The following is a 57671-nucleotide window of genomic DNA, read 5'->3' as shown; positions in this document are numbered from 1 at the left end:
ACGCGGTCGATCAGCGGCCGGACGTCCTGCCTGGCAACCTCGGAGCAATCGGTGACGTTCCAGCCAGAGAGCTGGGTTACGTCCATGTCACTCCTCAGTGCATCGCTCGGAATTCCGCAATCAGCCGGTCCTTGGCCAGCGATCGGTAGTTGCTCACTGTCCGAGGATTGAGTTGCAGCCGTTCCGCGATCTCCGGCACCTCAAGCTGGTCGTAGAGCGTTAGCTCGATGACCAGACGTTGCCGAGGAGGCAGGCGTTCGACCGCCTGCCGGAAGGCTTCGGTGTAGGTGAAGGCGTCCTCGCTGTCGGCTGTATCCGGCACCGGAAGCTCGGCGGAGAGCTCGGTGGGAACGGCCTTGGTGTTCTTCTTGGTCCGGAAGTAGCTGATCTTGACCCGGTCCACGATCGTGCGCGAGTACGCGAAGTTAGTAGTCAGTTCGCCGGTGCGCATCCACCGCGTCCACAAGAGCTCGTGGGCGGTCTGGACGAAGTCCTCCGCGAGATGGAAGTCAGTCCCACCAGCACGGGCATGGCTCACCAACAGCTCCGTGGAGCCGATGACGAACTTGGTGAACTTCTCCAATGCCTCCTCGGGGGAGGCCGGGATGCACGTCGAGTGGCCCGGCGTTGCCGGACGCTCGCTCGACGTCGGCGATCCACGGTCCCCTCGAGGAGCAGGATGTCCGCGATCGCCGGTTTTGTTGTCCGGGAGTACCGGAGGCATGAAACTTTTTGGCCTTTCACGCCAGAACGGGCTCACACCAAGGGGGAGGAGGAGCACGACACCGCTGGATACGGCTTCGTCCTTCCCTACCTCGCGAGCACCCTGGTCGATGTCACGGTCACAACGTCCGACATCACCCGATCGGCGGTCGATCCACTGGACAGCTGGCGCTGATGCCGGGCGGAACAGAGCGTTTCCGCGAGGCGATCTTCATCAGCCTCTGATCCGGTAGGCGGTGTGGCCAGTGTTCTCATCAACGACCCGCTCATCGCGGATCCGATAGGCCGTGTTCCCTGTGCGCTCGTCGACGAGCCGTACGTCCCGGATCCGGTACGTGGTTTGACCGGTGACCTCATCGACAACCCGCTCGCCGCGGATCCGGTAAGTAGTGTCCCCCGTGCGCTCGTCAACCAAGCGGCGACCGTCCCAGGATGTTGTTTCCATGAGAGAAGTTTGACAGTGTGCACGAAATGCGAGGTCAGCGCACTTCGGCCGCCGGTGCGGCCGCGGCGGTCGGTCTTCGGCTAGGCGGCATCACTCCGCCTTTCAAGCCACCCGCACGGGTCAGCCAGCTGAGGCCAGCGGCCTGGCCACCGGGGCCGTCAAGCTCCAGCAGGCGAGCCTGCTGTGAACCGGCTGGCAGGTTCCTGGGACGGGGTCGAGTGTGGCCGCTGGCTGATCCGCCACGCCGTCGAAGCAGATCGGAATGCCGGTGTCGGTTTCCCGATGTGGGGGATACTGGGTGGATGACGTACCACCAGGCACCGAGGCGCTGGTATTGGGGGCTTTGGATGTTCGCCTTCGCCACGCTCGCCCTGTTGGCGAATATCGACGGTACGGCCGGATTCTTCGAGCGCCTGTTCGGCGAGGACGAGAAGAGAGTCGCCGCCCCGGGCAGTGCGCCCTCGACGGTGGTGGTCGAGGGCGCAGTACGTGACGATCACGCGGTGGACAGCGAGCCCGAAGCTGGACCGGAGCCGGGCCGGTTACAGATCAGCGTCGGTCTTGCCCCGGAGTTCGCCCGAGGCAAGGACCGGGCCGTCGCCTGCGGAGACGACTCGGTCAAACCGTGCGTTGGAGTGATCGTCAAGATGTTCGACAACCTGGGCGAGTTCACATCAGGGTGCCGCATCTCCTGGATCGCGTACGGGATGACGTCTAAGTACGAAGAAAAGGGGGAGACAAACACTTGCGGCGTTCCAGGCACCATCTACCTGGGAATGAATCCTGGCCCGATGCCAGCCGGTCGGTACAGCATCGAGTTGACCGCCACGCTCGATGACGGCGCATTCAAAATGCATAGATACAGCTGGACGTTGGACCGCCACTAGCGCGAGATGGAAGGCAGTTGGCGGGTCCACTCGCGGTCCGCTTGGTCGCGAGTCGGCGTCTCAGTGGTCGACCACGGCCGCCGCTGAAGCCGAAGATGGGCTACAGGCTGCCGAGTGCGCTCGCTCGCCGGTCCCGCAGTGTCGAGTGGTAGCGATTGGTGGCGGAGTTGATCAGCCGGGCCGACCGACGATCGCGGTCTTCCCTCGTTCGGAGCCTGTACCGCCGTTGACGTCGTGACCAACACTGGAGAGTCCAGTAGCGCGATCGAGGGAGGTTGATCCGGATGGCGAATCGCGAGGGCTGACAGTCCAGCACAAGAAAGAAGGGCTACGCGGCGAACATTCGCCGCGTACCCCCTCTTTCGTCGTGCAAGCGGTTCAGTGACCGTAGCCGACGTACCTCTTCATCGCGTCGGCGATCGGGCGCGGTGTGGTTAAACGTCGCGCGCTTGCGGACGTTCCTTCGGCTGCTCAGCCGTGTATGTTGCGGGGGTCGTGGCCGTAGGTGTTGCGCTCGCCGATCTGGCCGTCCTGCTTCCGGATGAAGTGCTCGACCTTGCGTTCCCGCGCCATGTCACGGCCTTTCTCCACAGCTTCGGCCTTGGTGTCATGAGTACTGGCCGCGCGTGTGCTGCCCTCGACCTTGTTCTTCCACTGCCCGTCCTCGAAGTACGTCTCGATGTCACCCTGCACCGCTGAACTCCTCTCCGCGCGTGGTCGCCGACGACCACTGGATACCCGGACTCGTGACTGTCCGAACGTCATCCGATCGGGTCTCGTGGGACACAACGGGCGGGTGGGTACGGAGGTGCTGCCGCGGGTCTGCCGGGTAGAAGGCGAGCGTTCCAGCTGACGTGGGTAGCGACGCGTGTTCGATCCGGACCGTTGTGGCGCTAAGGCAGCGCCATTCGCGTGGTGTCGAGGTCGGCGAGCAGGTCTCCGTGGTCGTTGACGCGGTCGAGGACGTCGTCGGCGGTGAACACCAGCTGTGTCGCTCGGCGGCAGCCGCGGACCTCGTCCCAGGTGACCGGGGTGGAGACGGTGGGATGGTCGCGGCCGCGCAGAGAGTACGGGGCGATAGTGGTTTTGGCGGGGTTGTTCTGCGACCAGTCAATGAACACCCGCCCCGTCCGCTGGGCTTTGGCCATCACCGCGGTCACCCGATCCGGTGTTTCCCGCGCCAGCCGTTGCGCGAGTTTCTTGGCGTAGGCGGACGGGGCGGCGGGATCGTCGGTGATGATGGCGCAGTAAAGCTGCATGCCTTTCGACCCGGAGGTCTTCGCCAGAGGGGTCAGCCCATCGGCGGCCAGGACGTCGTGGAGTCGTTCGGCGACACGGCAACAGTCCACGATCGAGGTTTCCGGCCCGGGGTCGAGGTCGAACACCAGCCGGTCCGGCGGGAGACGGGTCCCATCGGCGGCGGCGGTCCATTGTGGAACGTGGAGTTCGAGGGCGGCCATGTTCGCCGCCCACACAACAGCGGCGAGCTCGTCCAGCAACGCGTAGGTGATCGGCTCTCCCGAACCGCGGGTCCCGCTGCGCGCGATCCGGATGGTGGGCAGCCACGCGGGGGCGCCCTGGGGGACGTTCTTCTCGATGAACTGTTGACCTCCGACACCGTCGGGGAAACGGATGAACGTCACCGGGCGCCCGGCCAGATGCGGCAACAGGACCGGAGTGATGCGGGAGTAGTAGTTGATGACCTCCCCTTTGGTGAACCCGTCCTGATAGAGCGGCTTGTCCAGATTGGACAGCGTGAGCCGGCGCTTTCCTGCCTGCACCGTGATCCGCGGTCCCACCGGTGGCGACGCGACGGCGGACTGTTCCTCGTCGGGTGCGGCCTCTTTCACCCGGCCGCTGGTGGGGCCGGGTGAGGACACCGGCGGTGCGGTCTCGGCGGCACCAGGGTGTGGACGGTGCGGGAGGAGCACGTCGGCGGGTTTCTTGTCCTCGCGCAGTCCTCGCCACGCGGTGTGCCGCAGGCGGCCGGCGCCGCGGGTGAACTGCCGGAACACCACCTCCCCCACCATCTCCGGCCGGACCCAGTGGGCCCGGTCGACATCGGCCCGAGGCGGCGCCACGGCGAACGGGTGCCGTTTCTGCTCCAGGCTCTCCAGCCGCGCCTGGAGCCTGCCGCGTTCGTCCTCGGTGAACCCGGTCCCGACGTCCCCGATGTAGACCAGGTCGCCGGTGTCGGGGTCGTGGGCGCCCAGCAGGAGCCCGCCCATCCGGCCGGTGATCCGGCCTTGTCCTGGCCGGTATCCGCAGATGATCACCTCGGTGGTCTGGGTCAGCGGGTGTTTCAGCCACGCGCCGCTACGACGACCCGGCGTGTACGCGGAGGTGCGGAGCTTCGCGATCACGCCCTCGTGACCACTGGTCTTCACGTGATCGAGCAGATGGCGCGGGGTCCGGCGATCAGCGGCGAGGCCGGTGAAGGTGAACGCGCGCACCACCTCCACCCGGTACGGATCAGGCATCGACAGCCGCGTCAGCTGTCGTCGTCGCTCGTCGTACGGCTCACGCAGCAACGAGACGCCGCCGAGCTGCAGCAGGTCGAACACCAAGAACCGCACCGGTATGTCCTCGAACGGCTCCCCGCGGCGAACAGAGCTGCGATGGGTCTGGTAGCGGCCTCGGCGCTCCTGCAGCAATCCGAAGTCGATCTGACCGTCGTCGTTGTAGGCGACGATCTCACCGTCGAGCACAGCGCTCCGCCCCTCAAGGCACTCGGTGAGGACACCGGTCAGGTCTGCGAACTCGTCGGTGAAGTCGATCCCGTTACGGCTGGTCAGCACCGTGGCGCCGTCGGTGGCGATCCTCATGCACGCCCGGTAGCCGTCGAGTTTGTACTCATACGCCCACTGCGGCCCCTCACGCAGCCGGCCACCGTCCGTCGTGGCCAGCATCGGCTCCACCCACCCCGGAACACCCGCTCCGGCGTCGCCTCGGCCGCCTGCCGACTCCCGCGCCATCACGACCTCCCACCACCCCACAGACCAGGACGAGCCACTCGACCTCAGCCTGCACCGACGGTAATCCGAACGGCCTAAACACGCCCGATTACGTCGCCGGACAGGGTGATACCACCGGATTCCTCCCAAACACCCGGCTGCAGCTGTTACATGCGCACGCCGGAATGCGACATAACAGGGACGTCAAACCAAGGAGGTGTGGCCTGTGCGGTCCGATCGCGTTGTCCAACTACGTTTACTCGACAGGACGGTGACGGTCGACGACATCGACGGCCACCCTGCCACTCTCTCCTACCCGGGTATCGCGCTCATCCATCACCACGGCGACCACGTCGTCGGTGAGGTCTGGCTACCCGTCGGCGAGGAACCCTCCTTCGCCGACGACGAAGCCCTGATCACCGCACTCCGCACGGCCCTCTCCTGGAGCCGGACAGCGGCCTGAACGAGAGTTCTCACCCGGACCGGCGGCCCAGATGGACAGCGGGTGCCCGACCCGGCGGACGCTGCCACCCTGGACCACGCACGGCACCGGCCGAACACGGAAACCGGCCTCGGCCACGACGTCTGCCTCGCCCGCGAGCCGCCTCTGCGATGCCCGGGTTTCGTGCCGCACCCATCGGATTCACCGCGCCGGCGTCGGCATCGGCCGCGTCGACGACCGGATCTGTGACTCGCGCGGGCGGTCCTGCTCGGCTAGACCTACCTCGACCGCCCCGAGAGATCGGATCAGCGTCCCCGGCCGGCAGCACCCGCCACCGCCCGGGGATACTCGCACCTCCTGTCCTGAAACCCCACAACCGGCAGAGCCACGGCATCGCGTGGAGCCGGAATACAGGGCCTGGCATCCTGCTCGCGGCATCCATCCGACCGCGGCAAACAGCGGCCCGACTGGGGAAGACCGGGGGTGAACTGCTCCGCGAGTGAACTCCGACGTCGGATACACCGGCCCGGTGGTCGCTGCACACGCGGCGACCACGCCGCCTCGCGAGGACAGGCATCGGCTGAGCGGCTGCGTGGACCGCATCCGCCTCGCTTCTGCCACACCGACTGCCACGATGTGTCGGTGGTCGATGTCATGATCGATCCGCCCCGGGACTTCCTCGGGGTGGGTGGGTACCCCAGCTGGGCGGCGTCGCCGATGCCGACGTCGCCCAGCCCGCCCACCTCGTGCCGCAACCGAGGACACCGCCACCGAAGCGGATCTGCTGATCCACCTACCCGATCGGCCGCAGTTGTCGACCTCATTCGAGCAGCACGAGCGCGACGTGCCGAGAAGGTGACCGGTGTCAGGCTGGGGGTCGGCGGTGTCCGAAACCGTCGGCCAGCTCCTCCGCGCTGTCGAGCACAGCAACCGGCCGCTGCGTGTTCGCAGCTAGTCCGCCGGTCGATGCTGACCGCGGAGTGCATCGATGGCCATCGCGACGCCTGCTCTGGGACCTACCTAGCCGCGGCGAATACCCTGGTCGATCGACACACTGGTCAACCGTGTGAACCCGGTCGCCATGACCGTGTTCCTATGCGGAGTGTGTCGGTGAGCCGACCTATGATCCGCGGCGTGGAGAACAACGACAGCTCTCAACGGCTCTGTTTCAAGTGCGGCAAGAAGGAAATCGACAAACCGCACGTGCTCTGCGAAGGCTGCCTTAACCTGCTGGTGCAGGCCGGAGCGAACTACTGGCAGACCCACCAGCAGCAGGGCGCCACCGTCGTCAAGATTAGGCAGTAGACAAGACTGGATCCGTGTGAGCCGCACCGGCCCTCGCTCCTCCTGCAGCCGTTCACCAGTACGAACGGGGCTGTTCGGATGCTTGATCGGCTACCGTGCGGTGGTGGATATCCAGGTGCTAGAGGGTGCGCTGGTCGAGCTGCCGACAGACACAGTGACAGGAATGGACCGGCGCGCGTTCGGGGAGTTCGTCGGGCCGCAGGGCGAGCTGGCGTCGTACGCGCTCGGCTGGACGACCGGGGCGGACCCGCATGTCGCTCACTTGTCGGTCGGGATCGGTGCCGGCAACCCTGGCGGCGGAACCTTCCATGCCGTCATCTTCGAACACGACGACGGGCATGCTTTCTCGCTGACCGGCGACCCGTTCGAGCAGGTGCCGCAGGGCGGCCCGGACCTCACCGCGGAAGAGGCACGTGCCCACGAGGACCTGCCGTTCATCTGGTGGGTCGCCGACCAGATCATGCAGCGCGACCGGCGGGCTTGGTGGATGAGGCACTGGCTTCTGCGTACCACCTGTATCCAGACCCTTGAGATCTTCGAAGGCAGCGAGCCGATTCTGCTTGTCCAGCATGACGCCGATGACGGCGTGTGGCAGCTCATCGGCGCTTCCGACGCGGACAGCGGGACCGGCAAGATCGGGCACCTGCACCACGCCATCGACAGAGACCGAACCCTGATCGACACCCTCGACCTTCCACCCGGCGGCAGCGCCACACGAACATGCCTCGGAAGCCACTGGAACCGGCACTTCTAGCGTTGCACCATATGCCCGTGCCACAGGGCGCGCGACCCGTTGTACGTCCGCTCATGCCGAAGTGCGGACGCCGCCCGTACTTACCCGCCAAGGCGGAGTTCGACACGGTGGCGCCAAGCCAGGATCAGGCAGCTGCGCGCCGAGCAGCGGGTATGGGGAATCTCGCTGTAGCGACCAACATTCTCGGCCGTGAATGGGATACCGTGGCCGTTGGGGCCGACCAGAATCGTACCTTCCCGACCATTCGCAACGAGGTCGGCGAAGATATCGTCGAAGACTTCATCATCGATCGCGCAGGCCATGAGTAATTCAGGTTTCCAAGTCAGCGGATCAAGGCCGAGCCCAAGCACGCTCAGGCGCACACTTCCCAATCTTCGCCCGGCGACGAGCTTACTAAAAGGCGCGTCATGCTCATAGTCAAGAGGCCTGCCGCCTCGACCGTAAGCCTCCTCGATGTCAAGGAATTCTTCGGCAAACTCGCGCATGACTGTGCGCCAGATATCGAAGTCAGATTGCCGTGACTCAAGCCCGATATCGGCTGGAGTGAATTCCCCGGCGGGAACAACATGAAGGATATCCGGACCAACAATCAGGCCGCCGCTGTTGCGCTGGTGCATGTAGAAGCCACACGTGCTGTTTCCCACCCGGAGCGTGAGGGTGCACGTGCCCAGACTCGTCGATCGCCGCGACAGATCGAACGGATTTTCGAGATAACGCCGGTAGGGCCCTGCTAGCGGCAGATGTCTGCGAGCATGATCCCGCTTCGCTGCCTCGTAAGCGAGCACTTCTGTCGTGTCGAGATGATCGAAATAGCGCCCAGAGGTGAAGGTAAGCTGTAGATGGTCAGCCACCGCGTCGATCGCGACCGGCCGGTAAGTCCACCCGTTGTATAGCTGTGTCATTCCACCGAGCTCAACTAGCGCGTGGCTGTAGGTCGCGTACGGCGAGCCGTCATTGTGCCGCGGCATTATACCGCGAGCACGACGCCGCGAACCCTCGAGTCGATCACCTTCCGGCGGCTTCTCCTGCCAGATTAGCTGCACCGATTCAGCGGCCTTCGGGCTGGAAAGTATCCAGTTTGGCCGTGTGATCATCGGAATTCCGTCGGCTCGCCAGCTCTCCGGAAGGCTGGTGACTGCGAGCTCGTATAGGCGTGGTTGATGCGCACGAACATATTCGGACGCTTGACGAAACCCGATGGAGGTCTGTTCACCGCGCCCTCGGCGCAAGTTGGCCCAGGTCACAGGAAGGGCAATCGCGGCCATCAGTAGTCCCGCAGCGCCAATGACGAGTCCGAGATTCACGTACTACTCCTGTTGCATCACGCAGTCCACTGAAGCACGAGCCAGAAGGTAGGTCGCCGCCAGCGCTCCAGCAGTTACAGGATCAGCTTGGGGCCGCGAAGTACCGCCGTGCAAAGCGGCCGGCTCGTCGAGGGAGCAGCAACTTAACCAAGTCGATTCAGAACGCGCGAGCGCGACAAGGTGATACACAACCATCGCGCGCTCATGCCGCTGAGTGTTCATCTGTCTGGACACGCGCTCATGCCGATGAGAGGAGGTTGGCGCCCTGCGGGTCGTAGCGGTGGCAACTGTTACCGGCCATCGTCGATACGCTTCACAGGTGTCGACAGACGAGAACGCGCCGCAGGTGTTCCTCAACCGGTTCGCCGACGCCATCGGAGCTCCGCAAGATGGAGCCGATCGGGATCACTGCCGGTGCGTCGGCTATTCGAAGACGACCCGACCGGTGACCGTCTCCTTCCATAAGGACACACAAGACCAAGCGGCAGAGGGCTGGCAGCACCTACTGTCGCTGATCGACGAGGCTGCCGAGGATGGTCGGACGGAGTTCGCCCCGTTCACGGAGATGAGCGCCGTGGAACGGCGGCAGATCATCACGTTGCCGTCCACGATCGCGAAGCTGACCGCGGTCACGCGCCTGGTCCTGTACGGCACGAACCTGGTCCGCCTGCCACCCGAGATCGGAGCGATGACCAGCCTTGAGGTGTTCGAGCCCTATACGTCGCACCGGCTGCACTGGTACCCGTATGAACTCACCAGGTGTGCAAGAGTCATCGACAGCACGGTGAGCACCCGTGTCCTCTACGGCAACGTCAAGTTCCGGCCACCGTTTCCGGCGTTGCGGCCGGTGACCCACGCCGACCAGACGGACTTCGCCGAGCTCGATCCGGGCGTGTGGGGCACCACGGTCGTACGGACATGCAGCGTCTGCGACAGGCTGATCGATCGAGAACTGCATCAGGTGTGGGTTTCCCGCCGGGTCGGTACCGACGTGCTGCCGCTGCTGGTGAACGCGTGTTCCGCGGACTGCGTGGCGGCGCTGCCGGCGTCGGCGCAAGGCTACGTTCCGACACCTCATACCGGCGGCCCGAACATCGTCCAGCCCGCTGGCCGCTAAGGACGAACCAGAGGGCCCGGGGCGAACCCAGCTGAACTCATGCTCGAGCCGGTCCTTCGGTTGAGTTCTCGGGCGAGGCCTTTCTGGACTCCGCCCGCCGCACCCGCCGCGGCAGCACAGGACCGTCGCGTAGCCAACATCCGCTCATGCCGCAAGCCGGCCGAAGGAAGGCCAAGCGCACGCTCATGCCGAAGAGCGGATATCCCAATTGAGTCTGCTCGAACTCCTGCTGCCGGGTGAAGAGCCGGGTTTCGCCGCCTGCCATTGAGCAGATGGACCTGTGGAGGCTTGTCTCTATGCTGGTAGTCGACCGCGTGCTGTCCGTGTTGGTGGAGAGGATTGCTGTGCCTGAGCCTGTGCTTGTGTCGATCGCTGCGGCTGTTGCTGGGCGTGCGGTGGCCGGTTTGTATCAGCTGATCAAGGCCAAGTTCGCAGATGATCCCGACGCGTCCGCGGTGCTGGAGGCCGCAGAAGGCGCTGCGGCGGATTCCAAGGAGGTAGGTGAGCTCGCCGCCGCGCTGGAGGAGAAGCAGGGCGCTGATCCGGCGTTCGGTGTGCGGTTGCGTGAGGAATGGGATCGGGTGACCGTCGAGCAGAACGCCGGGTCTGGCGGTGTGGCCAACCAGGTATCCGGCCAGGTCGGCGGCAACGTCGTGCAGGCCCGCGATATCCACGGGGGGATCTCGTTCTGACCCCGGCCGTCGGCCGACGTTGCCTTCGCCGGCCTGGCGTCGACGTGGTTGCGGAGTGGGTGCTCCATCAGGGTGAGGTCAGGTGCGGCGGGCTGGTGCCGCGGCATGGTGACGGCAGACTGATGCTGTGACCGACGGGGCGGGCGTGCGGAACACGATCAGCGGCAGCGTGATTGGCTCCGTGGTCCAGGCCGGGACCATCGGGCACCTGACTCTCTCACCGGAGCGGCGCGAGTCTCTGCCGGTGCCGCGGCAGTTGCCCGCAGGGTTGCGGGACTTCACTGGCCGCGATGCCCAGCTCGCCGCGCTCGACGCGCTCCTGCCGAGCCGGGAGGACGCCGGTGGTGCCGCGGTGGTGGCGGTGCTGGCCGGAACCGGCGGCGGCGGGAAAACCACCCTGGTTGTCCAGTGGGCCCACCGGGTGCAGGACGTGTTTCCGGACGGGACGTTGTTCGTCAACCTGCGCGGGTTCGGGCCGAGTGCGCCGCTAAAGCCGGGGATCGTGCTGGCCTCTTTCCTGACCGCGCTTGGGGTTCCCGAGGCGCAGATCCCGGGTGAGCTGGATGCGCTGGCAGGGCTCTATCGGTCGGTGCTGGCGGGGCGGCGGGTGCTGGTGGTGCTGGACAACGCCGCCACTGCCGAGCAGGTACGGCCGCTGCTGCCTGGCACGCCCGGGTGTCTGGTGGTGGTGACTAGCCGCGCCAGCCTGACTGACCTGGTCGTATCTGCGGCCGCGCACCGGGTCGATCTGGGCCTGTTCACGACCGCTGAGTCCCAGGTCCTGCTGCGCCGGATCGTCGGCGCGGCTAGGGCGGACGCCGAGCCTGCTGCGGTGGCGGAGCTGGTGCGGTTGTGTGGTGGGTTGCCGCTGGCGGTGCGGGTCGCCGCGACCCGAGCCGCCGCCCGGCCCCGCTACACCCTCGCCGACGTGGCCGCCGACATCGGCGACGAGCAGACATCCGAGCCAGGGAACGGGTTCGGCGGTGACGGCGTCATCGGTGGCGCGGTGCGGTCGGTGTTTGACTGGTCCTATGCCCAGCTGCCGCCGGAGCAGGCACGGGTGTTCCGGTGCCTGGGTGCGCATCCGGGCGCGGAGTTCGGGGTGGACGCGGCCGCGGCGCTCACCGGGCTCGAGCCGACGGGGGCGTACCGGTGTCTGGAGGTGCTTGCCGAGCTGCATCTGCTCGAGCCGCTGGGGCGCCGGCGGTACCGGATGCACGATCTGCTGCACGCCTACGCTGCCCACCGCGCTGGTCTCGACGATACTGCCGAGGACCGCCGGACGGCCGTGGAGCGAGTGCTGGCCTGGTACGCGCGCACCGCCTGGCACGCCGACCAGATGACGATGCCCGTCCTGTCCGGATTCACCCTGGACGAGGTCGCTGTGGTGGCGCCGGAGGTCGTGTTCACCGACCGGGGGGCGGCGGCGGTGTGGCTGCATGCCGAGCACGCCACCCTGGTCGCCGCGGTCCGCCGCGCCGCCGCTGCCGGGCTGAATGTGGCGGCGATGACCCTGGCGGTGGCGTGCAAGTTCATGGCTGTTGGAAGTGCCGCGTGGGCCGCTTTGTATCTGGAGGTCACCGAGGTGGGCGTGGCCTGCGCGCTCGCCGCCGGGAATCAGGGGGTGGAGGCTCTATTACTGGACGTGCGGGCGATCACGTTACGCCGGATCGGGCGCCTGGCGGAGGCCGAAGCGGTGATTGCGCGCACGCTGGTTTTGGCCGAAGAGACCGATGACCCTGCCTGTTGGGTTATCGGTTTGTCGGGGCTGGGCCGGATCCGCCGTGAGCAGGGGCGGTGGCCGGAGGCGCGGGACTGCTTCCAGCGGTCGGCGTCGATGGCGCGACAGTCGGGGCAGGTACGGCCGGAAGCGGTGGCGCTGTGCAACCTCAGCTGGCTCAGCGTTCAGCTGGGTGAATTCGAGCACGCCCTCGGCTACGCCGAGCAGGGCCTGGCGCTGCGCCGGCAAGCCGGGGATCTGCTCGGCGAGGCGGGCGCACTGGTGGACATCGCGATGGCGAACCAGGGGCTGGGTCGGCACGGCACCGCCGTGAGCTTGTGCCAGCAGGCGATCACCGCCTACCAGAATCTGAACTACACGGGAGTTGATCTGGCGGACACGTTCCTGCCTCTGGGCACGTCACTGGAGGCCCTCGGCGACCTGCCCGCCGCGGCGCAAGCCCTGAGCGAGGCCATCACCGTGCTGACGGCACTCGACGATCCCCGCGTCGCGCCCACTCGGGAACGGCTGACCGGTCTGGAAGCCCGCATCGCCGCCGGCTCTCGTCCCTGACCAGGCATGGTAATAAGGGGCAGGAGCCCGGTGGGTCAGGCTGTCGCGGCGTGCGGCCCGCAGCCCGGACAGCCCGGTCGCGGCGCGTCGAGCGTGGATACCGCGTAGCCATCGAGGGTGACGAGGTTGAACGCGTACTCGCGGTTGGGGGCCAGATCGGGGACACCGGTGATCAGGCTCATCGCGGCGTGCGCCGCCAGATTCCCGGACACCCCAGCCGACACCGCGTTGCCCGCCTGAACGTCCTGCAATGCCGGCACCGGTGCCGGAGGGGTCGTCTCGACGTGACGCTCTCGTTCTGTCGTGTCGATGCACTCGTAGCAGGGACCGGTGCCCGGCCGGTACAGGCCGTAGTTGATCTGCGGACCGTGGTAGCCGGCGTGGACCCAGGCAGTGCCGGTCGCCTGGCACGCGCGGTTGGTCCAGGTCCGGATCTCCGCCGGCTGGTCCGCGGCCAAGACGACGAGGTCGTACCGGGCCGCCAGGGCGATCAGGGCCGCCGGGCTGGTAACGGTCGTGGCCTGCCCGGTGATCTGGATGTCGGAGTTGCGTGCCCGCAGTTCCCGCGCGGCCGCCTCCAGTTTCGGCCGGCCCAGATCGCGTTCGGTGAACAGGATCTGCCGGGCGAGGTTGGACAGTTCGACCACGTCCGGTTCCACGCAGTGCAGCTCCCCGATTCCCGACAGCGCCAGATCCATAGCTGCGGTGCTGCCTGTGCCGCCGACGCCGATGACGACGACCCGGGCCTGGCGCAGCAGTAGTTGGGTGTCCCAGCTCGATCGGCGGCCGATCCGGGCCATCCATCGCCACAGCTCCCGGCTGCGGCTGTAGCGTTCCTGCTCCCGGGCGGACAATCCCGGGGGTGGGGTCTCGTCGGCGTCCTCGATGTAGCCGGTCTCGGTCAGCACCCGCAGGTCGCCCACGGCCTCGGCGGCGACGTCGGCTGGGGGCCTGGCGGGGAAACGGTGGACCAGCTCGGTGATGATCTGGTCCACCGTCCTCGTTCCGTCGAGGATGCTCAGCAGCGCCCACACCCAGCCGTCCGGGTCGCGGATCGTCGTCCCGATCCCGGGGATGCGGCCGCCGATGCGGACGTGGCCGTCATCGAGTCGCACCGGCCGGTGCTTGACTTTGATCCTGGGACGCTCCACAGCATCCTCCTTGACTCGTCAATTCTTCCCCTCCGGTTACGGGCTAGGCGCCGTCCTTGCTGCAGAACGTCATCCGCTGCTCGTATTCGACAAATTCGATCACCGCTCCCACCTCCCGTCCCAGATCGGGGAGACGGCACCGGTGCGCCTGCCCGCCGCCGTTGTTGCGGGCCGCAGACAGTGGCGGTGCTCCGCGTTATCGGGGTGAGGCGGGTGGTGACTGTGGACGCTCATGGTGCCGGTCTCCGTCTCCGCTCCCTGCCTGATCAGGAGCTGCACCGAGCATCAGGGAATCGCGCGGACAGTGGAGCGGACACACGCCCGGACACAGCACCGACACCGTGTCCGCCATCCGGGTGGAATCCGGATTCGAGCCGAGAACGATCTGAGGAGCTCACCTGAATGGCGCGAAACCGATATGGAGAATCGCATCCGGTGACGGCGTATCCGACTGAATGGAGGAGCTGCCCGTCACAGTGGAGTGACGGGTCGATGGAATCGCCCTGACAGAGCGGGGAGGTCTGCACACTGGGTGAATGGGTGCGCGGGGGAGCGTGAGGATTCAGCTGCTGGGGCCGGTCGGTTTCATCACCGGCGACGGTGACCTGATCAAGCCGTCCCGGTCGGCGGTGACACGGCTGCTGGCACTGCTGGCCGTCGAAGCTGGCAAACCGGTTACCGGCGACGTCCTGATCACACGGATCTGGGGCGACGACGGCACAGGCGGATCAAGCGCGGCAGCCGATGACGAATCTGAACGGAGCCCGGCGACGTTACGGCGCAACCTCGGCTGGCTCCGCGCCGAGTTTGCCGCCGCCGGCGGCGACCGGAACGCCATCCGCTGGGAACAGGCGACCCGGTCCTGGACCTTGGCGGTCAGCCCCGCAGTGGTGGACTACCACCGCTTTCTTGACGAGATCATCCTCGCCCGCGGCGACGCCGACTGGGACCGCCTTCAGCACATCCTGACCACCCGCCACGAACGGCCACTGTCCACCGTGAACGGCCGATGGGCCGACGGCATCCGCCACACCCTCGGCCTGCACCGCCAAGCGGCACTGAAATCCCTCTTCACCCACCTGATCGACACCAATCGCTGCGACGACCTCATCGCCATGCTTGGCCCCTGCGAAGACGACCTCGTCCACGACGAAAACCTGCTGCTGCTGGGAGCGAAGGCGCTCGCGGCGGCGGGACGTCACGCCGAGATCAGTGCCTGGGCGGACCGCATCGACGCGCGCGCCCACGACGAACTCGGCGCGGGCCGCTCCATCACCACCCACCTCGGGCTCCAGACCCTGATCGCCGACCCACCCGGACCAACCACCCACCACCCCGCAGCCCCTGAGGCGCTGGCCCTGCCCCGCGACATCACCGACTTCACCGGCCGCGAACCCGAACTCGCCACCCTCACCGCCACCGTCGACAACGCCGCCGACACCGGCACCACCACCATCGCCATCCACGCCATCGACGGAATGCCCGGCATCGGCAAAACCACCCTCGGCATCCACGCCGCCCACCGCCTCGCCCACCGCTTCCCCGACGGCCAGCGCCTGCTCCCCCTTCACGGCCACACCCCCGGCCAAAAACCCACAGCCCCGTTCGACGCCCTGCACTCCCTGCTCACCGCCCTCGGCGTCCACGGCCAAGTCCTAAGCACCCACCGGGACGTGGAGCAACGGGCACAACTGTGGCGCAGTCTTATGGCCAGCCGGCGGATGCTGCTGATCCTCGACGACCCCGCCAGCCACGACCAAGTCGAACCCCTGCTCCCCGGCACACCCGGCAGCCTGGTCATCATCACCAGCCGCAACCGCCTCCCCGAACTCGACGACATCCACCCCATCTCCCTCGACATCGTCAACCCCGACGTCGGCGCGACAATGCTGCTGCGCCGCGCCCACCGCAACCCCGACACCACCAACGCCGAGCAGGTCGCCCGCATCGTCGAACTGTGCGGCTACCTCCCGATCGCCATCGCGGTCGCCGGTTCTCAACTGCGTACCCATCCCGCCTGGAGCGTGCGCTACCTCGCCGACCTGCTCGCCGACGCCTACGACCGCCTCGACGAGCTCCAGGCCGGGGAACGCTCCGTCCGCGCCGTGTTCGACACTTCGCTGCACGACCTGCCCACCGAGCAACGCGACCTGTTCGTCCTATTGGGCGTGCATCACGGCCCCGATATCGACCCCCACGCCACCGCCGCCCTCACCGACACCACCCCTACCCAGGCCCGCCACCTGCTGCGCGCCCTCCACACCCGCAACCTCGTTCAGGAAACCGGCCCCGACCGCTACCGCCTCCACGACCTACTCCGCCTCCACGCTCACGCCCACGCCGACACCCTCAACCCCAGCCACCGCCACCACGCCACCACCCGGGGTCTGGACTACTACCTGCACACCACCCACGCCGCCACCAGCCACCTTCCCGCCTACCGCACCCCCACCTGCCTCGTCACCCCCATCTCGCCCCACCATCCTCGGCGCATTACGGGCTTCGATGACGCCATGGCCTGGCTCACCACGGAACTGCCCGTCCTAGCCGCCGCCATCGACCACACCCACACCACCCACACCACTCACACCACCCAGCTATCCACGACCCTGCACCCCTACCTCCGCACAGCCGGACAATGGCACTACGCCCACACCGTCCACCACACCGCACTCACCGCCGCCACCCGAACCAACGACGTCCACGCCCAAGCCACCGCTCTCAACGACCTCGGCATCGTGTGTCGGTTGCGGGGTGATCTGGAGGCGGCGGTGGAGGCACAGACTCGAGCGCTGCAGCTGTTTACCGACATCGGTGACCGGCGAGGCCAGGGCAACGCCCTCAACGACCTCGGCTGGCTGTATCGGGTGCGGGGCGATCTGGGGGCGGCGGTGGACGCGCACACCCGAGCGCTGCAGCTGCTTACCGACATCGGTGATCGGCTGGGGCAGGGCAACGCCCTCAGCGAACTTGGCACCGTGTGTCGGTTGCGGGGTGATCTGGATGCGGCGGTGGAGGCACAGACTCGAGCGCTGCAGCTGTTTACCGACATCGGTGACCGGCGAGGGCAGGGCAACGCCCTCAACTATCTCGGCTACGTGTATCTGTTGCGGGGTGATCTGGATGCGGCGGTGGACGCGCACACCCGAGCGCTGCAGCTGTTTACTGACATCGGCAGCCTGCAGGGGCAGGGCAACACCCTCAACTACCTCGGCATCGTGTACCTGCTGCGGGGTGATCTGGATGCGGCGGTGGACGCGCACACCCGAGCGCTGCAGCTGTTTACCGACATCGGTGACCGGCGAGGGCAGGGCAACGCCCTCAACGACCTCGGCACCGTGTATCGGAGGTCGGGCGATCTGGAGGCGGCGGTGGACGCGCACACCCGAGCGCTGCAGCTGTTGACGGACATCGGTGAGCTCCTGGGGCAAGCCAACGCACACCTGCAGCTCGGCATCGCCTACCGCCTAACAGACGGGCATGACCTCGTCCTCACCGTTGGACATCTCACCGACGCGCTGCGCTTGTTCACCCGAGTTGAAGACACTGACGGTCAAGCTGAAACCCACAACGCACTCGGCGACCTCACCCTCGACCACCCCGATGCAGGCGACCCAAACGCCCACTTCACCACCGCACTCGCACTTGCTCGCGACTGCGGTACGAACCTGCACGAAGCCAACGCCCTCGTCGGCCAAGCGCAATGTCTCCACCGCGCCGGAGACACCTCACACGCGATCACCTTGGCCCGGCAAGCCCTGACCATGCACCAAAAGATCCACGCCCCCGAAGCCGCCCACACCGCCGACCTGATCCGCGCACTCGAATCCCACAACCAGACCTAGCACCACTCCAACATCCGCGGCCCGTCGATCTACCAACGTTCGAGAAGATGACCTCAAGCCTCAAAGCCTTCTGCCGACGTCGGCGATCTCACCGAGCCGAAACCCGGAAACAATCCACCCACCCGCAGCGACGCACGAACGTCCGCTCATGCCGCGAGTCGCGCGTTCAAAGGAGACACTCGCACATACCGACGAGCGGCCACCGCCTTGCAGTTGGTGATCCGGGTCGGCGGCACAGGATGGTGGCTACTGAGTTCGAGTCGAGAATATGCGCGCTGCGCCTTTGCGAACGGCTGTCCAGTCCGTCGCGGGTACGTGCCGCATGGCGGCGGCCAGAGATCCTGAACGCCGCTGGTGTTCGTCGCGGAGCTGAGCGATGTCGAGCCGGACGTCTGGATCCAACCCGCCGGCCTCGATCTCCGTGATGCGCCGGTCCATCGCATCGATCAGTTCCCGGTCGAACTCCTCCACAGCTTGCAAGAACAACTCAGTGGGGACGCTCGCTCGCCCTTGCCTCGGCACGGTGCAGTCGACCCCGCTCTCGGTGGGGTGCCGCCAGTCGACGGTGATCGTGTCCCGGTCGGCGACCGATCGCCACCACAGGATGTGGGGAGAGGCGGCGAGGTAACTGGTGTACATGACGTGGCCGCTGTACCAGTCGAGAGCTGCCTCCGTGTCCTCGACGCCTGCCCTGTACCACGCGTCCTGATCGCTGGTCATGCGGTCGACGAGATCCGCGGGTACCGGTTCCAGCAGAGACGGAAGTACTTCCTGAATGTCCTCCCACAATCGGACGACGTAGTAGTCGACTGGCGAAGGCTGCCCTGTATCGGCGCTCGACGGGTGGTGGAACAACGTGTGTCCGTCCACGTCGATCCAGTACCAGCCGTCCGTCAAAGCGAACCAGTGCAGACTGCGATCGCCCCAGGGCTCCACATCGGCCAGCGGCCTGAGACGGAAGTGAAAACGGATCACTCCGGCAGTGTGCTCACCGCCTCGGGCAGCTGTCGACCATTTTGCCTTTGACGTCACCTGATGCCGCTGATTGCGTTGCTCGAGCGCGCTCATGCAGAGGTAACCGCCCTGACACCGCCCTGATCTCGATCCGCCGCGATTCTGCGTTTTGCATAACCTTGGTCGACACTTCGCGCGCCTACGAACGTCCTGTCATGCCGTGTACGGCTCAGCGGCAAGTCCTGCCGTGCTCGCTGGCCGGTGATGCTTCTCCCCGACTCAGGCAAGGAGTCCGACGGCGCGGTCGAGCACGGGCCCGAACTCTTCGACGTCGTCCAGCTCGATGTACTCGGCGGTCGGCTCGTCGATGCCTGGGTGTATGACTACAACATCCGCCCAGCCACCGGCGTACAGCACGAACTCCGCTTCCCCCGCGTCCCCACGCACACGCACACCCAACGACTTCGGCCGACGCGCCTGGCCACGATCCCGCAGAAGCGGCGCAGGCCATGAAACGTCGTTGTCCATCCAGCTGACCTCATCGGCCACCAGCCCCAGCTCACGCCAGCCGCCGCGCCGGGCGGCCACCATCACGGCCGCCCGGTCGAGATCAAGGTTGCTGAGGTCGATCCGGCGCTCCACCACCCCTACGGTAACGGCGTGGAGCGCACCACGACCGAACATTCCAGTCATTCACAACTGGTGCCGAAAGTCGCGAATATCCGCCCGTGCCGGTGGCCGATCGTGCGGGAACGCCGACTCTCCACGTCACCCCCAGCTGGGCGGCGTCGCAATGGACGACGTCACGCAGCAGCCCGGAAGGCGCCGCGGACAAGGGACACCAGCGGTGACGGGGTATCCGCGCCGCCACCACGTTGCGAATGAAACGCGAAAGTTCCGATCTCGTCGACTGCCCGCATCACCTGTCCTGGCGTGCGGAGGTGATGGACAGCTCGGTGACGCCAGCCTGCATGAGGGCGTCCACCACCCTGCCTGTGGCGGCGAAGTTCCAGAGCTGGACACCGTTGCTGAAGTGCAGATCCTTGCCTGTATCGCCATCCTCAATGGCGAGTCCGACGAAATCGCCGAGCGGCGCACCTTCCCCGTCGACGACGTCGACCGGGAACGTGCGGTAGCCGGTGGCCCCGATCGCGGCAAGGACGTCCACGAACCGGCGGGAGGCGATCTTGGTGTCCCCGGTCGTCCAGAGCAGGTCACCCAGCCGGGTTCCCCGGTTCGCCTGCACGAACCGGGGAATGAAGCCGAGCCGCCCGGTGTCGCCGTTGTCGATCAGCTCGAACACCTCCGAGCCGTCGGCCAGCCGCCACGGGACCGGCGGCGGCTGACCGTCGTGCTCGATCAGGACCCAGACATCATCATCTGTGGAGTGGGCCTCGAGGATGTAGCGCCGGTCGTCTTCGGTGGGCATGTGTAGGTGTACCTGCCTTGGATCGATGCGCGATAGGCCAGGACCTCGGCCGCGGTCGGGTTCGGCTTCTGCGCGAAGAACGTGTCCCATAATGCGTTGTACTCGGCCGCTTTGCTGGGGTGGTTTCCCGGCACACCCGGACGCGAACACCACCAGCGCAGGTAGATCGGGTCGTGAATCGTCGGGATCCCGGCCTTGTTGAACTTCGCCTCGAACTTCCGCGGAAGCGTGTGATGCGCCGCGGACTCGGCCGGCTGACCATGGGTCTGCAGGATGAGGTTGTCGCGATAGTAGGTGTAGGTGAAGGGCTTGCCGATCCAGAACAACGACTGTTTCAAGCCGGTCGCCGCCCCGACCGCCGGCCCCATCTCCGCCGCGAAATCACCGTCGTGGGTGATCGACCCCTGATCGGGCTGCGGGGCACATGTCGCGGGCAGCGTGATGCTCGCGGTGACGGTTTTGAGGTCCTTGCCGCCCTTCGGCGGGTTCGCCGGATCACCCGGCACCGTGACGATCTGCGGATCCGACCAGACCGTCAGGAAATCAATGTCCTTGGTGATGCACTTCGCACGGAACCGGACCCTGGCCTGCGACGGAGTCGCGCTGTAGTTCCCCAGCGTGATCGACAACGACACCGTCATACCCGGCAGCACCACGACCCGGGAATTGACGTTCACCGACGACCCCGGACTCACCGTATAAGCCGCCGCAGCGGCCTGGGCGCCGGCAGCCGGCGGCTGAACCGACACCGCGGCCGCCGGCGAGGCAACGGTCAACGTCGCCGCACCGACCGCGGCAGCCAGGACTATGGCGCCCTTTTTTACCTTCGCTGAAAGCGACACTATTATCGTCCTTTACTCCCAGAAACATGCCGACGACACCGAACACGGAAAGCCATTCCGGCATGTGGCGCGCACCGAAAAAGCGATCTGAGTCCTGATCCGAATACTGACCTGGCGCGCGCCCCTCACAGACCAACATCAGCACCGTGTACGGACTGCCAAGTGCGACACGACCCCCAAAACAGCTTCACGATCGGCCCCCTATGCCAGGTGGGCCTCCCCTAGTTCGGCGAACGTCTCGACACACCATCCGGCCACAACTGTGACATCTCATTGCGACTTGTCACATGAGCTTCGCAGGAGATCACAGCCTCGTCAAGACTCAGGCGCTGGAGGCCACGGCGTAGCCTGCCTGCGAGCCCACAGAGGCGCTACCCGCTCGCCGGCATCCGCGCCTACCTCGACGGCACCCCGTTCTGCCTACTCGGCTGGGCAGACCAGCCGCGGCCGATTCCTACCTGACAACCGACTCAACACGACACGCCTCAGCCGCACCTGGTCGCCGCCGCCATGTCGGGGCCGAAGCCGTGGACGGGAACCTCATTGCCGACCAGGCAACCTGCGGCGAGGCGTCCCAGCTGTGGGCACCCGCGTCACAGCGTTCGCGGGCCACCCTGTTGGCCAGTGTGCCGCGGATGAAGGTGACAGCGCCCTTTCAGGGTGACCTCTCATAACAGTCCGCGGCTACGTGGGTCCGAAGACGCCCGCGAAGGCTTCGCGCGCGATCAGTGTCTCGACTGGGATAGTCGGCGCGTCGCCTGCCTTCTCGACGGCCTTATTCGAATTCCAGGTCGGCGGAGCCGGTGACCGTGCGCTACACGAGCGAAGATGTGGCCGGGACCGGCGCTGGGCAACGATGGCGTGGTATCCGAGTTCGGGAAGGTCTGCGAGTTGAGCCAGGTCGAAACTGGCTATCAGGTCTGGGGCATGGGCCTGCTCGAGTTCCTCGCGGCGATGTCGAACATGGGCGGTAACCGCGTTGAAGCTGCGATCGATTACATGTCGTGTCAGGTCCTGATGCACGTGGATATCGAATCCCGCCTTGGCCAGCTCGTCTCGATAGGTGCCCGGTGTCGTTGGGAGCGCTCACCTCACCGGTGGCGACCTTGACCGCGACCTGTTCGAGCCCGTGCAGCACCTCGGACGGGAACGGCTTCACCTTGGAGACGTTCACTCGCGGGGAGACCCAGGATGCCTTCTTCCGTTACAGCGGCGATGCCGCGATCAACAGAGCGATCTCCTTCAGCAGCAGTTACACGCTGGTCGTTCAGCCGCCGCCCAACACCACGCCTCTCGGTCCGGGCACGTGGCGTTTCGGTGATAACTCGTTCCGATGTGACGACCTGGTGTCGAGCTTCCGCGGCTGTGTCATTCCGTTTTTCGTGCCTGAAGTGCCTGTCTCGGTAAGCACTCATCAGGCCGCCGCGATCGGAATTCTTGTCGCGCAGTACAACCTGCCGGACGGCTTCGGGCGCACGGTCCCGCTCAACCGGCTCGCTGATGAGAATGTCGCAGAAGCCAACCGCCGCAAGATCTGTGAGGACGGCACCTGGGTGAAGCGACCCGACGTCCGCGATGACAGCTGCGACGAGTACGCGTTCGCGCGGGCCAGGCAAAGCGGCGGCTTCTTGGGCTTGACCGGCAAGGACTGCGCTGAGGTTATGCCCTGGTTCAATAGCGACGACGGTAAGTGGTACTACGAGGCGATCCGGATGACCGGGAAAGAACGCTGCCTGCGTGCCCATGTGCCGCTCGACCAGAACTCTCTCGTCGGCAGCACTCTCGGGGTCGTGACCAACGACGCCCGTCTGATCGACGGCGATCCTTATTGGGTCACTGTCTATAACTAGCTCTCTGTTTCTTGTCGGAATGTCTGAGGCGCGATCCGGATCTCCTCCAGGGGTTCGGATCGCGCCGGCGCCGTGCCGTTGTCGTCACGGTCGGACAGCCACGTCGGCGGGGCCTTCCGTGACCTGCCATGCCGGAGGTGATGCTCCTCGAGGCGCGCTGAAGCTCTGTTGGCCGCTGCCGGTGCCGGGGTTACCGCGGCGAGGTCGTCGATCAGGTCCTGCTGCCACGTCGTGCCGGCCCGGCGATACATCATCTCCAGGAGAGCCGCTCGCGGGCCGCCACGCAGCAGCGCGGCGGCCACCACACCGGCGGAAACACGACCGTGCACCACCTCGGGGTCAGGCTGTGACCGTCGCCTCGATCCCCTGGAAGGCCGCAACACCGCGGTACCGGCCAACAGGTACTGCTCGGCCAGCAGTTCCCGTACCTCGCGGCCTGCCGGAGACTCGTCGGTCACCTCCGTGGCGCTGTTGCCACACGCGTCGATGGCGGAACGGACCGTGTCCGAATCCACCTGTGCCTCGCGGAGCATCTGCTGAACCTGCCGGGCGACCGCGGGCCGCAACTGCTCGGCACTGGCGGAATCGGCGAGCGCGGTCAAGCGCGCTTCTGGCTGGGACCTGACAGGCCCGTCTTCGGAGAACGTGTGCGGCAGCACCGGAAGTATGACGCTGATGAGTCCGGACTCGCTCATGATCTCGTCGTCGACCGGTCGTCCGCATGCCTGGCCCAGGAACTCGATTGAACTGGCGGGCACATGGTCGTCGGACCACCCGCCGAGGGAGAGCCCTGCGCGATCGGCGACCTGGTCGAGCTGGTTCCATTCCGGCATGGTGCGTACCGGTGCGGAAAATGGGCCGATCGGCCCATTCTTGTCGGCGTAGGCCAGGCGCCGTTCCGCGTTATCATTCACCCCCACCGACAGCATGCGCGAATTTCTCGCCAGCCGCCGGAGAACAGGCACACGCAAGGCTTCCGAACTGAAAAGCTCGGCCGTCAAACACCGGCCGCCCAGGTCCAGAACCCACAACGTCGGCAAGCGGCCAGGGTCAGTGCTGTGCAGCTCCGCGGCGTCCCTGTTTCCCCCATGCACACTCCGCGCGAGATCGCCGCCGAACTGGCTGAGAACCTCCGCCGCGCTCGCTGACTCCACGGCGCTGATGCAATAATTGCTGTACCTCTGCATCCACTGAAACAATGAGTTCACACTCCCTCCCAGCATTTGATTGCCCCGGCTACCGTACCGCGTCTAATGACCCGAGGTTGCGCTGGCCAGCCGATGCACCAGCGTTTATTCCAGCTGGAAATTTCTCGGTGAACAGCTCGACAGACAGCGTCAACAGGCGGGCGGCGAGTGCAAACATCGCAGCGTAGGCCGAGTATGGGGCATGGAGCTACCAGGGCCGGTTACCGCCGTCGAGGACGAACAGCACACCCCCTTGACCCGGCGGGCGTACCGGTCCGTCGACGTGCTCGCGGATCTGCTCGGATAGCGTGTCCATCCTGGTCGCGCGGAGTCGCCGACGTACAGGAGGACGGTGGCTCCACGCCGTGGCGTGCTTGCCGTTCGCGGTGGCGTCGTGTTCGTTCACACCCCAGCGACGGTGCTCAACCGCTGTGCTGGGGACGACAGCTGCCCTGAAGCGACAACGTGGTTCAGGGCAGCCCTAGCCCCAGCAGAGCGCGCGGCGGAGTCTCTACTAATACGTGCGATCGGGCACCAGCTGCCGCTGCAGGTCGCGCCGATCGAGACCGGCGACGGATCCTCGTCGGGGCGTGGCGATCACTCTGCCGGAGCCGAGATCGGCCGTGATACCCGCGTCGGCGCGGTCACCGCGGCCCTGCCTACGGCTCCCGCCCGACAGCCTGATTGTCGTCGCCGTCCCTGGGCCTCCCCGGCCCGGCCCGATCGCCTCGGCGCCGCCGTCGCCCGCGTGAGCACGCCGCGGAGTCCTCCATCGGGGAGCTGCTCGATTAGGCAGGCGGAGGCACCACATCAGTGAGGTGTCGGTGGTCATGCTGCGCTGCCAGGCGTCGCAGCCGTCGGAGGTACTGGCCGCGGAAACGGCGCTGGGCGGTCTCCACTCGAACGAACGAGGGTTAGCGAAAAGCCTCGCAGTAGGCGTTCTCGGCATCGTCCCGGCCGCCATCGCCTCGACGAGCCGCGCGAGGCCCCCTTTCCGGCGGTCCGCTGGGAGGGTTGACGACCCACTCGGCCTTCGGCGTGCCTGAACCATCCACTTCGCCGGGATGATCCTCAGCCCCGGTAATCGAGTACTGAACACGCTAGCCGGCGGCTATGCATGTCAGCCTCTCTCAGCTTCGGGTAAGGGGTGTCGGCGTGTGACTCGGGGTTTCTGGCGGAGGTTCGGCCGGTGTCGGGAGGTCCAGTGCGCGGGCGAGGGCCGCGGTGACGGGGGGGCGGCGTGGCGGGGCAGGTTCTGGGCGGCCCAGTCGGGCGAACGTCTCGGTACGTCACCCGATCACAACTGTTACATCACACTACGACTGTCACATGAGCTTGGCGGGAGATCACATCCCTCGTCAAGACACCAGTGCCCGGGGCCGTGTCGCGGGTAGCGGTGGCGGGCGTGCCGTGGGGCTGATCTGGCTTGTTGGGAACATGCGCGTCCGTCGGGGCCCGGGTAGGTCACCCTGCCGACGCGCGTGATCGTGGAGTCACGCGGGCAATCACGCTCGGCGAAGTCCGGCGCGAGCGAGCCTTCGTCCAGCCTGCACCGAAGAGGCAATGGGAAAGTATAGAGTCATGAAGAGCGGTTTGCAGGTGACGAACGAATAGGGGTTGTCATGGGTGTCGAGTCCATGAACTATGGCTATGTGCCACTTGTTGCCAGTCAAGACCTTCTGGAACAGTCTTTGCGTGAACTGGCCACTCGGGAATTTCCCGAAAGTGGCGGACTCAAGCAGTACGTGGTTTCAGGCGATCGATACTGGATCGACGTCGAATTTTCGCCTGCAACCAGCGAAGGGTCTCGCTCCTACGCCTCGGTCAGAGTCGCCTTGACGAACCCACCTGATGTCGAAGACGCAGCACGGACGCTCTTCGGATCTTTATTGAACACGTGCGGAGGGCGCGTAGTCGCGTTGAGCCCGCGAGAAAAATTCACCACTGTTGAAGAGCCGGACTGGCGCCGCCTCTGGGTACGGTTTACCGACAAACAGAAGAAGTTCCGTGATATGTATGGAACCTTTGAGCTGGCCGCCAGCGGGGCGGACGTCTTCGACTATATGAGGGAAAACAATATAATCTGAGTACACTTCGCTTGGGTTGCCCCTTTGGTTCGCACAAGGCCGCAAGGCGCAAGAGGACGCGATCGTCCGACCTGTCCTACGGGAGAAGAACCAAGATCGGGCGTCCTGAGGCGTAACCGAGTGGTTCGCCACCATAGAGATGACAGCGCCTCCACTCAGCACGCCGGGGTTACCAGACAGCCAGCGCCTGTGACGCCGTGTTACGGGTAGGGCGTCGCCGTTACGCGTCTTCGCAATACAGCCCGGCCTTGGTACCCCAGCGTGACCGGCTTAACGTGCTCCGCGGCCGGTCTCACCACGATCGGCCGCGCGGGAGAAGCCGCTGCGCACCCCTTACTCCACGAGCCGAACACTGCTGACTGAAACCCTCTCCGACCACTGGAACCCATGCCGACGCCGCACATTGCGGGTGGTGGGCTAAGTGACTGAGCGCCTCAGTTGGCTTTGATTGTCAGGCTGCGGTCGGCCGCTCCATCTCGTTTGAGAGGACTTCCATTTCAGCGAAGATCGTGATCGCGGCGGTCCGATGTTGGTCGGCGTGGATCCCTCGACGAAACTCGACGGGCTCGTCCGCAAGCCACTGCTCGCCACGACACCGGACCCGGCCTGAGCGACGAGTAAGCCTGCGTCCCCTGCCCCTCGATCCAACCTCACCCAGATGCCTCGGCTGACCGCAGTTCGCGACAACCTCGTCGCCCGCACCGCCGAAGCAAGTGCACGCTGAAGGCTGATCGTTAGGAGGCGAGCAGGTGGGTCCAAGGTTGCCGACGCAGATCAGCCCGGCCTTGTCGGTGGCGTCGAGGAGATGCAGCCGTGGGTGCGGTGCTGTCTGACTGATCCGGATGTGGGCGAGGTGCAGAGCAACGCCAGTTGCGTCGATGTCGGTGGGGAACCGGGCGTTCGTGCAGGCTGCGCAGTCGTGGGTTGTTCAGCACGGTCTCGCTGTCCCGGGTGGCGAGTTGTGCTGCGGCCCCGCCTCAGCGAAGTCGTTTCACTGCCACGCGCGAAACAACCCTAAGCATTCAACAACTCCGCGCATCGGACTCTCAGCAGGTCCTGTAGCTCGACAAGACCGAAGTTGTCGCGCCGACGATCGTGTCCACATCACATTCGACGTCCTGCGTCACGGACACAGCCCCCGGTCGATTCCCACCGAGGGCTGGCCGCCCACGCGCTGCGCTACTTCTTCTTGTGGTACGCCTCGACGACCTCGGACGGGATCCGTCCGCGTTCAGACACGGCGAAACCGTTCTTCCGTGCCCAGGCACGGATGGCCTGATTCTGCTCGCGATCGACTAGCGCCGTTCCGGTGCGTGCCACTGCGACCGGACCCGCAGCCGGGATGACCCGTGCTGTGCGTTTGCGGCCACCGGCTCGTCGGCCGTGCTCGACATACTGCGCCAGTGCGTCGCGAAGCTCGTCGGCGTTGCCAGCGGAGAGATCGATCTGATATGTGACGCCATCCAGACCGAACTCCACGGTCTCTTCCGCTTCTGATCCATCAATGTCATCGACAAGACTCACCAAAACCTGCTGGGCCACGCCACGTCCTCCAGAATAAGAAGTACAGAACTACTGAAGCGTACTCTGCGACATCCCAACCGGCATGGACACATCCTGCATGTCGCGTAGACCTTCGGGCTTTCAGCAGTGCGGAACTCCGGCTGCACGCATTCAGGTAGCGGAATTCTGCGAAACCAGAATGTCCGTTATGAGGGCGCCCGCACGCTGATGGCACGTTACTCAGGACATCCGGTTCTACCGTCAGCCGCGGCGACGAACCAGGCTATGAGTGGCTTGGGGTGGCGGCCTGTTCGGACTGCCGCTGCAGGATCGCGAGTATCTCCAGTCCCTGGATCCTCGAGTCTTCTGATATCTGGCTCGCGGTGGCGAGCTCGTCCCGGCTGAACCAGCGAACCTCGCACTCCGCCTCACCGGAATAGTCGCCGTGGGGTTCGGCGACGAATACGTGGTCGCGATGCATGTGCTGCGCGCCGGTGTGGTTGTCCGGCCCAGCCGGGATGTCAGCGATCCACCACGGGCTCGCGACCTGTTCATGGGGAAACAGCGCGGGTAGCGGCAAGGGCATCAGAGTGCAGCGCACCCCGGCCTCTTCGAACACCTCACGCACCGCTGTCTCGCCGATCGTCTCCGCTGGCTCTCGATGACCACCGGTGGGCAGCATGATCTTCAGCCGGGTGTGCCAGACAAGTCCGATCAACCATCGTGTTTCCTGATGTCGCACCAGAAATGTCGATGCTGTTTGCTCGGTGATCGTCACGGCCGGCTTCTTCCGTCTGCCTGATTTGTTCGCGCCAGCCTGCCACACGACCGTGGGCGACAGACGTCACTCCGGCCAGGATCTGGGTGCGATGACGACATGTTGTTTGATGACGCTCCCGCACGGGTTGCTGACCGGTGGCCCTGCATGGACGTGATCCGCGAACCGGTAGTACTCACTCGTTCGTGTCCAGTGTGGACGCTCCTGGCGCGGCTGCCCGGTGGCAGGCGTGTGGCGACGAGCGGTATGTGCGCTTGTGGAAGAATCCGTATCGGCAGCGCGGCTCCTATGCCGGATCGCCGTCGAGTTCCCCTCCGACGAGTTGAAAATCAGCGGGTTTTGACGATGGACAAGCACACCGCGGCGCACGCCGGCACCCAATACCGGGAACCGTCGGAGCAGCGGACGTTTCGGTCGATGGTCACAGGTGGCGGGACGGGTGGTCATACCTATCCCGCGCTGACGGCGATCCGTACGCTGCAGGCGCGGTTGGAGGATCGGGGCAGGACCGTGGAGGTGCTGTGGGTCGGTACCGCGGCTGGTTTGGAGGCTCGTGTCACCGACGCCGAGGGGATTCCGTTCCAGTCGGTCGCCACGGGCAAGATCCGGCGTGCCCGAAACCCGCTGAAGATGCTGTCGCGGGCCAATCTTGCCGATATGGCGCGGGTTCCGCTCGGGGTGGTCCAGGCGTGTTCGGTGGTCGCGCGGTTCCGGCCTGATGTCGTGCTGGCCACCGGTGGCTACGTCGCGGTGCCGGTGGGTGTGGCGGCCCGGGTGTGCGGGCGGCCGTTGGTCATTCATGAGCAGACGCTGCGGCTGGGGCTGGCGAACCGGGTCCTGGCCCGGTTCGCGGCCTGTGTGGCGGTGTCGTCGGAATCCACCCTGTTGTCTCTGTCCCCTAAGATACGGAAACATGCCGTCGCCACGGGAAATCCCGTGCGGTCGGAGGTGCTCGCGGGCGAGGCTGACCGGGCGGTGGGTGCGCTTGGCGTGCACGGGTTCGATCGGTCGCTGCCTACGGTGTACGTCACCGGTGGCGCGCAAGGCGCCACGCAGATCAACGAGCTGGTCACGGCGATCCTGCCGTGGCTGCTCGAACAGGCCAACGTCGTGCACCAGTGCGGGCCGGCCTCCCTGGAGGCGCAGCGAGAGCGCGCGGCCGCGCTGCCCCCGGAAATCGCGGCCCGCTACCTGCCCGTCGGGTTCGTCAGTGATGAGCTGCCTGATCTGTTCGCGTTGGCCGAGCTGGTGATTTCCCGCAGCGGCGCCGGGACCATCGCCGAACTCACCGCGCTGGGCACCGCGTCCGTGCTGATTCCCTTGGCGTCCTCCGCCGGCGGCGAGCAAGCTCGCAACGCACGGCATCTCGCCGAACAGAACGCCGCGGCCGCGCTGCTCGGCACCAGCGTCACTGCGGCGGATCTGCGGGACGCGGTGGCGCCGCTGCTGAAGGATCCGCAGCAGCGGCGAGCCATGGCTGATCGTGCGCGTGGCCTGGGACGCCCGGACGCCGCCGGCCAGCTCGCCGATGTCGTCCTGGACGCCGCCGGCGAGCGTTAGCCGCTGCCGGGTTCTTCTCGGCGGCTGGCGCGGGTCGTGGTTCTGGTCCAGCCGTCGCGGTCGCCGAGTAACGGGGTGTCGCGTCGGTAGTGCGTGGTCGCCGTGGCCGCGTCCTGCGGTGTCGGGGTGATGGCGTCGAGCCGGGGAAGTGTGTCGGTGATGAGCCGCCGCCCGTGGTCCATGGCGCGGTCCCAGACATCGGCGACCTCGTCGATATCCGGCCAGATGGAGAACAGCGCTTCGGCCAGGATCGGTCCGGAGTCGATGCCGTCGTAGACCACGTGGATCGTGATGCCGGCCAGGGTGTCACGGTTGTGCAGTGCCCAATTCACGGGCCGGGCGCCACGGTAGGCGGGCAGGCGCCCGGGGTGGCAGTTGATGATGTGCCGGGTGCCGTTGATCAGGCTGGGGCCGATGATCTTGTCGTAGAGGACGCTGACGACGAGGTCGCACCGTCCTGGTTCGAGGTCGCGCCAGTCGCCGGAGCGCAGCACGCGTGTGTCCGGCCAGTGGTGTTCGACGAATCCGGACAGCGAGATGTCCCAGTCGGGCTCGGGTGCGCTGGGGATCACGGTGTCCAGGACGGTGTCGGGCAGGGAAGTGATCACCTCGCAGGCGTGGGAGGCGAGGGTGCCTTTCCCGAGCACGGCCGCACGGCACATGGTCACCGGCTTGCATCCGCGGGTCGTGGCCGGTGGTCCCGTTCCTGGTCGAGGGCGGTCGGACCGGATTGAGGGCTGTCGGCGGCGAGGCGGAGCGCGCGGCGCAGAGCCGAGGCGACGGTGTGCACGTCGTTGTCGGTCATGTCGGGGTGGAAGGGCAGGGTGAGGATCTGCCGCCACAGCGCTTCGGACCGCGGCAGCGGGTCAGCCCACTGGGTGAAGGCGGGTTGGAGATGGTTGAGCGGGTAGTGCACGCCCACGGCGATCTCGGCGGCCCGCAGCCGCGTGTGGACCTCGTCCCGCAGCGGTGCGGGGACGAGGATCGTGCAGTTGAAGGGCACGGTGTGGGCGATGTCGAGGTCCACCAGGCTGATGTCCTCGATCCCGTCGAGCGCGGCCGCGTACGTGGACCACAGGGCCCGGCGGCGTAGGTCCATCTCCGGGAAGCGGGCGAGCTGAGCGCGGCCGATCGCGGCGTGGAGGGTGGAGAGGTGGTAGCGGAACCCTGCGCCGTCCACGGTGTAGGACACCGTCTGGCCCCGCTGGATCCGGCTACTGGTGATACCCAGCGCCCGCGTCCGGCGCAGGGTCGCGGCCTCTCCGGGGGTGCGCGGGATGACGGCTCCGCCGTCTCCGCAGGTGAGTGCTTTGATCGCGTCGAAGCTGAAGCAGGTGAGGTCGCCGGTGGCGCCGACGCGATGTGGGCCGGTGTCGGAGCCGAAGGCGTGCGCCGCGTCCTCGACGATCGCGATGCCCCGGGCGGTGAGGTGCTCGCGGAGACCGGCGAGATGGACTGCGCGGCCGCCGTAGAGGACCGGCATGACCGCACGGGTAGCCGGAGTGAGGCCGGCCGCCGGCAGACTGATCACCGCAGCAGTACCGTCGGTCGACCGACGTAGCATTGTGCTGTGCGACAAAGTGAATACAGCAATACCGACATCGAAGTCCACGAGTTCGACGAGTCCGTTCGCCGCTGGCCCGGGATGTACTTCGATGTCTCCCTGGACCACCCGCTGCTGCCGACCAACGTCGTCCGCTTTGCCGTCGACCACGCCATCCATCCCGCACCACACCTGGCTGCCCCGCACAGCCCCGTGGTGTACGTCGAGATTCTCGGCGACCTCTCCTTCTCGATCACCGACGACCAACTCTGCCGCGCCGAGGGATGCCGGGTGCCGGACAATGGCTATTTCGGCTCACTGCTGAACCCAGATCGATGGACCCTGGCGGCCGCCGCGGCGCTGAGCCGTCGGACCACCGTGAAGGTGTGGCGGGACGGGCGCGGCCTACACCAGGAACTGGCAGGCCTGCGCCCCATCGGCCCGCCCGAACCCTTCACCGCCTCTCGTAGCCGCGGCACAACGGTCACGATCGAGTTGGATCCCGGTCGCCTTCGCACGGGCGCAGCGATCGACACCAACCTGGAGACGGTCGGCCTCTGCCGTGGTGACGACTGCGTCGCCGCGGCACCTCGAGATATCACCGTCAACGATCGTCGCAGCACACAGTGATTCCGGAGAAGCAATCCCCGCCCGTAAACGGGATGCCCCAGCGTGGTGGTCTGGGACCTGCCCGCCACTACGAGTCACGCTATCCGGCGTCGCCGGGGCATCGGCACCGGCAGGCCGCGCATCGCCCCACCGACGACACGCCCTCACTGCCGAAGCTGTGACTGACACAAGGCCATGACCGAACGGCCGCTTCTCGCCCACACTGGCCATCTGTTCGATATATGGCATGGTTTTCCTGAGGCGGTGCGCTTCCTCTTCCTCGGCGCGCCCGACCCGCCCAGTCGGCGACACGCCTGAATCGGCTATGCGCAGATCGCCGCCCTGGCTCCCCGGCTCGCTAAGGGCCACCCATCAGGGCGTACGTCACGTAGCAGTCAGTGGATGCCTCTACGAGGACTGCTGTCACTGTCTCGCCTGGCGGGAGGACGCCAGCGGTGAATATGGCGTGTGAAGGTCCGAACAGGGTGAAGACGTCATCGACCTTCGCCAGTTCTGTACCACTGTTTCCCTTCGCGAGGTCGAGCCTGGCACGAGATGTGCAGTACGGCCTTGCGCGCTGGTCAGGGGTTCGATCGTCGTCGCACCATCGTGCGCCGGCGCACGTCACGTCGCTGCGGTAGTCCCTGCCGTTGTAATGGATCCGGTACGGAAGACCTCTGTCGCCCGGAAGCGCGTAACCGACGTGGTTCGCCACCCTGGGGGTGAACGCGGCTCCACTCAGCACGCCGAGCGCCGCCAGTACAGACACACCCACCGTCACCACACGCCACCACCGCCTGGGTCGCCGTGTCGCGGGCCGGTCACCCCCAAGCCGCGCGGAGGGCACAGGTTCCTCCCCTTGCATGCTGCCTCCTGTCCAGCACGACGAAACGGTGTTAGCCACCGTAACCGCGGCGGCCCACCGCAAGGCCATCTCGCACAGTCGCGAACGAGCTAGCGGTGGGAGAACGGGACGTACTCCACGGGCACGTCCATGAGGTCCCAGCGCAAAAGGTCGTCCCGCCCGCGGTTGGTGAGGATTTCGTAGAGGAGTTGAGTGACCGGGCCGGGGTGCTCGCGCCATTGGTCCGCGCTCTGGTCGTGGTAGGCGATTCTCCAATGATCCGGGTCGCCGGCATCGGTGATCCAGCAGAAGGTGCCGCCTTGGCCATCGGTTCCCCACGGCAGCAGGCCACCAGGCTCGGGGTACAAGGTGTAGTCGACGTTGTCGAGGTATTCGAGGTCCTCATCGCCGATGATCTCGAGGAGTTCGTCGAGGGCACGCTTGTACTTCGTCCAGGCTCGATCGTTAGCGATCGGGCTGTCGATCTCGATCCGCCTGAACACCCCGCCCGGGAACCGGGCGAGCAACTCCTTGTAATCCGACGGCAACGCGACGCCCAGGTCGTGCTCGACTGTTGCCCAGGACCTCTCGGGGGTGAACTGCCGCTGCCAGCCCAGCAGGTCGGCGATCCCGTCGACGCAGGACGGGGTTTCGGAGTGGTTCATCGACTTCCCTGGCTGGTCGAAATGGCTAGCGTGGCTGGCGACGGTCAACATCTGGTTTTGGTCGCGTTTCCCCTCAGCGTGTTCTGGATCTCAGCGGAGCAGGTGAAGCCGTTGGACATCGAATGATTTGACGTCAATTACGCAGACTGTTCAGCAATTCGGGCTTCCACGGCAATGGGTCGAGGCCGAGCACTTTAACCACGAGTTTGCCGCACGCCTTCGCGTTCGCGAGCTGGCGTCTCCTTGGCGTAGTCGATCCATCGACCTCCCTCCCCTTGCGCGTCTGCAACGCCAAGGAACTCCTCGGCGTATTCGCGCATGATGTTCTTACGGTTACGAGACAGATCGGTCGCGGGAGCAGCAGGACCGCGGATTCCCCGATCGCCTCTTCTCAGCCACGGCCGTGGCCGCCGCCGTCCATGATCCGTGTCGTCTCATCGATACAGCGCTTCCGCTCGACCAATCGGAGCTCGGTGCCCTCACGGAAGGTGTCGGGTCGACGATAGCCACGACTTGGACGAGGAGCGACTCGTAGTGACCGACGAAGATCAGTTCCCCTGCCGGGTGTTGGGTCGCCGGGTGCGGTCGAGCAGCCGCGCCCAAGCGTGCGCCACCTGGGTCATACCGTAGCTGGAGGTGGACGCGGTCGGCTGCCAGCGTGCATCCGCAGTCCCTTTTCCCGGACGATAGGCCGGAGGTGCCGCGCACGACCACGGCCTGAGCTGCGGCACCGCTGGGTTCAGGAACCGAGTTCGAAAGGCTCCAATGATCGATCTTTGGCGGCCATGTCCCAACCAAGGATGTTGCGCGTGCTTCGACTGGTCGCGAGCTCAAGCATCACCGCAGTCATCGGTCGTTTTGTCCTCGTCCAGTCATCAGGGCTGTGCCGACTTTGGTATACCACATGCCATTTATCGGGGTCGGGCGTCCACGGCAGCCAAAAAAGCGTGCCACCAGCGAAATCTGAGGCAAATGGAATTACGCCACCAGGCTCCGGAAATGGCGGAAAGCTATCATATCCGTACTCTCTAGCCATTTTAACACCGACGAGGCTCCGGTCAAAATCTTCCTCGAAGAGCGCCAAAAATTTGCCATCCTGGATAGGATTCAGGATCCTTATCACGTCACGAAACGCCCCAGAAGGGAACTTTCCCATGAACTCCTTGTAGTCGCGAGGAAAGGAAGTTTTCATCCGAGCTTCAACTTCATCCCAGGAAAGTCGGGCGGAGACCGCACCCTCCCAGCCAATAGCAGACGCTATACGGTCCACCATGGGACGACCATCAGCCATCGGCCGCAAATCCTTTCAACCCGCGAAATCACTTGGAGTCACTGTAGCATACTGGGCAGGTAAACATTGCCCGCCCAGTATGCTACAGATCAACAGCACCTGCTAGCGCGACGTTTATTGACAGACCGCGCGCGGCGGGTTGGAAACGTTCTCGATTATCGCGAGGCAGCGGAAGTTGCCTTTCATGCCCCACGCCTTGACATACAGTCTTTTAGGCAGGGCCTCGTTACCCTCATAGTAGGCGCTTACTCGAACGTATACTGGCTCGCCGCCGCGGACCGCCTGTTTGATCGGCTCTTCAACGTCCCATTGCATTACCGGCGTGTTCGCACGTTTGTACAGCGGGACAATATTTTGCACGTGGTGCACTCCACCCATCGTCGATGCGATGAGATGGCTCTTGTCCATCGTCAGCCTGTCATACCCCACCGGCTCGTCTGGGTCTCCCGGTTGCCTTGGAACGACGTGAGCGACACACGCGGTTCCACCGGTGGCGCGGCTTGCGGGCACGTTGTTGTAGGTGAAGTTCTGCATGCGGTCGTTGATGACCCATCCGGTGGTGCCGTCGGGGCATTTCCGGTCGTTGTTCTCCTCGCCGGGGCCGGGCACGGGGAGTGGGCCGGGAAAGGGGTAAGGGTCCCGCCGCGGATCGTTAATGGGGGGTGCGTGGGGGTCGCGGTTGGGTTTCGTTTGCACGTCGCACCCGGGACCGGCGAGGCTGTTCACGGCGACCGTCTTGCACCTGATCAGCCGCTGTGCCAGGTCTCTCAGTTCGCCGGTCAGCCGCCGTCCCGCGACCTTCAGGTCCTTGAAGGTGCGGATGCCCTTGACGATCCGGACGACGGCGGACACGGCGTCGGGAATCTTGCTGAGCACGGAGGCGATCTTGAGGATGGGCAGGGCGTTGATGACGGTCATGACGCAGGAGATGAAGTCGCCTTCGGTGAAGCAGCGTTTGGCGTCGTTGTAGCCGATGATGTCCAGGATGATCTGCCCGCCTTCGGCGGCGATGAAGTCGAGCAAAGGCTTGTTGGCGTCCGCGCGAGCGCGGTTGTACTCGTCAACAGCGGCTTGCCCCTTCTCAGTCCGCAGCGCGTCGGCTTCCGCCGAGGTCAGCGCGGGAATTTCGCTGTCGTCGGTGATGGCCTGCTCCACCTCCTGACGTTGCCGCGCTTCGTTTTCCAGCCGGAGCTGCTCCTGGATCTGAGCCAACTGAGCCTGGATGTCGCGAGACACCTGGGCGACGTTGTTGGCACGCGCTTCGGTGTCTTTGGCGTAATTCTCGGCGTTGGTGGCTGCCTCGTCGGCGTTCCGTGCGTGTTCCGCGGCCCGGTCCGCTGAGACACGGGCGGCGTCAGCGTCGCGCTGGGCTTGGTCGGCTGCTTGTTTCGCGGCGAGGGCGTCCCGCTCGGCGCGTGTCGCGGCGGCGCTGGCCTCGTTCGCCGCGCGGGTGGCGGAGTCGGCGGCCGCGCGGGCGGCGCGGGCGTCGGCTTCGGCCTGGTCGGCGAGGCGCCCGGCGAGGGCGGCGTCCGCGGCGGCCTGGTTGGCCGCCGCCCGTGCGGCTTGGGCGTCGGCTTGGGCGCCGGCATCGACGACGTCGGCCTCGGCGGCGGCCTTGCGTGCCGCGGCGCCGTGGATCGCGGCGTCGGCCGCCGACTGCTGCGCGGCCGCGGCGGAGCGGGCGGCGGCGGCCGCGGAACTGGCCGCCTGGGCGGCTGCCTGGTAGGCGGGGGCGACGTCGGCGGCGGCGTTGCGGGCGGCGTCGGCGGCCCGCTGCGCTTGGACGGCGGCGTCCGCCGCGGCGGCCTGGGCGGCCTCTACCTGGCTGTTGCCGACGTCTTTGGCGCGGTTGGCGACCTGGATGATGAAGTCGGCGTCGATGTCGGCGCCGGTGAAGGGGCTCACAATCGCGATGGCCTGGTCCGCCGGGGCGGCGATGCCCGATGCGGACTGCACCGACGCGGTCGCGGCCCTGGCCGCGATGCCGGCCTGCATGGCGGCGGTGGCTGCCTCGACTCCGGCGGCGTTGGCTTCGTCCCGGGTGCGGTGTGCCGCGTCCCGGGTGATGGCTGCCTCCACGGCGGCCTGCTGCGCGAGGTTCGCCGCGTTGCGCGCGTTCTCCGCGGCTCGGGCCTCGGCAGCGGTGGCTTCCTCGGCGGAGGCGCGGGCGCGCAGTGCTTCGGCGTGGACGGCGGCGGCTTCCCGTTCGGCGCGGGTGGCGGCCTCGTTGGCGCGTGCCGCTGCGGCCTGGGCCTCGTTCGCGGCGGTGCGGGCGTTCTCGGCGGCGACTTCGGCTTCGCGGGCGGCGGCGCGGGCTTGCGCGGCGGCGGCTTGGGCGGCGTCGGCGTGGGCGCGAGCCCGGCCGGCGGCGGCGTCGGCCTCGATCGCGGCACCGCGGGCACGGCCCGCCGCCGCTTGAGCGTCGTTCGCGTGGCCACGGGCGATCTGCGCGGCATCCCTGGCCTTGTTGGCGTCCGCTCGTGCCGCGTGGGCCGCGGCCCACGCCTGGTCCTTGTCCGCCTGGGCGACCTCGGTGGATTGCTGCATCCGCTGTGCCATGCCTTCGAGGGCGACCGCCTTCTTGTCCGCGGTGTCCGCGGACTGGGCGATCGCCGCGGCCTCGTCCCGGGCCCGGAACGCGTTGGCTTCCTCGTTGCGGGCACTGGTGTTGGCGTCCAAGGCGATCTTCTCCTGGGCGCGTGCGTCACGGGAGGCGTCGGCGGCGATCTGTTCCTGGGCTTGGGCGTCACCGCGTTTCCCCGCCGCGATCCGCTGCTGGGCCTCGGCGTCCAGACGTTTCTGATGGGCGATGGCGGCTTCGCGCTGGGCGGCGTCGCGGTGCTGGGCGGCTTCGCGTTGCTTGGCTTCGGCTTCCTCCCGTTTCGCGGCGGCCTGCTGACGCCACTGTTCGGCTTCCTGCCGTTTCGCGGCGGCGACGTCCCGTTCACGCTCGGCCTCGACACGGGCCTGTTTGACGTTCGCCGCGTGGGCGCGGGCGTTGCTCAGCGCGGTTTCGGCGTCAACGCGGGCACGGCGCGCCAATTCGGCGGCCTCGGCGGCGGCGGTGGCCTGCTCCTTGGCAGCCTGGGCGAGCTGGGCGGCCGCGGCGGCGTGGGATTCGGCGTTGAGTCGCCACTGCCGGGCGTTCTCCTCGTGCGCCCTGGCCTTCTCGGCGGCGTCGGTGGCGGCGGCGTCGGCGTGGATGGCGTCGATGGCGTGCGCGGCGGTCTGCGCGGCGCGTTTCGCGGCGTCCGCGGCGGCGGCCATGCCCTGCACGACCTTCGCCCACTGCGTGCCGTGCGGCATCCCGTTCTGCAGCAGGATGTCGACCTGGACCCCGGCCCCGGCGGCGGCGTTCTGGGCGGCTTGGGCGTCGGTGACGGCGCGGCCGACCTCGCGGGCGACGTCGTCCTTCGCCCGCTGATACAGCTCCGGGTGGTACGTGTGCCCGGCCTGATCCGAGGCCAGAAGACGGGCGGTCTCGCGGGAGATGTTCGCCGCGGACGTCATGTCGTTCGCGGTGCGCTCGAGGGCTTTGACCCCATCGGCGTGGGCGGCGAGCAGGTTGGTGCGGGCGCGCATCGCCCGCGCGGTCCGCTGCGCCAGATCCGACGCCGCGACGGCCTCTTTACGTTTGCGTTCGAGCTCGGCGAGATGGTGTTCACGCGCGTCGGCGTCGCGCTGGGCCGCGGCGAGGTATCCGGTCTTGAGGAACTCCGCGATCGCGGCGTCCCCGCCGGCGAGTGCCGCCTTCGCCGCCGCGGACACCTCGGGGGTGCCGCGGTCGGCGGCGACCTGGACGTGCATCCGCCGCCGGTTCTTCAGCTCCTTGTCATAGGCACCCTCGCGCCGGTCCTGTTCGGCGGCGATGTCGCGGCCGAAGGCCAGGAAGTCGGCCCGGTCGTAGGCGTTGCCGGCCAGGGCGCGGGCCACGGCGGCGTTGAACACCGGGCCGCCGGTGCCCGCCAGCGGTTCGATCAGGGCACGGTTGTGGGCGTCGGCGTCGGCTTTGCGTTTCCTCGCCGCCGCTTTGGCGTCCTGCTGTCCATGGTCGAAGAACACCGGGATCGCGGTGGCGTCGCCCGCTTCCGCTTTCCGCAGGGTGTCGCGGGCGGCGGCGCGGACTTCCTCGTCCTCGTCGAACGCGGCGATGTCGGCCAGCAGATCCAGCTGCAGCTGCCGCAGCAGAGCTTCCTGTTCCGGATCGCCTTCCGGCCCGGACGCCGGCAGTGGGGTATCGCCCGCCGCGGCGGGGCTGGCTGGTGGCTGCCACTGGCCCTGCGTGGCACCGGGCGCGGACAGCGCGGCGACCGAGCTGCCCGGTCCCGCTCCCCCGGCGACCAGGGCCGCGGCGAGGGCCACGACCATGGTTCGGCGGCACCACCTCGTGGCCAGGATCCCTTGTCTCGCGCGGCGCATCCGTCTCGGCATTCGCACAACACACCCCACCCTCGAAGAAAAGTCCGTGTCAGGACACCTGGCTCACGGTCGGGTCGCGGCCAGGCGGAATGCATCCGCCGGGTCAGGGGCGGGTGGTCATCCGGTCGTAGCCCTGCTGGGCCTGCTCGCGGGCACCCTGCCATCGGGTGGCCTCGTCACCGGCGAACGCCGTTTCCGTCGTCCAGCCGCCGCGCTGTTTCTCCGCGCCCGACGCGATCGCCGCCCAGACCGGGTCGGTTTCCGCGGCCGCGCGGTCTTTCACCGTCTGCCAGTAGCGGGCCTGCTCCAGGCAGAGCTGCCGCTCGGCCTCCCACGCCTGGCGTGCTTCCTCAGCCTTCTCCCGTGTGGTGGCCCAGGCGCGGGCGGCGACCATACGGGCCTGCTCCGCCGCGGCCTCCCCGGCGTTGCGGGCCTCCATCTCGGCCGCCTCGGCATCGGCGACCAGCCGCGGGATCACCGCGTGATACCGGATCCCCGCGTCCTGAGTGCGGAGCCGGAAGATCTCCACATCCAGTGCCGCAGCGGCCATCCACCCGGTGGCATAGAACTCCCGGATATCGGTGTCCGTGCTCCCCGGGCGCAAGGCGTGCAGCGCGGCCAGCCGGACCTGTTCGCCGGGATCAGATTCCGCCAGCAGCCGAACATACTCGCGCTCAGCCTGAGCGATCACCTGACGATGCTGCTCGTCAGCCTCACGCGCGGCGGTGTCGAGTGCCTTGGCTTCGGCGAAACCGGTCCGCACGAAACGGTCGCGATCCGCGTCGCTGCCTTGGGATGCCTGTTTCGCGGCGGCGTGGACCCGCGGCGAGTACGCGGCGGTATATGTCGCTAATACTCGCTGCACGAAATCACGATTGCGCGCAGAATTCTGCTGGGCGCGTTCTCTTGCTTCGCGGAATCCGGATAAGACGAACCACTGGAGTGCGGTTTCTCCTTCTTCCGACCATATCGCCTGCCACGCCGAGGCTCGAACCAGCGTTTCCCCGTGATAGAGAGCGACCTGGCGCACTATCGGGTACCACGGCGACTCCTCGATCCCCGTCACCCTCGGCCCCGCCCAGGCCGGGACACCACCAGAAGCGTTGCCAGATAACGAAAGTGTGATCGCCAGTCCGATCACGAGCGCTCTGCAGACGGCAGTAACCTTCGTCAAGATCCCTACTCCCCCCAGTAGCCGCGTGATCACGCAGCGGGGAAACTATGGCACATCACCACAACCGCACCCCATCACAAAGTGACGGCGCTCACATGAATTCAGTGCAGTTGATCACAGCTGAGTTTCGGTTGTCCAGACCTATTGACGCCAAATCGACATGGACGCTAGTTCTCATCAGGCTCGCGTTTTTCTGGCCGCCCCGAACCGGCAGTTCTCGCTGAGCGGTAATACGCCATTTGATTCAATAATCATGCCATCAAGAGGGGGAATAGTTGTGAGACGTTCCGGTAGATCGACGGCGGTATCCCGCCTGCCGCGACAACATCAAGGACGGTCGGCCGCGGTGTTCACTGCGGCCGTCATGGCGTTCAGCATGCTCGCCGCCGCACCGGCGACCGCAGCACCTGAGGTCAGCCCGAGTACCACGGCGGCCCCAGACCCCGCCACACCCCCGGCCGCGACGCCGCCGGCCCCGGTGCCCTTGACCGTGGGCGCGCTGCCCGGCGCGCCCACGGAACCGGCACAGAGTGCGCCGAAGGCCACCCTGGCGCAGTCGACCGATGCCGAGAAAGCCCAGGCCGCGGCCATTCTCGGCATTGTCGCCGGCCCGGAGCTGCTGATCCTCACCGACCGCAACTTCACCGCCGCCATGTACTACGCGGCCGACGACCTGGACAAGCAGAAGCCCCTCGAGCCCGAGCACCGGAAGGTCAAGGACGCCGCCGTCGCCGCGCTCGGCGAGAGCGACGACGCCTGCACCACGTTCATCAAGACCGGCATGGCCGCGGCCCACGTCCAGGATCAGGCCATCGTGGCCGAGCGCCGCACCCGGCAGGAAGTGGAACGTACCGCCAAAGCCAAGGCAGCCGGCCTACTCGGCATCCCGGCCGACAACACCGTCCTGGCGAAGTCGGTCTATGAGTTCATCGTCTACCTCGACCTCAACGCCGACAACCACAAGGACACCGCGGTCAAGGAAGCAGCCCGGGCCGCGCTGCGCGGCACCGCCGAAGCACAGTGGACCTTCCTCACCGTCGGGGTCTTCGACGAGCACAGCAAGGACGTCGACCGGCTGATCCGGGAGGACGAGGCCAAGACCGAAGCGGAGAAAGCCGCCGAACTCGCGCGGGAGGCCAAGGCCAACGCCGCCTGGCACGCCCTCGGCATCCGCGGCGACACCGCCCTGGTCAACCTCAGCGATCAGGACTTCGTCATCGAGATCTGGAGCCGCGCACCGCGCGACACCGAGGTCCACGGAGCCGCCGAAGCCGCCGTCCGCAGCCGCAACCCCGCCGACTGGAAAGCCTTCATCGACCGCGGCGCCAAAGACGCCCACCTGCGCGACATCGACAACGAACTCCGCAAACGCGACGAGGAATACGTTCGCCAGATCACCGAGATCCGCACCCGCGCGGTCAAAAGTCGCGTGCACACGGCGCTGGTCACCGCCGCCGACGCGGCGCTCGCCGGAACTCCCATCGACCGGGAACGGTTCCTGCGCATCGGCCAGGACCAGAACCTCACCCAGTCACTGCGAACCCTCACCAAAACGATGGACGAGGCCTACCTCACCGACTCCAACGGCCGAGCGACCCTGACCCTGTGGCAACCGGGTAACCACCCCGAACAGGCATGGAAGATCGAACCCGGCCTGGCCGACCCCGCCTGCTTCTCACTGCAGTCGGTCTCCCGCCCCAACAACTACGTCCGCTGGGACAAAAAGAAGAACACACCAGCCAGCGTCCCCACCGAGGCATACGTGACCGTCGCCCCCACCGACGGCACCCCCGAATTCAAAGCCGAAGCCACCTGGTGCCTCCACCCCAACGTGCTCCTGTTCAGCCCGAAGGGATCCGGGCTCTACCTCCACCCCGAAGGCGCGCGCGGCGACACCTGGGAAGTCGACACCCCCGCCCCGCCCACTCCCTTCGACCTGCGCTACACCCGCGACGAGAAAATCCGGGCCAACCTCGGCAAACCGATCGCCGACCCGGTCCTGGACGCCAACAACCTCGGCTACCGCGCCTACGAGAAAGGCCGCCTCTACCTCACCCGCTACACCAACACCCAGGTCCACCCCGTCTACAACGGGCCGATCCTCGACAAGTTCCTCGCCCTCGGCGGCCCCGGCACCCTCGGCGGGATGCTCACCGACCAGACCAACACCCCCGACGGCAAAGGCCAGATCCTCCAGATCACCAACGCCCAGGGAAGCTACTACCCCCTCTACATCACCTGGAGTCCCGCCAGCGGCGCCCACGAAGTCCACGGCGTCATCGGCGACACCTGGAACAAAGCCGGCGGCGTAACCGGACGTCTCGGCTACCCCACCACCGACGAAACCGCCTTCGGCACCGCGGGCGGCCAGTACAACCGGTTCACCGGCGGATCCATCTACTGGATGCCCACCATCGGCGCCCGCACCATCACCGGCGACATCCACACCAAGTTCGCCGCCCTCGGCTACGAAACCGGCCCCCTGGGCTACCCCACCGGCGAAGAAACCAGCTTCGCCGCCGAAGGCGGCGTCTTCCAACGCTTCTCCACCGGCTCCATCTACCGCACCACCTTCCACGGAGTCCGCGCCGTCACCGGCGACATCCACAAAAAATACGCCGAACTCGGCTACGAAGCCGGATTCGTCACCTACCCCGTCGGCGACGAAACACCCACCTCCGACGGAGCCGGCAAATACATCAACTTCAGCACCGGCGTCGCCATCTACTGGCACCCCACCACCGGCGCCCACCCCGTCTACGGCAACATCCGCAGCAAATGGGACGCACTCGGCTCCGAAAAGTCCTACCTCGGCTACCCCACCACCGACGAACTCCCCCTCCCCAAAGGACGCCGCAGCAACTTCCAGAACGGACGCATCGACTGGAGCAACGACGGCGGCGGCACCATCGACTACAAAACCATCACCATGACACCCGGCTCCATCGAACTCAAGAGCGCCAACGGCGGACGGTGCATCCAGGTCGCCGGCGTCGGACAGGACGCACTACGCGACAGCGCAGGCACAGAACTCTGGGACTGCGTCGCCGGCGCCAAACAGGTCTGGAAACTCACCCACCTCGGCAACAACAAATACACCCTCAAAAACCAGAACTCCGGCAAATGCCTCGACCTGCCCACCAACTACAACAACGGAACCCGGATCGTCCAATACACCTGCCACAACGACCTCAACCAGCAATGGGAATTCACCACCGCGGCCAACGGCACACTCGCCCTCCGCAGCGTCTATTCCGCCAAGATCATCGAAGCCCTCGGTAACGGCACCGCCAACGCCACCCTCATAGGACAAGGGGCCGACCTCGGCAACGCCAACCAACGCTGGACCCCGATCCAGATCAGCACCACCCCGTAAACACCCTGGGTGCTGGCTCCATCGAGCGTGGAGCCAGCACCCAGACCAGGATGGAACCCGGAATGCGTCCCGGGTCCCGGACGCGGGTCTGCTCGCTAAGATCAGGTCATCCCTGCGGGGCGGTGAGCGCGTGTTCGAGCAGTATCTGGCCGACTACCACTACTTCGCGTTGTTCGAAGACGGACGCGGCATGTCCGATGTCGGTAACGCCCAAGGCCTTTACCGCAGCATCGGTCCTCATGACGAGCAGAAGTACCTCGGCCACGGTGTGTGGACGCAAAGCCGTGGCCTGTCGAAAACCGGCGACCCGAACTCCTACGACGACTACCGCGAGGTGAGCGCCGCAGAGCTGGAGAGGCTCAGGCAGCTGGCCGACGACCGCGGGCCCGCGAAGCACACGAGGCGGGACGGGTTCGAAGGCGGCGGCTTCGCGGTGTTCCGGCACGAGGCCGACACAGTCGACCCGCGCTCCGCGTACGCCGTCGTCGACGAGTTGCTGCCGGAACACCGTTACGCGTTGTCGCTGGCGCCCTTCGAACGGGACAGCCTTACGGGCGTCGTCGCTCTGCTGGCGGCTCGGCGGCGAGCCGAACAGGTGGGAGGCCATTACTACTTCGCGGAGTTCGAGAGGCTGGACGACCTCGCAGACCTCGACCGCGCGCACGCGCTGATCCGCCGCCCCTCAAGCGGCCACGGCGAATAGGAGACCTACCTGCAAGAGGATGCCTGGGTGCCGGACAAGGAACCGAAGGGCAGGGTTGTACTGTTCCCTGCGGTCACCGCGGAAGATCCGGCCGAGCACCTGGAGCTGAAGGCCCAGCCGGACTACGCACGGTTCCAGGACGAACGGCGCGCGGAACGGCGCAGGTGGTCGCGGGAGGGTGATCGGGAGGCATCGACCGGACCGTTGTGACGGTGCGAGGGCATCACTGCCCCGAACGCGGTCGCCGATGACCGGCTGGCCCGACCAGGCACACGATGTTACCCGACGGTAGAGGCTGTATTCGCAGCCGCCGCAGGACCTGCCACATGAAGGAGTGTGGACATCCGGCTAGCGCTCGGCGTGACAACTGCTTCTGGGCTCCCCGTTGAGACGTCGGCAGTTGCAGCCCGCTTTCGCCCCGCACTTCGGGCATGGACGTTGCCGGCGGTCCGCGCGCCTGCCGTGACCCGCAATGTGACGCTGGGAGTTCTCCGGCCGGTGTCGGGTTGACACCGGCGACGGCACGGTGGTGTCGCGCGACCGCCGGGCAGTTCCCATTCGTCGCGTTCGTTGTGTAGGAGTAGTACGCGGCCCGCGCGGACGACGACGCCTTTGATGGAGATGGGATAGTGAGGCATAGTCGGCGGATCTCCCTCTGTAGGGAACGGGCGAGGTGGCCAGCACCGTAGCAACTGCACCGGGCGACCGGACCGACGATGACCGTCTATCGGGCTTCCTGCTGAGTTGGCAGGGCAACCTTCGTCTGGCTTCCGACCACCGAGCCGCAGGCCGTCCGGACCTGGGCGGCCAGCGCCGAAGTCTACGACGGTGGGCTGCTGCTCTCCGTCAGCCGAGTTGTCATGGTTCGGCGATGTTCTCCGTGAACGACTTCACGTTCTGGCGTAGATGTGCCATCGACCTGGTGCCGGGGATCAGCAGAGTGTGTGGCCCGTCACGCAGGTGCTCGCGGAAGAGTTCCTTGACCGCCGGTTGTGGTTGTTCGGTGCCGTGCAGCCTTCGTCCGCCGTCGAACGGCCGATACGGCACATATGCGATGTCCTGGAGCCGGCAGAGTTCACGGACCTCGATGTCGGGGTTGGCAGGGTCGGTGTAGTTCTGGACGGCTGCGATCGGGGTCAAGCTCTGGGCGTGGCGCAGTTGAGCGACGGTGACTTTGGAGAGGCCGATGTGGCGGATTTTTCCGTGTTGATGGGCGTCGATGAGGGCGCCGAGTTGGTCGGCCAGCGGGATGCGTGGGTCTATGCGGTGCAGGTAGTAGAGATCGATGGTGTCGCGTCGCAAGCGTGTGAGGCTGTGCCCGATGCAAGTCGTCAAGTAGTCGGGGTGGCCGTAGTGGTCCCATTCGTCGGGGTGTGTGCGGCGGATGCCGCCTTTGGTGGCGAGGACGAGGCTGTCGTCGTAGGGGTGGAGAGCGTCGGCGATCAGTTCTTCGCAGGTGTGAGGGCCGTAGCAGTCGGCGGTGTCGATGTGAGTGACGCCCAGCTCGACCGCGGTGCGCAGCACCTCGGTGGCACCGGCAGGGTCGGCGGGTGGCCCCCATCGGTCGGGGTCGCCGGTGAACTGGATAGTGCCGAGCCCGAGCCGGGACACCGGGAGGTCACCGCCGAGGAGGAACGTTCCGGGAGCAGGATTCATCACAAGTCCCACAGGGCTGGTTGGTCGTCCGGGGATGCGGGGCTTGTGAGGGGGGTGCCGTCGAGGGTGAGGCCGGCGGTGGTGAGCAGGGCGCCGAGGGTGGAATCGGGGGTGTCGTTCATGAACTCGCGCAGCAGCAGTGCGGTGCCGACGGTGTCCCACAGGGCACGGTGTGGCTGGCTGCCGGGCGCGGTGCGGGTGGTTTCGTCGGTCAAATTACGGCGTTCCAGCCACGCTTGGAGACCGTGTCCTTTGCTGAGCTCGGGGTGGCGGTGCCTGGCCAGGCGCAACGTGTCGAGCAGGGCTGCGGGTGCGGCGTCGGGGAGGGTGGCGTGCAGCAGGCGCCAGTCGACGCGGACGTTGTGGCCGACGAGGGTCGCGCCGGCGACCTGCGCGGTGATAGCCGACGCTACTTCGTCGAGTGTGGGCGCGGTCTCGAGGACAGCGTTGGTGAGTCCGGGTGAGGTCCACGGGCCGCGTGTGATCTTGCGGCCAGGGTTGATCAGTGTGGTGAAGGCGTGCGCGGTGTCGGGTTCGCCGTCGCGGATCGGGATGAGCGCGATCTCGAGTATCGCTTCGCCGGCGGGGTCTTGGGGGCCGCTGCCCTCGATGTCGATGGCGACCAGGGTGGCCTGGGTCCAGGGTGCGGTGTGCTCGGGCACAGGAGCTCCGTTCGGCGGGTGCGGATGGCTACTCGTCATCGAAGCGGGTCTCGTGCCGAAGGTGGTCGCGAATCGCCGTGATGTGGTTCTGTTCGGCCTCATCGGGGGTGAATCCGATCATCGAGCGGCCGTGGTTTCCCTGGAAGTGCGGCAGGGTGGTGTCCCAGATCTGGTAGCCGGTCTGGTGCTGGATCGGATACCGCTGCTGTTCGCTGAGCCCGTGGGTCCACAGGTGACCGTCGTCGAAGGCGACGGGTGAGGAGTACCCGAGTTTGCCGAAGATGGTGTCGAGTTCGGCGGTACTGGGCGCCCGGTGGGCGTCGCGGCACAAGTTCTGCTGCGCGAGCGGGCAAATGTCGCAGAGTTCGTTGACACCCCAGTGCCCGTTGTAGTCGGCGACGCCGTGGACCGCGGACACTCCGCAGGAGGTTTTGCGGTAGAGCGGGGTGGTGATGCCGGATTCCTTCCAGGCTGTGACGACTTGGGTGTCGATGTCGGCGGGCATGGCTTTGCGGCGGGCGACATCGCCGATGCCGTAGGGCAACGGCACACCGAGTGAGGCGATGAATTCGGCGTTCTCGGGTTTGTGGTAGTAGCCGGTGAACACGATGGCGTCCGCGTCCCGGCCGACGTCCAGGACGCGGGACATGGTGTCGGGTTGGTCGTTCCAGCCGGGAACGATCGGGCGCCAGTAGAGGATGACCTTGGTCCGGCGACCGGGTGTCCGGGCGGCGGTGCGCAGCGACGTGACGGTGATCGAGCTTTTCGCGATCGGTTCGATGCGGGCATCCTCGATGCCGGAATAGGTGAACAACAGGGTGACTCGCAAGTTGGTGAGCGATTCCAGCTCGGCCATATCGGCGTCGGTCACCCGGAAGCGGGTGATCAGCAGGACCAGGTTGGTCAGGCCGCGCTGGTCGAGATCCCGCAGAGCGGCGAACAGTTCGGGTTTCACCGCGGGCAGGAACGGGTCGGTCGCCTTGTTGAAGATCTGGATCGGTGTGATGTGGGGTTCGAAGCCCGCGTGGTCGACGAGGGCCTGCACCGCGTTGGCGGTGGTTTCGATCAGTTGTGGGATCTTCTGCTCGAAGTTGCCCCAGAAGTGCCGGACGCAGTAGGCGCAGTCCAGTGGGCAGCCGATGACGTGGTTGAGCGACAGGCCGCTTTTGCGGTAGCCGACGTACTGGGCCATGTACGGGTCGAGTTGGGCGATCTGCTCGGGCGCCATCATCCGCAGAGCGCGAGTGCCGCGGGCGATAGCGGTGTCGAGCGCGACTGGTGTCCGGGTCATCGGTTCGGTCCCTCCGAGGTCTTAGCTGTCGTGGGTCTGCAGTAGGTCGCGGGCACGGTGGCCGCCGAACCAGATGTGGAAGTCGCGCCAGGCGGCGTTGGCGTCGTCGGAGCTGTGAATGAGGTTGTCGACGAGGCGATGGTCACGGCGCGCGGCGGTGAGGTTGTCGGTGCCGAGGTCGGCGCGGATGGAGCCGGGTACGGCGGTGCTGGGGTCGAAACCGCCGAGCAGGGCCCGGATCCGTGCCGGGACGTTGTCGCCGTGGTCGTCGTGGGCGAGCGCGACGACCACCTCGTGTCCGACGTAGCGGGCCCGTAGGCAGGCGGCGACGTCGACATCGAGTCTGTGGCGGTGCACGAACAGATCCCAGTAGTGGGTGAAGATCTGCCAGTCGGTCACGGTGACACGCTCGGCCGCGACAATGCGCGCCGCGGCGCCGACCCGGGCCAGTACCGGCCGGACCAGCCCGCGTTCCACGCAGTCGGGTTTGAGCAGTACGACGCTCCAGCGCGACCAGTCCACCGCCCGATCGCTCTCCGGCTCCGGCCTGCTTGTCACGACGCGTGCCCGGTCTGATCGGCGGACGCAGCCAGGGCGGGCCATTTGTGGCGCAGGAGCCACAGGTGGGCGGCGTCGAGAAAGGCGAGCACGCTGTCGTCGATGGGCTCGTCGGGGTGGTGGACGAGGCGGCGGTGCACGTCCAGTAACGCGACGAGCCGCTGCCAGTAGATCGGCAGTCCTGTTCCGGCCAGGGAGTCACGGGTGTGGCGTGTGCGGTTGGCCCGTAGCTGCGCCTCCTGGGTGCAGACCTCGGCGATCATGTCCCGGGTGGTTTCCGGCGGCATGACCGGCACAGGGAAGGTGGGCGGTTGCTGGTGTTGCGCCTCGGCGACGATGGCTCGCGCCTTCGGCAGGTGCTGGTCGCCGATGTGCATCGAGCCGGTGTGGTGGGTGTAGGTCCCCAGCTCGAGGCCGAGCAGCCTGGCCGCGAGTTCGTGGATGACGGTGAAGGAGAACACGTCGGAGACCAGGCCCTGGAAGGCGTCGTTGGCGCGCATGTAGCACACCGCGTGCAGCTGATCGCCGCGCTTGAGTAGCTGGAAGGCGATCGTGCAGGACACGTCGGGGTGATCGGCGTCCCCGACCTCGTGCGCGCCGAAGATCGGGAGGACGGCCCGTTTGGTGTCCGGGTCCGTACGGATCAGGTCCAGCGTCGCGTCGAACGGCGAGCGCCCGCCGGGACCGGGCGCGCGGAAGAGCCGCGTGCCGTACGCGGCACCGTCGATCGTGACCCCGTCGGCCGAGTAGGACGCCATCCGCGGCGCGTAGTAGCGCATCATCGCCAGGTCGTCGCGGCCGCCAAGGAACCACAGCACTTCGGCGAGGTTGAACACCACGTTGGCTTTCCTGGCGGCGTACAACGGCAGCCGCGCCGCCGGATTCTCCAACTGGAAAGACACGTTCAACTGTTCCGGGCCGGCGTTCCCGCGGGTACTGATCCGGCTGCGTGCATCGACGAGCTCTGCGAGCACGGCGGCATACGCGTCGTGGAAGCCCAGGAAGGACGCCGGTGACAACGATCGGGTCACCGGTGGTGAGGTCGTGGACATCGGGCTCCTGAGGTCGGCCAGTCGGCAGCGTGGCGAGCTCCACGCTCCCCGAGTAGGTCGCGGCCAAGGAAGGCAGCGTTGCGCGGGTTGTGATCGGGCATGATCAGCACCAGGGCGTGCGCGAGCCGATACTCTCGGCATTCACGACGGGATGTGATCAGCTGGAGGGCATGGAGGATGCCGCAGTGAGCCGCCGCCTGACCTGGACACCGCGGGAGGTGAAGCTGCTCCGCGAGATCCAGCATCTGAGCCAGCGGGCCTTCGCCCAGCGCTTGGGCTACGCCCAGAGCACCGTGGTGGGCTGGGAAAAGCCGAGCCGGACCGCGCCTCTGCAGCACGAAACAGTCGAAGTCCTCACCGTGGAACTCGGGCGACTGCCTGCACGCACGCGGGACGTGTTCGACCGCGAGTGTGGTCTCACCGCAGGCAGCCTGGGAGGTGGTTCCGCGGCACGCACGGCCGCGCTGCTCACCGCCGGTGATGACGCCCCGGACACTGATCCGCCTTACTGTCCTGATCATCGGGTCGTCGGCGCGTTCAGCGCGTTTCTGTCCTCCTCGGCCCGGGTCTTCCTGATGACCGGGCCCGCCGGGGTGGGCAAGTCCAGTCTGAGCCGGTTCCTGGCACAGCAGGTCACCGACGCGGCCGATGTCCAGCTGCTCGCGGTCACCAGCTGGGAGATCGCCGCGGTCGACCTCGCAGTGGAGATCCTGCGGTACGCGTCGATCCCCCGCGGCGACGACGCACTGCTCACCCTGGAAGCCCACAGCTCACGGCTCACCAAACCTTGCCTGGTGATCATCGACAGCATCGCCAGTCAGGACGTGTTCGCCGCCATCGGCCGCCACGTCGACACCATCCTCCGCCAGGTGACAGCACCTGCTCTCCGGTTCCTCCTCGTCGTCCGCACTCCCCCTGCTGTCGAAACCACCGCCCACCCGCTGCTGCACGCGTCCCTCTTCCGGGCACCCGATCGCTCCGGCGGCGAGCCGGAGCACACTGTGTCGGCCTGGTCGGGCAACGACACCCGCCGTCTCTGGCAGAAGAATTCGACGATCCCGTTCGACCAGCTCCCGCCAGGAGTCCGCCACCTGGTGCGCACACCCCTGTACATGAAGCTCGCTCTTGAGGCGGCCCCGTCGACACCGGCCGACGATCTCGGCACCTACGCCTTGCTCGACCACTGCGTGCGCCGTGTCCTCGGCACTGCCGACGAAGCTCGCCACGTCGACCTGCTCACCGACCTCGCGTATCACCAGGCACACGCGAGCCTCCCACCAGTCCTGCAGCAGGATGCCGACACCCCGGCATGCCCTGTCCTGCCCCCGCAGCTACCCGCCGCCCTCGTGCGGAGCGGCCGGCACCGTCAGATCACGTTCACTCACGAAGTGCTGCGCGAGTTCTTCCTCAGCACCCGGATCGCCGACCTGATTCACCAACACGGGCACTCCGTCACCACCGTCCGTGCACTCAACGAACTCGCCAGGCGCGCAACCAGATCCGGCTCCGCGCGCAGCGTGTTCGACCTTGTCCTGCAACGACTTGACGCCCTCTCCCCCACACTGCTGCAGTTCACCGCCACCTCGCCGACCATCTCGCCGACCACCACGTTGCCACTGATGCTCACCATCGGCCGCGACACGCGGTTTCTCACCCCGGAAGTGCTGCGCGCCTGCGCGGAGCGCGCCGAGACCAGCGACGACCCGGCGCTAAGCCGGGCGCTGCTGCTCATCGCCCGCCTGCGTAACGCCCTCGGGCCGCGCCGCTACCACTGGCTACTCGCCCTGCTCCGACGCTTCGGCCACACGCTATGGAGCGAGATCGCCCGCTTCGTCGAGGAAACCTTCGACAGCACCGACGCCTACACCGTGCTCGACCTTGCCAACCTCACCGACGCCGCCGAAGCGACGTTCTTCGCCCGACACTTCTACCTGTTCTTCAGCAACGGCACCGACGCCACGCTGGAGACCTTCCTCGGACACCCCAGCTGGCGAGTCCGGGCAGCCTTGGCCGAAGCCCTCCGCGACCACGCCGCTCCCCCGGACGACACCGCCCTGACCGTCATGACCCGACTCGTCCGGGACACCGACTACAAAGTCCGGGCCGCTGCGGCCACCAGTGTCGTACGCGCACCGGAACCCGACGCGACGACGTACCTGGCGGCATTGCTCAACGACGACAACTGGCATGTCCGCGACCGAGCCCTGCACAGCCTCAATGAGCACGGACACCTACCTGATCACCGCTACCTCGCCACCACCGCGCTCAGAATCCTCGACACTGAACCAACCTGGTCCCGGCCGCCGGCACACATCCGTCCCTCCGCCGACCGGCTCCGCCTCCTCTACGACCACACCACCGACAGCGGCGACATAGCATCCGCCTCACGAGGCGACCACCGGGCGCTGCTGACCGTCCTGCGCGAGATCCGCACAGGCCACCTCGCCCCCGCCCCGGCAGATCGCGAGAGGCTCCTCGATTACGGGCTCCGCAGCGAACGTTGGCTGGTCCGCCGCGAAGCCGACCACCTCGCCGCGGAAAGCACCACCGCCGGAACCGACCCACACCGGGTTCACGAGCGATACCGGCGGACCCGCAGCAGGCGATCCGTCCAGATCGCGCTCGACATGCACGACGTCACCGACGCGATCCGAGTCGCCCAGGCCGCAGCCGACGCCGGCGCCGACTTCATCGAGATCGGCGACCCGCTCATCAAAGCCGTCGGCCTCGACGCGATCGAGCAGGTCAAGACCGCCGTCGGCGACACACTCGTTGTCGCCGAGATGATGTCCGCCGACTGGGGGCGAGATCAAGTCGTTCTCGCCGCTCAAGCCGGAGCCGACATCGTCCAGCTCATCGGACCCGCCACCACCGCCAGCGTCCACGCCGCCGTCGAGGCAGGCCGTCGCCTCGCCGTCCCTGTTCTCCTCGACGCCCCCACCTACTCCAGCCACCACTGGGTCACCGCCATGGAACACGCCGGCATCGACGGCCTCACCGTCACCACCAACATCGACGTCGGAATCGGCAGCAGCACACCCCTCGACGCGGCCCGTGAACTCCGAGCCTGGACCCGGCTGCCCGTCGCCGTCAGCGGCGGCTTCAGCACCGCTGACTCCACAGTGTTCACCAGCCCGGACTGGGACATCCTCATCGTCGGCCGCAGCGTCATCGACGCCCTCGACCCCGCCACCGCGGCCACACATCTCGTCGACCTCGTCCGCCGTACCGAAAGGCACCGATGAACATCGCTCCCCTGCACCAGAACGACATCCCCGACGTCATCGCCCTCATGCAACTAGGAGCCCCCTACATCAGCCCCCGAACCCCCTCCGACTACTGGCTCTACGCCACCCTCTTCTCCAGCACCTGCCCCCTCGCCCGGGTCGGACACCAGCTCGCCGGCGCGATCATGGCCTTCCGCAGCCAAGACACCCCCGACGACCTCTACCTGCAAGACGTCATCACCCACCCCGAACACCGGCGCACCGGCATCACCACCGCACTCCTCAACCACATCCGAGACCGCGGCCGCACCCTCGGCGCACGCCGCCTCTACCTCACCTCCGAACCCGACAACAGCACCGCCCACACCACCTGGACCCGCCTCGGCTTCACCAACATCACCGGCGACACCACCATCAACGGCATCTCCGTCATCTCCCACTACAAAGGCCCCGGCAAACACCGCGCCGTGTACGAACAACGCCTCTGAGCCGCCGCAGGTGCCAACGGCCGACCAATTCAGAGAATCCTCGCCGCCTATGTTCAGGCCATCGCCACCCTGACGCCGCAGAAATCGATGACAGCACCCCCGCGAAAAGTCCCGCCGCGCCGGAGACCGGAGACGGCGGAATCCGGGCCAGCCAGCGCGAGTCCGTCCTGACCTTGCCCAATGTCAGGGCCACCCCAGTTCTACACGGACCGCTGTCTCGCGGTGTCTGGGGCTAACAACGTCAACGGCGCGCGTGCGTTCCAGTACGACTGCCTCGATCAAGCCGAAGACCAGCTCTGGTTCTACAACTAGGGGTGAACACGGCATTCACGGTGTCGCGAGTGATCGGCTCCTGCATGGTGACCGAGTCCTCGGCTCCAGCAGGCAAACCCAAGGCGGCGCAGCCTTGCCGATGGCTCAGTAACGTTACTGAGCCATGCGGTAGTCTCTGGTCGGTGTCACCCCTAGGGTTGACACCACGTCGCCCGAGGCGGCGCGACCTGTCGGGGTCGAGCGGCCACTGAGTGGCCGCTCGACCCCGCGCCTACGACCTCACGCCTTAGCGAGAACGAGGGTCAAGGCCACCAGCTGGTTTGCCAGCTGGAGCAGGATGAAGAACCGGTTCCAGCCCGGACCGTTCCAGCGGCCCTGGCTGGGGTTTCCCGCAGGCGGATTACCGCCTGCGGGAACCGTGCTCTTCCTTACTTTCGAGGTGTACAAGGCTTCTCCCGTCGTGATGACTGGCCCCGCGCTCACACGCGGGGTTCACCGGTGTCTCCGGCTACCCCGGCCGGAGACACCGTGGAGAAGTCTGGAACCTCGTGTGCCGAGAACGGTGAACCCGTTCACAACGCGGCCAAGGCTAGCCGATCTGGCGCGAACCCCCGTTGGGGGATTCGGTTGCGTGGCCGGAAGTGGCTCCCGCACGGCAGTTTGTTCCTCCCGAACCCTGTGCGAGCCAGACCGCCAGGCACGGAACTACCTCTGGCGAGACGACCCGCTCCAGCTGAGTGGATTCCCGCAAGGTGGTGTCGCGTTCTTCGCCGCCATGGGCGCGTTAGTCTTCTCGTAGTTTAGGCAGCGGGACCTTCCTACCTCGAATCTCCTGCATCGTTACGAGATCGCCCATCCACCGAGGGGAGCGGCGCATGTCCACATCAGCCGAGCCTCGCGTCGGGGCGCGAGTTCTGCTGCTCGACTCCCGGCAGCGTGTTCTCCTCATCCACGCCTGCGACCCCGACCATCCCGCCCATCACTGGTGGGAACTTCCCGGCGGCGGCGTGGAGATCGGCGAAACACTCCCGGATACCGCCCGCCGCGAGATCGCTGAAGAGTCCGGCATCATCCTCACCACTGTGGGCCGGGAACTGTGGACTCGCGAAAGCCGCTTCACCTACCGCGGACAGAATCATCATCGCCTCGACCATGCCTTCCTCGCCACGGTCGACGACGCCCGGCCGACCGTGGCGATCACGCCGACAGAGAACGAACGCGCGGGTGTACTCGCGCGCCGGTGGTGGACCGCCGCTGAACTCGAAGCCACGGGCGACAAGCTGCTTCCGGCCAGCCTGCCCTCGCTCGTGGCGCTTCTGCTCTCCGGCCGGTTCCCCGCCGGGCCGGTCCTGGTGACCGACTGACATCCGCTCGATGTCACCGCGGCCGTGTGCGGCGACGTCGGACACAGGAGACGCATACTTCGAGACCCGAGGTGCTGTCGCTGTCCTTTGTAGATAGGCGCGGCTGGGCAGTCACGTGAAGCGGATCGCGACGAGAGTTTGTCATCATGCCGTTTCGCGCGTGGAAGGACACGAGCGTCGGGATCGTTGCTGTGTTCCCAGCTCTGGCAGCGGGTCAGGATTTGGTGCAGACCGGCGTCGGTCAGGGTGCTCATGACGGGCCAGTCAGTGATTCCGAGGTGCCGCATGGGTGTGTAGGCGCCGCCGGTTGCCACTATCGCCCACGGGATCTGGTCGAGGGGGATGGTGTCGCGGATGGCGCGGTAGGCCGCGGTCGGGTCGGTTTCCGCGATCCAGTAGCCGCCGGGCCGGTTGCGGGGCGCCGCTTGCTTCCGTTGGAGTGTGACCAGCAGTCCGCGGTGGGTGTCGTCGAATCCCGTGCCGGTCGCGAGGCGCTGCTTGTACAGGTGGCGTTCGGGGATATCGAGGTGGCCGAGCCGCGAGACGGGAGAAGCCCTAGCGGCGGGCGATGGTGGCGCTGGTGAGGTGGCCGAGGCGGCGGTCGGTCAGGTCGCGGCGGGCCCGGTCCAGGTGGCCCGTTGCCGCCGGGGTCACCGCGCGCCCCCCATGCCCTGACCGGACGGACCCGGGGGCCGACCGGAGCCAGGTTCAAGGAACTTGCGCGGGACGCAGCCAGCTGCCATGCTGTGACAGCAGCCGCCAATATGTCACACAGGGGGTGTCGGGCAAGAAGGCCAGCGCCGCGCCAAGGACGGCGCGTGGACGATGGAACACATTGGACGGTGCTCACCGCATCAACGGGGTTGGTCTACGCAGATTTGTCCCCAAAGTCCTCGATATGCGACAACGACGCGGACGTTGTCGAGCCCAACCAACAACGGGCCAAGGCACACCGAGAACGAGACATTCAGGGAAGTGCCGGAAGCTCGTCGCGACGCCCCCACGGCGTCAATTCACCTGCCATAAGACAACTGCCACAATGTTCTCCGGCACGCACACGGCAGCAACCTTCAGCGCCACTGAGATTGACAATAGAGGAGTCGATGATGACCCGGATTCGCCGGACACGAATTGCCGACATTTTCTTCGGCCGGGCAACGAAACTTTCCGTTGCTGTGACAATAGGATTTGCGGCAGCGACTCTTTTCGCGCCGGCCTCCGCCTCGGCAGCAGGACTTCCCTGGGCCGTCACAGCCGACAGTGGAGGCACGCCGATCGCCAAAGCATATGGCGACTTCGCCGACAACGGTGGCGTATTCGCCACCGTCGGCATCAACTATGTTGACATGTCGAACAATGGCAGCCCCGTCTATGTTGAGGTGAGCTTCTTTTTCTGGGAAGACTCCAGCACCGGCGTCCGCTGGGTGCCGGACTATCCCGCTTCGAAGCAGACCGCGCGCACTCAACGCATGAAGTACGTCTCGACGGAATTATCGACGCGTCTCCACAGTACCTCTAGTCAGGCGCGCGCCGAAATCAAGGTATGTGAAGACAGGAATCTCGCGTATGACAGGTGTTCTCCTCCTGCGATCAAGACCTTCACCTACTGATCCGATCGTTAGCCTGCCCGCACGAAGCCGGCCGACGTCATATTGAAAGCTCAACGCCTACAGCGCCCCAGCGAATGACGCAGTGCAGTGAGCTGGAGTAGTGCGGCTTCGGAGTGTCATCGATCAGAAAGGGGCAGCCAGCATTCGTTGGCGGCCCCTTCCTTAGAGCGGAAACTGATGCGGTCATCGCGGACGAGGCGGCTCCGCTGGACTTCCGCGATGAGTCGGACGCTGGCATCGGCGGAATTCCCCGCGGGGACCCATCAAGATCGAGGACAACGGTGAGGCATCGCGCCCGAGCTGTGCAGCTGCGGCCTTGCGGTCTACGTTCGCGCGGTAGACGACGTCCGTGTCATCGGCAATGGTCGAGCATGCTCGACAACGCGGTCCGTTCCGGCACGGTGATCGACAGACCGTATCCGGCTTTGACCACGATCCAGTCGGTCGCGTAACCGCACCAGAACCCGAAGCCACTGAGGGAATTGTCAGCTGTCGGTCTTCTTCCGCGGCGCGCGTTTGCGGACGGGTTTCGCCGGTGTCTCCTCGACCGGTTCCGGTTCCACGTCATCGACCGCGCCGGCGCTGTCGAACGCCTCGTAGATCTCGTTCGGGATCCGCCCCCGATCGGCGATCGCGTAACCGTTCGCCGACGCCCACGCCCGCACCTGCTGGTTCCGCTCACGATCCGTGGACGTCGCGGCACGGGACTGCCCAGCCGTGGACTGACCGGCCGCGACCCTCAGCTTGCGCCCACCCGTGCGGGT

At 66.6% G+C, this 57671-nt stretch carries 47 protein-coding genes and 1 pseudogene (1 of these 48 running past the window's edge); 21 read left to right on the top strand and 27 right to left on the bottom strand.

Going from position 1 to position 57671, the window contains the following annotated elements:
* Nucleotides 1-86: the beginning of an SEL1-like repeat protein gene (locus L324_RS13475; protein WP_037306943.1), read on the bottom strand. The gene continues 298 nt to the left of window position 1, outside the view; the window shows 86 of its 384 coding nt (coding positions 1-86); its start codon is at nt 84-86; its stop codon lies off the left edge, out of view.
* An 8-nt stretch (nt 87-94) separates the two neighbouring features.
* Nucleotides 95-583 (bottom strand): RNA polymerase sigma factor, encoded by a 489-nt coding sequence (locus tag L324_RS13470; RefSeq protein ID WP_037306941.1) that lies wholly within the window; start codon nt 581-583, stop codon nt 95-97.
* Between the two features lie 96 nt (nt 584-679).
* Between L324_RS13470 and L324_RS42780 the strand changes: the two genes are divergently transcribed.
* On the top strand, nt 680-898 hold the full coding sequence (locus tag L324_RS42780; protein ID WP_037306939.1) for a hypothetical protein: 219 nt from the start codon (nt 680-682) through the stop codon (nt 896-898).
* A gap of 39 nt (nt 899-937) precedes the next feature.
* On the opposite strand, the gene L324_RS42980 is transcribed toward L324_RS42780, so the two are convergent.
* Nucleotides 938-1168, bottom strand: a complete 231-nt coding sequence (locus tag L324_RS42980) for a hypothetical protein (RefSeq protein ID WP_152546834.1) — start codon at nt 1166-1168, stop codon at nt 938-940.
* 302 nt (nt 1169-1470) lie between these two features.
* Between L324_RS42980 and L324_RS13455 the strand changes: the two genes are divergently transcribed.
* Complete coding sequence (locus tag L324_RS13455) at nt 1471-2055, top strand: hypothetical protein (RefSeq protein ID WP_037306935.1); 585 nt, start codon at nt 1471-1473, stop codon at nt 2053-2055.
* A gap of 471 nt (nt 2056-2526) precedes the next feature.
* Here the strand turns inward: L324_RS13455 and L324_RS13450 are convergent, their stop codons facing one another.
* Both L324_RS13450 and ligD read right to left on the bottom strand, forming a co-directional pair.
* Nucleotides 2527-2748 carry a DUF2188 domain-containing protein gene (locus L324_RS13450; protein ID WP_037306934.1) on the bottom strand — a complete coding sequence of 74 codons (222 nt, stop codon included), beginning with the start codon at nt 2746-2748 and terminating at the stop codon, nt 2527-2529.
* Between the two features lie 200 nt (nt 2749-2948).
* Entirely contained in the window at nt 2949-4964 is a 2016-nt protein-coding gene (gene ligD / locus L324_RS41615; RefSeq protein WP_438938452.1) for a DNA ligase D, read from the bottom strand.
* Nucleotides 4965-5280: 316 nt separating this feature from the next.
* On the opposite strand from ligD, the gene L324_RS42975 reads away from it, so the two are divergent.
* From L324_RS42975 to L324_RS13430, 3 genes are all read left to right on the top strand, one after another.
* Nucleotides 5281-5472, top strand: coding sequence for a hypothetical protein (locus L324_RS42975; RefSeq protein ID WP_051173888.1), 192 nt, complete (start codon nt 5281-5283; stop codon nt 5470-5472).
* Nucleotides 5473-6585: 1113 nt separating this feature from the next.
* A complete protein-coding gene (locus L324_RS42775; RefSeq protein WP_161780852.1) occupies nt 6586-6756 on the top strand; it encodes a hypothetical protein in 171 nt (56 codons plus the stop codon).
* A gap of 103 nt (nt 6757-6859) precedes the next feature.
* Nucleotides 6860-7510: a hypothetical protein gene (locus L324_RS13430; protein ID WP_037307124.1), complete on the top strand. Its 651-nt coding sequence runs from the start codon at nt 6860-6862 to the stop codon at nt 7508-7510.
* An 80-nt stretch (nt 7511-7590) separates the two neighbouring features.
* Here L324_RS13430 and L324_RS13425 read toward each other — a convergent pair whose 3' ends face one another.
* The gene (locus L324_RS13425) at nt 7591-8814 is read right to left on the bottom strand and encodes a hypothetical protein (protein WP_152546833.1); all 1224 of its coding nucleotides are present in this window, start codon (nt 8812-8814) and stop codon (nt 7591-7593) included.
* A 445-nt stretch (nt 8815-9259) separates the two neighbouring features.
* Between L324_RS13425 and L324_RS13420 the strand changes: the two genes are divergently transcribed.
* The 3 genes from L324_RS13420 (at nt 9260) to L324_RS13410 (ending at nt 12916) form a co-directional block, all read left to right on the top strand.
* Nucleotides 9260-9931 carry a hypothetical protein gene (locus tag L324_RS13420; protein ID WP_037307121.1) on the top strand — a complete coding sequence of 224 codons (672 nt, stop codon included), beginning with the start codon at nt 9260-9262 and terminating at the stop codon, nt 9929-9931.
* Nucleotides 9932-10227: 296 nt separating this feature from the next.
* The gene (locus L324_RS13415; RefSeq protein ID WP_235783520.1) at nt 10228-10623 is read left to right on the top strand and encodes a hypothetical protein; all 396 of its coding nucleotides are present in this window, start codon (nt 10228-10230) and stop codon (nt 10621-10623) included.
* Between the two features lie 127 nt (nt 10624-10750).
* Nucleotides 10751-12916: a tetratricopeptide repeat protein gene (locus L324_RS13410; protein ID WP_051173887.1), complete on the top strand. Its 2166-nt coding sequence runs from the start codon at nt 10751-10753 to the stop codon at nt 12914-12916.
* Nucleotides 12917-12951: 35 nt separating this feature from the next.
* On the opposite strand, the gene L324_RS13405 is transcribed toward L324_RS13410, so the two are convergent.
* Nucleotides 12952-14067, bottom strand: a complete 1116-nt coding sequence (locus tag L324_RS13405) for a ThiF family adenylyltransferase (RefSeq protein ID WP_037306925.1) — start codon at nt 14065-14067, stop codon at nt 12952-12954.
* A 554-nt stretch (nt 14068-14621) separates the two neighbouring features.
* On the opposite strand from L324_RS13405, the gene L324_RS43880 reads away from it, so the two are divergent.
* Complete coding sequence (locus tag L324_RS43880; RefSeq protein WP_037306923.1) at nt 14622-17912, top strand: AfsR/SARP family transcriptional regulator; 3291 nt, start codon at nt 14622-14624, stop codon at nt 17910-17912.
* Between the two features lie 246 nt (nt 17913-18158).
* On the opposite strand, the gene L324_RS13395 is transcribed toward L324_RS43880, so the two are convergent.
* The 4 genes from L324_RS13395 to L324_RS13380 form a co-directional block, all read right to left on the bottom strand.
* The gene (locus L324_RS13395) at nt 18159-18980 is read right to left on the bottom strand and encodes a DUF5984 family protein (RefSeq protein WP_152546831.1); all 822 of its coding nucleotides are present in this window, start codon (nt 18978-18980) and stop codon (nt 18159-18161) included.
* 165 nt (nt 18981-19145) lie between these two features.
* Nucleotides 19146-19508, bottom strand: a complete 363-nt coding sequence (locus L324_RS40935) for a hypothetical protein (RefSeq protein WP_152546830.1) — start codon at nt 19506-19508, stop codon at nt 19146-19148.
* Between the two features lie 277 nt (nt 19509-19785).
* A complete protein-coding gene (locus tag L324_RS13385; RefSeq protein ID WP_235783519.1) occupies nt 19786-20295 on the bottom strand; it encodes a hypothetical protein in 510 nt (169 codons plus the stop codon).
* Complete coding sequence (locus tag L324_RS13380; protein WP_235783518.1) at nt 20226-21137, bottom strand: hypothetical protein; 912 nt, start codon at nt 21135-21137, stop codon at nt 20226-20228. The genes L324_RS13385 and L324_RS13380 overlap by 70 nt, the downstream gene beginning before the upstream one ends.
* Nucleotides 21138-22207: 1070 nt before the next feature.
* Here L324_RS13380 and L324_RS13370 point away from each other — a divergent pair.
* Complete coding sequence (locus L324_RS13370; RefSeq protein ID WP_152546829.1) at nt 22208-22987, top strand: hypothetical protein; 780 nt, start codon at nt 22208-22210, stop codon at nt 22985-22987.
* Here the strand turns inward: L324_RS13370 and L324_RS13365 are convergent.
* The gene (locus tag L324_RS13365; RefSeq protein WP_152546828.1) at nt 22984-24141 is read right to left on the bottom strand and encodes a hypothetical protein; all 1158 of its coding nucleotides are present in this window, start codon (nt 24139-24141) and stop codon (nt 22984-22986) included. The two genes, L324_RS13370 and L324_RS13365, sit on opposite strands and share 4 nt — an antisense overlap.
* Before the next feature lie 1655 nt (nt 24142-25796).
* Between L324_RS13365 and L324_RS42305 the strand changes: the two genes are divergently transcribed.
* Nucleotides 25797-26261 (top strand): hypothetical protein, encoded by a 465-nt coding sequence (locus tag L324_RS42305; RefSeq protein ID WP_152546827.1) that lies wholly within the window; start codon nt 25797-25799, stop codon nt 26259-26261.
* Nucleotides 26262-27440: 1179 nt separating this feature from the next.
* Here L324_RS42305 and L324_RS13360 read toward each other — a convergent pair.
* Nucleotides 27441-27803 (bottom strand): histone-like nucleoid-structuring protein Lsr2, encoded by a 363-nt coding sequence (locus tag L324_RS13360; protein WP_037306914.1) that lies wholly within the window; start codon nt 27801-27803, stop codon nt 27441-27443.
* 244 nt (nt 27804-28047) lie between these two features.
* Entirely contained in the window at nt 28048-28542 is a 495-nt protein-coding gene (locus L324_RS13355) for an NUDIX domain-containing protein (protein ID WP_051173885.1), read from the bottom strand.
* A 345-nt stretch (nt 28543-28887) separates the two neighbouring features.
* On the opposite strand from L324_RS13355, the gene L324_RS13350 reads away from it, so the two are divergent.
* Nucleotides 28888-30102: a UDP-N-acetylglucosamine--N-acetylmuramyl-(pentapeptide) pyrophosphoryl-undecaprenol N-acetylglucosamine transferase gene (locus L324_RS13350; RefSeq protein ID WP_051173884.1), complete on the top strand. Its 1215-nt coding sequence runs from the start codon at nt 28888-28890 to the stop codon at nt 30100-30102.
* Here L324_RS13350 and L324_RS13345 read toward each other — a convergent pair.
* On the bottom strand, nt 30099-30764 hold the full coding sequence (locus L324_RS13345; protein WP_235783528.1) for a formyl transferase: 666 nt from the start codon (nt 30762-30764) through the stop codon (nt 30099-30101). The genes L324_RS13350 and L324_RS13345 overlap by 4 nt on opposite strands.
* Nucleotides 30765-30766: 2 nt before the next feature.
* Nucleotides 30767-31585 carry a DegT/DnrJ/EryC1/StrS family aminotransferase gene (locus L324_RS13340; protein ID WP_235783517.1) on the bottom strand — a complete coding sequence of 273 codons (819 nt, stop codon included), beginning with the start codon at nt 31583-31585 and terminating at the stop codon, nt 30767-30769.
* Nucleotides 31586-31672: 87 nt separating this feature from the next.
* On the opposite strand from L324_RS13340, the gene L324_RS40930 reads away from it, so the two are divergent.
* A complete protein-coding gene (locus L324_RS40930; protein ID WP_235783516.1) occupies nt 31673-32275 on the top strand; it encodes a hypothetical protein in 603 nt (200 codons plus the stop codon).
* A 933-nt stretch (nt 32276-33208) separates the two neighbouring features.
* Here the strand turns inward: L324_RS40930 and L324_RS13330 are convergent.
* The 4 genes from L324_RS13330 to L324_RS13320 form a co-directional block, all read right to left on the bottom strand.
* On the bottom strand, nt 33209-33763 hold the full coding sequence (locus tag L324_RS13330; protein WP_037307101.1) for an SMI1/KNR4 family protein: 555 nt from the start codon (nt 33761-33763) through the stop codon (nt 33209-33211).
* A 739-nt stretch (nt 33764-34502) separates the two neighbouring features.
* The gene (locus tag L324_RS41605; RefSeq protein ID WP_081736319.1) at nt 34503-35054 is read right to left on the bottom strand and encodes an SMI1/KNR4 family protein; all 552 of its coding nucleotides are present in this window, start codon (nt 35052-35054) and stop codon (nt 34503-34505) included.
* Between the two features lie 114 nt (nt 35055-35168).
* A complete protein-coding gene (locus L324_RS13325; RefSeq protein ID WP_037306910.1) occupies nt 35169-39422 on the bottom strand; it encodes a DNA/RNA non-specific endonuclease in 4254 nt (1417 codons plus the stop codon).
* A 154-nt stretch (nt 39423-39576) separates the two neighbouring features.
* A complete protein-coding gene (locus tag L324_RS13320) occupies nt 39577-40338 on the bottom strand; it encodes a hypothetical protein (protein ID WP_235783515.1) in 762 nt (253 codons plus the stop codon).
* A gap of 469 nt (nt 40339-40807) precedes the next feature.
* Between L324_RS13320 and L324_RS40925 the strand changes: the two genes are divergently transcribed.
* The 3 genes from L324_RS40925 to L324_RS13305 all read left to right on the top strand — a co-directional run bounded on the left by L324_RS40925 (nt 40808) and on the right by L324_RS13305 (nt 44936).
* Complete coding sequence (locus L324_RS40925; protein WP_152546826.1) at nt 40808-44023, top strand: RICIN domain-containing protein; 3216 nt, start codon at nt 40808-40810, stop codon at nt 44021-44023.
* Between the two features lie 130 nt (nt 44024-44153).
* Nucleotides 44154-44726, top strand: a complete 573-nt coding sequence (locus L324_RS13310; RefSeq protein WP_037306909.1) for a hypothetical protein — start codon at nt 44154-44156, stop codon at nt 44724-44726.
* Between the two features lie 27 nt (nt 44727-44753).
* Nucleotides 44754-44936 carry a hypothetical protein gene (locus L324_RS13305; RefSeq protein WP_037306907.1) on the top strand — a complete coding sequence of 61 codons (183 nt, stop codon included), beginning with the start codon at nt 44754-44756 and terminating at the stop codon, nt 44934-44936.
* A 648-nt stretch (nt 44937-45584) separates the two neighbouring features.
* On the opposite strand, the gene L324_RS13300 is transcribed toward L324_RS13305, so the two are convergent.
* From L324_RS13300 to L324_RS13280, 5 genes are read right to left on the bottom strand one after another with little or no spacing between them, the layout of a single operon-like run.
* The gene (locus L324_RS13300; RefSeq protein ID WP_235783514.1) at nt 45585-46337 is read right to left on the bottom strand and encodes an aldo/keto reductase; all 753 of its coding nucleotides are present in this window, start codon (nt 46335-46337) and stop codon (nt 45585-45587) included.
* 44 nt (nt 46338-46381) lie between these two features.
* Nucleotides 46382-47044 carry a 3'-5' exonuclease gene (locus tag L324_RS41150; RefSeq protein WP_037306903.1) on the bottom strand — a complete coding sequence of 221 codons (663 nt, stop codon included), beginning with the start codon at nt 47042-47044 and terminating at the stop codon, nt 46382-46384.
* A 28-nt stretch (nt 47045-47072) separates the two neighbouring features.
* Nucleotides 47073-48335 carry a radical SAM family protein gene (locus tag L324_RS13290; protein ID WP_037306902.1) on the bottom strand — a complete coding sequence of 421 codons (1263 nt, stop codon included), beginning with the start codon at nt 48333-48335 and terminating at the stop codon, nt 47073-47075.
* 21 nt (nt 48336-48356) lie between these two features.
* The gene (locus L324_RS13285) at nt 48357-48893 is read right to left on the bottom strand and encodes a nucleoside-diphosphate kinase (RefSeq protein WP_161780851.1); all 537 of its coding nucleotides are present in this window, start codon (nt 48891-48893) and stop codon (nt 48357-48359) included.
* Nucleotides 48890-49945 (bottom strand): thymidylate synthase, encoded by a 1056-nt coding sequence (locus L324_RS13280; RefSeq protein WP_051173880.1) that lies wholly within the window; start codon nt 49943-49945, stop codon nt 48890-48892. The genes L324_RS13285 and L324_RS13280 overlap by 4 nt, the downstream gene beginning before the upstream one ends.
* A 185-nt stretch (nt 49946-50130) precedes the next feature.
* On the opposite strand from L324_RS13280, the gene L324_RS13275 reads away from it, so the two are divergent.
* From L324_RS13275 to L324_RS42300, 5 genes are all read left to right on the top strand, one after another.
* Nucleotides 50131-53190, top strand: coding sequence for an orotidine 5'-phosphate decarboxylase / HUMPS family protein (locus tag L324_RS13275; protein ID WP_051173879.1), 3060 nt, complete (start codon nt 50131-50133; stop codon nt 53188-53190).
* Nucleotides 53187-53660 carry a GNAT family N-acetyltransferase gene (locus L324_RS13270; protein WP_037306900.1) on the top strand — a complete coding sequence of 158 codons (474 nt, stop codon included), beginning with the start codon at nt 53187-53189 and terminating at the stop codon, nt 53658-53660. The genes L324_RS13275 and L324_RS13270 overlap by 4 nt, the downstream gene beginning before the upstream one ends.
* Before the next feature lie 180 nt (nt 53661-53840).
* Nucleotides 53841-53972 carry a ricin-type beta-trefoil lectin domain protein gene (locus L324_RS43875; RefSeq protein WP_268871913.1) on the top strand — a complete coding sequence of 44 codons (132 nt, stop codon included), beginning with the start codon at nt 53841-53843 and terminating at the stop codon, nt 53970-53972.
* A gap of 836 nt (nt 53973-54808) precedes the next feature.
* The gene (locus L324_RS13265; RefSeq protein WP_037306898.1) at nt 54809-55297 is read left to right on the top strand and encodes an NUDIX hydrolase; all 489 of its coding nucleotides are present in this window, start codon (nt 54809-54811) and stop codon (nt 55295-55297) included.
* Between the two features lie 1106 nt (nt 55298-56403).
* Nucleotides 56404-56907 carry a hypothetical protein gene (locus tag L324_RS42300; RefSeq protein ID WP_152546824.1) on the top strand — a complete coding sequence of 168 codons (504 nt, stop codon included), beginning with the start codon at nt 56404-56406 and terminating at the stop codon, nt 56905-56907.
* 352 nt (nt 56908-57259) lie between these two features.
* Here L324_RS42300 and L324_RS43560 read toward each other — a convergent pair.
* Both L324_RS43560 and L324_RS13260 read right to left on the bottom strand, forming a co-directional pair.
* Nucleotides 57260-57370: pseudogene (locus tag L324_RS43560) on the bottom strand (HNH endonuclease); the annotation flags it as partial.
* Between the two features lie 22 nt (nt 57371-57392).
* Nucleotides 57393-57671: Lsr2 family DNA-binding protein (locus tag L324_RS13260; RefSeq protein WP_037306896.1), on the bottom strand; the 279-nt coding region annotated here is incomplete at its 5' end.

Source organism: Amycolatopsis orientalis DSM 40040 = KCTC 9412 (assembly GCF_000478275.1).
Classification (GTDB): domain Bacteria; phylum Actinomycetota; class Actinomycetes; order Mycobacteriales; family Pseudonocardiaceae; genus Amycolatopsis; species Amycolatopsis orientalis.
Note: the sequence above shows the minus strand (reverse complement) of the source record. Positions and strands in the feature narration are given on the sequence as shown.

Coding starts and splice junctions, on each gene's coding strand:
- L324_RS13265 (WP_037306898.1), top strand. CDS start 54,809: ATGTCCACATCAGCCGAGCCTCGCGTCGGGGCGCGAGTTCTGCTGCTC.
- L324_RS13455 (WP_037306935.1), top strand. CDS start 1,471: ATGACGTACCACCAGGCACCGAGGCGCTGGTATTGGGGGCTTTGGATG.
- L324_RS42780 (WP_037306939.1), top strand. CDS start 680: ATGTCCGCGATCGCCGGTTTTGTTGTCCGGGAGTACCGGAGGCATGAA.
- ligD (WP_438938452.1), bottom strand. CDS start 4,964: ATGCTGGCCACGACGGACGGTGGCCGGCTGCGTGAGGGGCCGCAGTGG.
- L324_RS13385 (WP_235783519.1), bottom strand. CDS start 20,295: ATGCCCACCGAAGACGACCGGCGCTACATCCTCGAGGCCCACTCCACA.
- L324_RS13330 (WP_037307101.1), bottom strand. CDS start 33,763: ATGAACCACTCCGAAACCCCGTCCTGCGTCGACGGGATCGCCGACCTG.
- L324_RS42305 (WP_152546827.1), top strand. CDS start 25,797: ATGGGTGTCGAGTCCATGAACTATGGCTATGTGCCACTTGTTGCCAGT.
- L324_RS13415 (WP_235783520.1), top strand. CDS start 10,228: ATGCTGGTAGTCGACCGCGTGCTGTCCGTGTTGGTGGAGAGGATTGCT.
- L324_RS13350 (WP_051173884.1), top strand. CDS start 28,888: ATGGACAAGCACACCGCGGCGCACGCCGGCACCCAATACCGGGAACCG.
- L324_RS40925 (WP_152546826.1), top strand. CDS start 40,808: ATGGACGCTAGTTCTCATCAGGCTCGCGTTTTTCTGGCCGCCCCGAAC.
- L324_RS42980 (WP_152546834.1), bottom strand. CDS start 1,168: ATGGAAACAACATCCTGGGACGGTCGCCGCTTGGTTGACGAGCGCACG.
- L324_RS13340 (WP_235783517.1), bottom strand. CDS start 31,585: ATGCCGGTCCTCTACGGCGGCCGCGCAGTCCATCTCGCCGGTCTCCGC.
- L324_RS13395 (WP_152546831.1), bottom strand. CDS start 18,980: ATGAGCGCGCTCGAGCAACGCAATCAGCGGCATCAGGTGACGTCAAAG.
- L324_RS13280 (WP_051173880.1), bottom strand. CDS start 49,945: ATGTCCACGACCTCACCACCGGTGACCCGATCGTTGTCACCGGCGTCC.
- L324_RS13325 (WP_037306910.1), bottom strand. CDS start 39,422: ATGGTCGTGGCCCTCGCCGCGGCCCTGGTCGCCGGGGGAGCGGGACCG.
- L324_RS41605 (WP_081736319.1), bottom strand. CDS start 35,054: ATGGCTGATGGTCGTCCCATGGTGGACCGTATAGCGTCTGCTATTGGC.
- L324_RS42300 (WP_152546824.1), top strand. CDS start 56,404: ATGACCCGGATTCGCCGGACACGAATTGCCGACATTTTCTTCGGCCGG.
- L324_RS13270 (WP_037306900.1), top strand. CDS start 53,187: ATGAACATCGCTCCCCTGCACCAGAACGACATCCCCGACGTCATCGCC.
- L324_RS13345 (WP_235783528.1), bottom strand. CDS start 30,764: ATGTGCCGTGCGGCCGTGCTCGGGAAAGGCACCCTCGCCTCCCACGCC.
- L324_RS13290 (WP_037306902.1), bottom strand. CDS start 48,335: ATGACCCGGACACCAGTCGCGCTCGACACCGCTATCGCCCGCGGCACT.
- L324_RS43875 (WP_268871913.1), top strand. CDS start 53,841: ATGTCAGGGCCACCCCAGTTCTACACGGACCGCTGTCTCGCGGTGTCT.